Raw genomic sequence first — 46,221 nt, forward strand, 5'->3', positions numbered from 1 at the left:
CTTAATATTACAATTCGTCAAATAAAAACACCGAGTAGGCGCATGGCTTACTCGGTGCTGAAGTTCGAACTCAGAAGTGATTTATTGTGATGGCGGCACTTCGCCAGCCGCAGGACGAGCTTCTTCTTCAACGTCCCAACACTCCGTATTTTCGATCCCGAGTGCTTTTGCTGAGAAGACAGGATCGAGTCCCTGTTTCCGTTGTTCCTGATAATCTTTGATGACTTTGAGAGCGATGCCGCTCAAGAGGAGGATCGCTGTCATATTGATTAATGTCATGCCTGCCATGAAGAGATCGGCAAAACTCCATACCATACCGAGGCTGAGAACAGATCCGATGAAGACGAAGCCCATTGTCGCAATCCGGAAACCGAAGACGGCTGCTGGACTTTGTTTGATGAACTCGATGTTCGTCTCACCGTAGTAGTAACTACCAACGATCGAACTAAAAGCAAACAAGAAGACGCTGAGTGCGATGAATGGTGGGGCAATTGCACCAAATTCTTCGGAGAGCGCGTTTTGCAACATGCCGATTCCTTCGCCATTTCCAGCAGCATAACTATCACTGAGGAGAATAATCGTTGCTGTCGCTGTACAGACGATCAACGTATCAAGGAATACACCAAGTGTTTGTAAGAAACCTTGTTTTGCTGGGTGAGAGACTTCAGCCGCTGCCGCAGCGTTCGGAGCAGACCCCATTCCGGCTTCGTTTGAGAACAATCCACGTTTGACACCGAGTGAAATCGCAGCACCGACCGATCCACCGAATGCTTGCTCGATTCCGAAAGCACTTTTAAAGATCATTGCGAACACACCAGGAAGTTCCGTCAGGTTCGTGACGACGACATAAAGAGCAGCAAGCAAGTAAAGACCTGCCATGATAGGAACGATGATTGCAGAGAACTTCGCGACACGGTGGACACCACCAAAGATGACGAGACCCGTCAAGACGACGAGTGCAGCACCGACGACAGCTGTGTTGATACCGAACGCATTGTCAAAGGCAGCGGCAATCGTGTTCGATTGAACGGAGTTGAAAATAAGCCCGAATGTAACGGCAATCAAGATTGCAAAGACGATTCCGAGAGCCCGGTTCTTCAAGCCCTTTTCGATATAGTAGGCAGGACCACCACGGTACGCGTTCGATTTCGTATCGCGCACTTTATAAACTTGAGCCAGTGTACTTTCGATGAGAGCCGTCGCACCACCAAGAAGAGCGACCATCCACATCCAGAAGACGGCACCCGGTCCGCCGAGTGTGACAGCAATTGTGACACCGGCAAGGTTACCCGTACCGATTCGAGTCGCAGCACCGATGAAGAATGACTGGAGGGAAGTGATGCTTTCTCCTTTATCGTCTGTTGTTTGTTCACTTTTATCGAGCGTGACGCGGAACATCTCTTTTAAGTACGTGAATTGGATGAAGCCAGTTCGGATCGTGAAGTAGATCCCGCCGCCAATCAATACGGCGATCAATACATACGACCATAAAATATTGTTGGCGTAATCGACACTTCCTTGAATGACTTGCTGAATGGCGTTCATGATGGTGTATTCCTCCCAAAGAATAATAAAAGCTATACGCTAAATTATACGAATTTTCAGACAATAAGCAACAACAAAATAAAATAAAATTTTAAAACTTAATAAAGTTAGCTAAATGTTAGGAGTTAAAAACATTGTAGGTGAACGAAAAAACTGCCACTCTCGGTATCGAGAGTGACAGGCAAGTAAAGCTAAATCATCCATGCTGTAGCAATTGTTCGTATAGGTCATCGAGTTGCTGTTGGATGCTTTTAGAAACGGTATCGGTCGGTTTTTCACGTTTTGCTAATTTCTGTTCAAGCCGCTCGATCTGCACTTCTAACTCATGTTGTGACAAGCGTTTTGGTTTTTGAGGAGTTACGTGGAGTGAGGAAGACGTAGCGAACTCAGCACGCTTCTGTTGAGCATACGTATACGTACCATGATAACGCGTCAGACCATTTTCGAGCCACAGGATCTGCGGAAATAGCCGATTCAAGAAATAGCGGTCGTGTGAGACGGCAATCAATGTTCCAGAAAAATTCTCGAGTGCTTCTTCCAACGTCTCTCTTGATTCAATATCGAGATGATTCGTCGGCTCGTCGAGAATTAATACATTGACCGACGAATGAACGAGGACGGCGAGTTGCAATCGCACACGTTCGCCTCCGCTCAGTGACAAAATGGACCGAAAGACAGTTGGTCCAAAGAACAGGAACCGGGCTAGGATATGGCGGGCTTCCGCTTCTGGAACGGCAATCCGGTCTCTAAACCAGTCGATTAACCGCGCGTCCTCCTCGAAATGGGCATGCTGGGACAGGTAACCGATCCGATTCGATGGTCCACGCGTGAGTGTGCCTGCCTCTGGTGATAATTCGTCAAGCAGCAGTGAGAGCAACGTCGATTTCCCGCTCCCATTCGTTCCGACGATCGCGATCCGATCCTGTGCCATGATCTCGAACGAGACGTCATCAAAAATGTGACGGGTTCCATAAGCAAACGAGAGTTCTTCAGCGCGAAAGACGACTTGGCTCGAGTGATCAGTGGAAGAGAAGGAGACATCAGCGGTTTTGGCTTCGAGTTGTGGTCGTTTAATCCGTTCGATCCGCTCGAGTGCCCGTTCCATCGATTTTGCTTTACGGAATAATTTCTCACTCGGTGGAGACGCTTCGTTTGCCCATTGCCGGAGTCGACGAATCGCTTCCTTCATTTTCTTTATTTTTTTCTGTTGCTCTTGGTAGGCGTGGAACTGTTCCATCAAGCGACGTTCTCGTTCGACGACGAACGCGCTGTAATTCCCTATATAGGTTGTCAGTTCACCGTCCTCGAGTTCAACGATCGAGGTGACGACGGCGTCTAAGAAGACCCGGTCGTGAGAGACGAGCAGGATGGTTCCTGTGTAGTCCCGTAAGAACTGCTCCAGCCATTCCACGGCAGCTAAATCGAGATGGTTCGTCGGTTCGTCAAGAATGAGCAGATTTGGCTCCATGAGTAACATGCGACCGAGACAAATCTTCGTCTGTTCACCACCGCTCAACTGGTGGAAAGGACGAGTGAGTAACGGACGAAGGTGTAACCCGTTCACCATGCGCTCGATCTTCGAGTCGAGTAGATAGCCATCCTTTTGTTCGAACGCATTCGTCGCTTCCGCATATCGCGCGAGTAACGCATCAAGATTCTCTGGTGCTGTCGCCATCATTTGCTCCAACTGTTGCATCCGAGAACGGATCACGAGAGTCTCTGCAAACGCTGTCCAAAGGACGTCGAGTCCGGTCAGCGTCTCACTATATACAGGAAGTTGTTCCAAATAGCCGATCGTCAAACCGCTCTTTTGATAGATGACACCACCGTCCGGTTGCTCAAGGCGAGCAAGCAAGCGGAGTAATGTCGTCTTACCACTCCCGTTTCGTCCAATCAGACCGACACGGTCGTGTTCGTTTAAGAAGAGGGAAACATCCGCTAAGATCGTCTCGCCTCCGAATTGTTTTGTCAGGTGTTGAATGTCGCAAATCATCATATTCAATTGATCCTTTCGCGCGCATCAAAAAAGGAGAGCGCAAATAGCACTCTCCCTAACGTGTGAAAGATGCGCTTTGCAGTATTTTTCATTCATGAAGTTCTTAAAAAAGGACAGACGGGTGCCTTAGAACGCCATTTCATGAAAAATCGCGCGCAACAGATACAATTGTTCCATCAACCAGTGTTTGCACGCGGCAAAGTCCATCTTTTCACACCACCTTTCGTTTCAGATACATCTAGTTTACTATTTTTTTGTCAGTTAAGGAAGTCTGAATTATTTGAACACACCCGCGATTGAACTGAAGAAGTCACTGAGTCCATCAAATAATTTAGCGAAAAATCCTTTCGTTTCTTCTGAAGTTGCGAACGCGTGGATGTCTTGTCCCGCATTTTTCAATCCACTCTCGATTTGTCCCCAGTTGATGTTCGCTTGCTCCATTTGATTGAATAGATTCGTCAACCGGTCCATTTGTGCGTCAGACAACTGGATATTGTTGTTTTGAATGACTTGGACGATCAGGTTTTCGATCTCGACTTTGGTTTCCGGTTTTTGATTGGCGATCTCAGCCTTGATCTCATTCATTAAGTCAGCGACTTTATCCGTGCCGACCGTTTTTCCGACGTCTGATGTGACCGATAATTCTTGCTGTGCTAAATCCTTGCGTTCGTCACTTAACTTAATTCCCGTCTCAGCGGAAGTTTGATCGTACGCTTTCATGATTCCTGTCAGTGCCGATGTCCCGGTCACCTTGTAGGGAGAAGTGATCGTGATGTCGGCATCTTTGACACCCGCTGTGACGAGAGCGTTGAGATACATATCCTTCGTCACCCATGTGATGTTCTCCGTCGAGACGGAAAGTCCATCTCCTTTTTCCGTCAGTTCAATCTTAGCCGAAGAATACATGTTGCCACCTTTTTGCGACTGTGGAATGTTTTTCCCGAGATATTTTTCTTCGTCAGCAGAGGTTGCGATGATCGGCGTGATGCCTTCCGGTGCATTGAGACGGGAAAGCACCCATGCTTTATCCTTTGCGCCGAGTGACTCCCCGAGTGTGACGATCGTCTTATCGACGACTTGTTCGGCGGATGCGGCTGTTGGGAGTAATAAAGCAGAAGCGATAACGGCTGACGCCATGATTTTTGTTGGTGTATGCATAATGAAATCCTCCAATTTGTAAGTAACAGAATAAATTATAGTATCAGGTACTAAAGTTAGTGTACGAGAACGAAAGAAGTTCGGAATCGGTCTGTAGATGGAGACGGCATCCGTCTTCTGACACTCCATAGTATAGCGAAAAGAGGACAACTTGACTTCCATTTTCAGCATGCTATAGTGGATGGGAATCGAATAATGACCACTAGGGGAGTCGGTAGGCTGACTGAGACGAACGAAGACGTTCGGACCCTTTGAACCTGATTAAGTTCGTACTTACGGAGGGAAGTGGCGTCAAGTCTTGTTCTTCTTGCGCCATGCCCGTGTGTTTCGGGGTGGTGTTTTTTCGTTTCATACCAAACGAGGAGGATGAGATCATGACATTCACACAAGAAATCAAACAAGCGGCACAAGCGTATTGGAACAGTAGTTTTACGCACCCATTCGTTCAAGGAATCGGAGAGGGGACGTTACCACTCTCGAAATTTCGGCATTACGTCATGCAGGATGCCTATTACTTAAAACACTTTGCGAAGATTCAAGCGAAGGCAGCGTCAAAAGCGGACGACTTCGCGACGATCGCGACACTTGCCGAACATGCTACTTCGACTTACGAGGCAGAACTGAGCTTACATCAATCATTTTTTAAGCCGCTCGGTATTACGGCAGCAGACCTTGAAGCATTTGAACCGGCACCGACAGCATATGCGTACGTCTCGCACATGCATCATGCGAGTGAAGGAACGCTTGGTGAGACGATTGCTGCCATCTTGCCATGTTACTGGTTGTATTATGAAGTCGGGCAACAATTACTGACGTGTACACCGGAAGAAAAAATCTATCAGCAATGGATCGACACGTATAGCTCGGAATGGTTCGAAAAGGTCGTCTTTGAACAGATTGCACGGCTTGATGCGCTGGCGGAGCAAGCGAGCCCAGCGGAACGCGAGCGAATGAAACGTCATTTCGTGACAAGTTGTTACTATGAGTTACTCTTCTGGCACATGGGGTGGACGGAAGAGACGTTTGCGTCAGTTTACGAAACGATTCCGGCACGAGAGGTATCTTCTTGAATCACTAAATGGTAGAATTAGGAATACCATTTAGTGAGAGTTGGGATTGGAATGGAAATCATCGTGATCGCACTTGTGATTCTCGCGGCATATGTCGTGCAACAGGTGCTCGGAAAAGTAAAAGTGAGATTTGTTGGGTACATCATTCCCATCTTGATGGCGGTGTACGGAACATATGCTACGATTCAGAATTTTCAGGGGTTGCTTCAGTTCGGTTTTACAACGGGGAGTTCCATCGCGACTATCCTAGTCGTCATCCTCTATGTTTCGTTGACTTATTCACTTCATCGTGTCTACAAGCGTTCGAAAGAAGAAGCCGAATATCCGTATCAATCGTTAAAAGACCGAGGCATCCTTTAAGGAGCTTCGGTCTTTTGGTGTATCACGTCATCATTTTTTCCAGTTTTTAAAGCCGTCACCGAATTCGAGATGCAGTTGATCGGTAAAGACACCGTTCTGAAAGACCGGCACATCTACCGGTAAAGTGCCTTGCGGTTTGAACGTTCCGAAGATCGCTCGGATACCTGCAGGCAGGTTCGGTCCCGCTGATTTCAGATTGCCTGCTTCGGAGTCTGGTCCGTTCGGGTCGCCTTTGAAGCCATAGACGAGGACGTGTGCCGGTGCGTCCGGTTGAACGGCGACATCGTATGGGTTACGGAGACTGAGCAGGACGGATGGTGAATCCGTTTGTTTCGCATAGCGGAAGATCGAAGCCGGAACCGCTTGTTCTGGTGCAGTAGGTAGTAGTTTAGCACTCGTGTTGACGTTGGAACCGACGATGATGTAATCTGCTGCATCGAGTTGCGCCCGTAATGTCGGGTTTTGGTCGAGCGGTAGCGTAGTAGTTGAGTAATTCGCTGTCGTCACGTGCCAGTTCCGATTCTTCGGTAGGGACGCGATCGTTTTTTTCATGCTGTCCGTTTGATCCGTCGCAGGAGCGATCACAAGAACATTTGCATTCTTTTTCGGTTTGAATGGTAACGTCCGCTGATCATTTTTCACGAGTGTGACCGCGGCTTCCGTCATCGCGCGTTCTTTTGCTTTATGCTCGGGACTGCCGACGATTTGGTTCGAGTGCGCGATTTTTTCAGCTAGGGATGTCGTGTCAGTCGTACCGTTCCAAATCCCACGCTCTGCTTTTAGCGTCAAGATTCGTTCAACCGATTGATCAATTCGTTTCTCTGAAAGGCGACCGTCTTTGACTGCTGCGATCACATCCTTGAAAATCTGATCGAGCTTTGTGACATCTTGCTCGGAACGAAGGATCGTCGGCATGAGCGCGATGTCGACTCCAGCGTCAAACGTCTTTAAGACGGCTTCTGATTCCGTGAAGTTGTCGGCGATCGCCTGCATGTTCAACGCGTCTGTGATGACGATGCCATCGTAGCCAAGTTTTTCGCGCAGTACGCCCGTGATGACATCATCCGATAACGTCGCAGGTAAAGGGAAGGCACCATTTGTCGACGTGACGACTTCAGGTTCGATTTGCGGCATCCCGATGTGTCCTGTCATGATCATATCGATGTCTTCAGCAATAGCTCGCTTGAACGGTACGAGCTCGACTTGTTCTAGCTCCTGCAGGGATCGGTCAACGACCGGTAATCCATAGTGGGAATCGGTCGCCGTATCGCCGTGACCCGGGAAGTGTTTGGCAGTCGCTGCGACACCTTCAGACTGAATTCCCTTCATTAGAGCGGAACCGAGTGTGCCGACGAGCTCCGGATCACTCGAGAACGAGCGGACACCAATGACAGGATTTCCAGGATTGCTGTTGACGTCGAGAACCGGACCAAAGTTGACATTGATGCCGAGCGCACGCAGTTCGGAACCGATGATATGACCGGCATCATTGGCATATGTGCTACTGCGGGTCGCACCTAACGCCATGTTGCCAGGTAAGTTCGTCCCTGTTCCGAGCCGAGTAACGATTCCACCTTCTTGGTCGATCGTGACGAAGAGTGGAATATCGTTGCTAGCATCTTGTTTGACGACTTCTTGCAGATCATGAACGAGTTTCGTCGTCTGTTCGGTTTCGCTGACGTTCTCAGCAAACAAGATGACGCCGCCTAAATCATAGCGATCGATGATGTTCGCGACTTCTGGGGCAAGCGACGTATGATTGCTGCCATTCCACTGCCGGAAGTCCGGCATGATCATCTGCCCGATTTTTTGTTCGAGTGTCATCGTGTCGATTTTGTGACTGATCCGATCGGCTGAAGATCCTGCCTCTGCCATGACAGGTAAACTACTTGAGACGAGTACTGCTGCGAGTCCGGCTGTTAACGTGAACTGTCCGATTTTTTTCATGATGTACGTCCTCCTTTAGTCAAACCGTGACTGGAATTCTTTTCAATACGGACAGTATAGCAAGGTGTTTGTTTTAAAACAATATTTTATTTGTAAACGATTTCAAATTGAAATAAATTTCAAAGATGTTTTTAGACAAACTGACTTGAATGAAAAAAAGTGACTCCCCCTGAAGAGGAATCACTTTCAAGTAAAGTCGATCGATTGATCAGCTATAGCGTTCCACGATGCTTGTCAGCTGACGTTCGACGAACGATTGATCCTGCAGTTCACTATTGGACAGACGCAGTTTGATCATCGACTCATCCGCACCAGCCATTTCACTGAATAATGAACCAAGACTGTGCGCACGACGGTCGACTTGGACGATTAAATCAATCCCTGAGCTGTCTTGAAGCATGATGATTTCGATCTCATCCAGTTTATGGGCGTAGTGTGTATTGCGAGCTGAATACTCAAGCTCCTGAGCAATCGGTAAATCTTTCCGGAATCGTCCAGGTAATTTTTCCGTATCGGCTTTTTTCAATCGGAAGCCAAGTGATTCCATCGCGTCTAAGACCGTCGCTTGGTAGCGGTTTGCTTCGACGATGACGGCGTCACGGTCCGATGGATCAACGGCTTGAGCGATGTCGAGTCCCGTCTCGATCCACGATTTCGATTGACTGACGGAGAGTGGTGTATTCAGCGGTACGCGTAATGTAAAGGGAATTTCCCGCTCGACACCCGCTTCAATCGTGAACTTCGCTTCATTTAAGGCAAATCGGTCGAGCGTGAAGGTCGTAAACGTCGTGCTATCATTGACTTCTTGTTTGTACTGCGTGTTGAATTCAAGATAAATTCGATCAATTTCTTGATCGACGTTTCCGCCCTTGATATGGACGACACCGTGAATTTGACCGCCTGGTTCACAGCGGTCATCCGTCAAGCGTGTATCGACCGTTGCGGCACCGATTCCGATTTGTGAGAGAATTTTTTTGAACATGATGAATTCCTCCTTTTGATTACGTACGAATGATAAAGCGTGTAAACTTGTCGAACAGGTACGAATTTGCTACAGTTTCGAAAGAACATCAGAAAAGGACGGGACGACTAGTGGAACTACATGAATTAAAAGCGAGTCTTGCCTCGCAAATCACGCAAGGAATACTGATCCATGCAACGATAAGTAATCCGCGTCAAAAATCAAATGATCTCCGACGAATCAAGGTAAAACCGATTCTATTAAGAGATACGGTGATGATGCAGGTAGAGTTTCAATTTGAACGCGTTATGAAGCATGAAAATATTTTAATTGACGATTTCGTCGGACGACTCGATGACTGGTTCACGGAATTCCGTCAATTCTTATTCCGTTTTGAAGAAGAAGAATGGCAATTCCAGCTCTCGAAAAAGATGAAAGTCGCGATCAAGACATCCAAAAAGGAGCCGATGAAAGCTCTCTTGTCGCATGACCGCAAAAAAACCTATCTATTAGAAGACGGTGTGCCGGTTCCGTTTCTGATTCGCTTAGGCGTCATGACGGAAGCGGGTCAGGTCAAAAAACAGAAGTACGATAAGTTTAAACAAATCAATCGTTTCCTTGAATTCGTCGAGGATAGCATCGCTGCCTTACCAAAAGGAAAAAAACTCCGGATCTTGGACTTTGGCTGCGGGAAGTCGTATTTGACGTTCGCTCTCTATCATTATCTAAAAGTCGTCAAAGGATTCGACCTCGAAGTGACAGGTCTTGATCTAAAGAAAGAAGTCATCGAAGAATGTACACAAATTGCGCGTGATCTGGATTATACCGATCTAACATTCCGTGTCGGAGACGTTCATGATTACACAGGGGAGACGGAAGTCGACCTGATGGTGACACTTCACGCTTGTGATGTCGCAACTGACGTCGCACTCGCGCGAGCTGTTGACTGGAATGCATCGGTCATCCTGAGCGTACCGTGCTGTCAAAAGGAATTGAACCGTCAACTGGACTGTTCGCCACTCGATGTCATGCTCCAGCACGGACTGATTAAAGAAAAATTCGCATCACTTGCGACAGATTCGATTCGTGCCGAGTTACTGACGCTCGTCGGTTATGAAGCGCAACTTCTCGAATTCATCGACCTCGAGCACACACCGAAGAACATCTTGATTCGCGCCTATAAACAAAATAAACGACCAACAGAAGAAAAGATTGATCGTTATATCGCTTTCCGTGATTTGTTGCATGCCCGTCCATTTTTAGAAAGTGAATTAAGCGGCAGACTTGGACAGATTTCACCGAAACTCGTACAATAAGATGGAGAACGAATCAAAGGAGGCAATACGATGGATTTCCAAATGTATTTTGAAGATGTTGTCCAAACAGCCCGCAAAGAAGCGCAAGCTGCTGGATTTGAAGAATTAACGACGCCAGAGAGCGTAGATGAAGCAATGAAACGCGAAGGGTTAACACTTGTCCTTGTCAATTCTGTTTGTGGATGTGCTGGCGGGATCGCCCGTCCTGCTGCAGCGTATGTCAATCGGAAAGAGGGCATCAAGCCCGATCATTTCGTTACGGTATTCGCTGGACAAGATCGCGAAGCGACAGACCGTGCACGTGAATACTTCGAAGGTTATCCACCTTCATCTCCATCATTTGCATTAATGCAAGACGGAAACATCCTCTCGATGGTCGAGCGGTTCGACATCGAATCGTTCACGGCAGAAGAAGTCGTCGAGAAACTTGAATCATTGATTGAAATCTACGCATAAACAAAGAAGACTCCTGATAAAGGGGTCTTTTTTTTTGCGCATTCATGAGATTAAAATAATAAATTTGAAATTTGAAAGCGTTTGCAAAACTATATAAAAAGTCATTTATGCATGAATTATGAATAGAAAGTCAAAAAAATTTATATATTTATGCTTTACAGTGAATAAATATTCGTATATCCTAAAAGCAATAGAACAGGTCAGGCTTTTCGGTATTGAATTGGATATACACATAAGTCATACTATTGTTAAAGTTCTGACAATTGAGCGTTGGAAGGGGAAAACTCGAATGAAAAAATTATTAGCAACGGCAATGGCAGGCATTCTGGCAGTCACGATGGCAGCATGTGGCGCGTCGGAAGAATCAACAGGTGGATCAAGTAAAAGCGATAAAGTATTGACGATGGGAACGTCAGCGGATTACTTCCCATTTGAATACATCGATACGAAAAAAGGAGAGGACATCGTCGGGTTCGACGTTGCGATCGCCAAGGAAGTCACAAAAAATCTCGGGTATGACTTAAAAATCGAAGACATGGAATTTGGTAGCTTACTTGGTGCCCTCAGCTCAGGTCGTGTCGATTTCGTCATGGCGGGCATGACACCGACAGAAGAGCGTAAGAAAAATGCTGACTTCACGGACATCTACTTCGAATCAAAAAACTTAGTCATGACGAAGGATAAAGCGATTAGTTCGGAAGACGAACTCAAAGGCAAAAAAATCGGTGTCCAGCTTGGTTCGATCCAAGAGGGACTCGCAAAAGATCGCTTCAAAGATAGCGAAGCGGTTCCTTTAAACAAAATCCCAGAAATCATTCAAGAATTGAATACAGGTCGGATTGATGCCCTCATCATCGAGGATGCAGTTGCCGTCAAATACATGGATCAAGATGCATCCCTAAAAACGTACCAGATTAAAGAAGATGGTCCAGCTGGATCAGCGATCGCCTTCAAAAAAGGGGATAAGATGCGTGACGATTTCAACAAAGAGTTGAAGAAGATGATCGACAGTGGTGAAATCGATAAATTGGCAGAAGAATGGTTCCAAAAAGAAGCAAAATAAGTCAAGTGCATGGGGGTGGGGGTAACCTCATCCCTTTTGTGCGACGTTAGGAGATTGATTATGATAGACTTTACAAAGATTCAAGATTCAATTCCATATATTCTTGAGGGGATTCCGGTCCTGTTCCAAGTCGTCATCGCGGCGGCCATTGCCGGGATGCTGATCGGAATCGTCGTCGCGGCACTGAAAATCACGAAGAGCCGTTTCCTCCGTTTCATTGGTCATGCTTACACAGCGATCTTCCGGGGGACACCGCTGATCTTGCAACTGGCGATCGTCCACTTCGGATTACCGCAACTGACAGGGTATGTGACGACAGGATATCAATCGGCAATCATTGCCTTCTCCCTAAACTCCGGAGCGTATATCTCGGAAATCATCCGGGCAGGGATTCAGGCTGTTGATCGTGGACAGTGGGAAGCGGCGGATGCGCTCGGTATTTCGTATTTCAAACAACTCCGTTCGATCATTTTACCGCAAGCCTTTAAAAATATCCTTCCTGCGATCATGAACGAATTGATCACGTTGACGAAGGAATCAGCACTCGTCTCGACGGTCGGTGTGCTTGATGTCATGCGTCGTGCGCAAATCGTCGGAGGAGAAAAGGCGATTTATTTCGAACCGTTATTGTTTGCCGGATTCGTATATTTTGTTCTCGTCATGGGATTGAGCTTGATAGGCCAACAAGTCGAAAAAGCTATGAGAAAGAGTGGGTAATCAGATGGAACCTATGATCCAAGTCACCGATTTGCATAAGCAGTTCGGAAAATTAGAAGTATTAAAAGGTATCTCGACGACGGTTACACGCGGTGAAGTCGTCGCTGTCATCGGACCGTCGGGATCCGGTAAATCAACATTTCTGCGGTGTATCAACTTACTTGAACAACCAACGAGTGGAACAATCATTGTCGATGGTTTCGAATTGACGAAACCAAAAGCAAATATCTCAAAAGCACGTCAGAACATCGGAATGGTTTTCCAACAGTTCAACTTGTTCCCGCATAAGTCCGTTCTCGATAACTTGACGTACGCACCGATCAACGTCCTTGGTATCTCAAAGGATGAGGCAGTTAAACGGGCGGAGACGTTACTTGAGCGTGTCGGTCTAGCGGAAAAACGTGATAATTATCCGAACCAGTTGTCAGGTGGGCAAAAACAACGGGTCGCGATCGCCCGTGCGCTTGCGATGGAACCGAACGTCATGCTGTTTGATGAACCGACGTCCGCTCTTGACCCGGAGATGGTCAACGAAGTGCTTGACGTCATGAAGCAGCTGGCTGAGAGTGGGATGACGATGGTCATCGTCACACACGAGATGGGCTTCGCGAAAGAAGTTGCGGATCGTGTCCTGTTCCTCGACGAAGGAATTTTGATGGAAGAAGGTTCACCGGTCGAACTCTTCGACAATCCGAAGACGGACCGGGCGAAAAAATTCCTCGAAAAAGTTTTATGATCACAGTACGCTAACTCTGAAAAAGGGTTAGCGTTTTTCGGTTTTTAGTAGAGAGGGGGATAAAATTGAAAAAACTACTGGAAGGTCACCACATCCGGCTGACGCGTTTTCAACGGGAAGATACCGAAGTGATGCAACGTCTGCTTGACGATGTAACGTTTGCCCGTCATTTTAGTGCGACGCCATACCGCCATTTATCGATGGACAAGGTCGAACAGATGATGGCGACAGATGCACCGGAAACATTCCGTTTTGCCATTCGCAATTTTGAAGATGAACGGATGATTGGCGTCGTTGCACTGGAAGATATTCTATTTACACACGGAACGGCATGGCTGATGATCGGGATTGATCCGGATTGTGAAGGGCAAGGGTATGCGACGGATGCGCTACAGACAATCCTCGAATACGCCTTCTTAGAGCTGAACCTGTACCGGATTCAATTGACGGTCTTTGAGTATAATACACGTGCGGTTAAGCTGTACGAACGCCTTGGATTCGTACAGGAAGGAAGATACCGTGCCTTTTTACGACGAGACGGAGAGCGGCATGACATGTTACTTTATGGATTACTCGAACCAGAATGGAGGAATCGACAATGATTCAAGAAACAGAAATCTTTGTCCGGTCGTTTCATGCGACGGACTTTTCAGGTCATGATTATGCCCATATCGAACGGGTTCGTCGTTTAGCTTTACATATTGCCAAACAAGAAGGCGGAAACGTCAAGATCATCGAACTGGCAGCCTTACTTCATGATGTAGCAGATAGCAAACTCGGGGGAACGGCAGAGAAGGTCGCGACCTTCTTGCAAGGAAAGGTGACGGAAGAAGAACAGGAACAGATTCTAGCCATCATCACGAGCTTGTCCTATAAAGACGGTACACGCCCACCAATGCGGACAATTGAAGGGAAAATCGTCCAGGATGCTGATCGTCTCGATGCGATCGGTGCAATCGGGATTGCGCGCACATTTCAGTTCGCTGGTCGGTTCGGGGAGCCGATGCATGTACCTGGACTAGCACCACGAGAACCGGGTGATCGAAAGGGAGAGACGAGTGCCCTGAATCATTTTGAAGAAAAGTTATTCCGGCTAAAAGATTTAATGAATACGAAAACAGCACTTCATTTAGCAGAGGAGCGGCATCGCTATATGGAAGAGTTTGTTGCTCGGTTCAAGCAAGAGTGGGACGGTACGACAGACAGCTGAAGACCGATTTTCGAAATGACTAAAAAACAATGCGCGTTTCCGACTAAACTTACGGAAAATGCGCATTGTTTTTGTTATTAACTGAGGATAATTGCTGTAATCAACCCAAGTGCTGCGAACAGACCTACGATCGCGCCGCCTTCCTCGTGAGCTTCCGGCATCATCGTCGAAGCGAGCATCGCGATGATCCCACCGCTTGCGAAGCCACCAATCATGGCGAATTGCATGTCCGGGAGTTCTGCAAGAATCGTGTAGCCGGCAAGAGAAGCGAGAGCGGAGATCAACCAGACGACTCCCCACATCAGCAATACTTTATTCTTCGAGAAGCCATCTTTTCGCAAACCGGTCGTACTCGATAAACCTTCCGGAATGTTACTGACGAAAATCGCCGCGACGAGTGCCGCGCTGACATTTCCGGATAACAGACTGGCACCGATCATGATTGATTCAGGGATCGCATCAAGGATCGTCCCGAAGAAAATCGCTGTTCCTGTGCCTTCGTTCCCACCAGACGAGCGTTTCCGTTTACTCGCGCCGCGTGACGAAACGAATAGGTCGAATCCTGTAAAGACGAGTGCTCCGACGATAAAGGAAATCGCGACAACGAGTGTCGTTGACTTCTTTAATGCTTCATCGAGTAACTCAAACGTCGCTGCTCCAATCAAGATGCCGGTCCCAAACGACATGATATAGCCGATCAGGCGTTGTTTTAAGGGTAAGTACAATCCAAACAGGGCACCGATGACGACGGCACCACCTGCTAGCGCTCCCCAACCGAACGCTTCCCACATACGATCGCCTCCTTCTTGTCCTTTCTACCTGTTCTAGGTGATTCATAAACATAGCGAAAAGAAAGAAAAATAGTTCGAGACGCATGCAAGAGGCTGACTCCAAAAAAGGAATGACGCGTCTTTTCAAGCCCTTTTCTCAGGCGAGACACAAGATCCTGTAGGAGTGACGTGAAACGCGTCCTTCTTATCTTTGTGGAGACCGACTTCTTAAGTCATTAAATCTCAATCATTAGAATGGTTGTTTATTTAACCAATGACCACCGTCAAGAGCAATACATTCTCCGTTCAAGTAGCGGGCTTGATCTGATACCATCCAGCTTGCGAGCGTTGCGATCTCTTCCGGTGTACCGAATCGACCGAGCGGGACGTTGCGACGAATTCGTTCCGCGTGTTCCGGTGATAAAGCGAGTTTGTCAGCACCACCTGTCCGTTCGATCGGGCCTGGACTGATCGCGTTGACACGGGCTTGATATTTATAGCCCCATTCGACGGCAAGCGTCCGCGTCAAGTTCAGAACACCGGCTTTCGCAGCAGCACTCGGAGCGACACCAGCGCCGGCCTGCCACGCATAAGACGCAACGATGTTGACGATTTGTCCGCCAACGACTTGATCTTCCTGCCATCCTTTGACCAGAGCGTGACAGCAGTTGAATGTCCCGTTGAGGACGATATCGATGACCGTCTTCCATCCATTTGATGATAACTCGTCGGTCGGACAGATGAAGTTCCCGGCAGCATTGTTGATCAATGCTTCGAGACGACCAAACCGTTCGCGTGCTTGATTGACAGCAGCCAGACAAGCGTCAGCATCACGGACATCCATCTGAATCGTCAGATGTTCACCTTGAATCTGACCCAATGCTTCATCCATCAGTCGCAAGCGTTCCGCGTCGCGTCCTGTAACGACGACGTTCCAGCCGGCTTCCTTTAAGGCGAGCGCCATCGCTTTCCCCATTCCGTTCGTTCCACCCGTCACCATGATCGTTTGTGTCATATTGCTTCCTCCTTTATGTAATGAATGAACAGCCATTCATATTCTTTATTCAAAAAAGAAGGAGCGAACTCCTTCTTTTTCTGACTTATTGTGTTGCAAGAGCTGTATCTGTTAAGACAGGAACGACTTGTTTCTTACGTGATACGACACCTTCGAGGTAAACAAGGTTGTTCGTCGCTTCAAGACCGTAAGCACGCTCGACAAGATTTGCTTCTTTCCCGAGGACGAGTCCGACTGAGTTGTTCGTCAAGATATCCGTGACGATGAAGACGAATAGATCAAGACCTTTTGCAAGGATGACTTCATTGATCGCTGTTTCGAGTTCTGCTTGGCGAAGCAAGACTTCTGCTGTATCGACCGTGTTGACTTGAGCGATTTCGACTTTGAGTGTTCCCATCGTGAATTCTTTTGCATCAAGTGAGATCAATTCAGGAACGGATTTTTTCGAGAGATCAGCTCCAGCTTTGAGCATCTCAAGACCGTAGACGTTCGCATCGACACCAGCGATTTCTGCGAGTTCACGCGCTGCGATGATATCTTGCTCCGTGCAAGTCGGCGATTTGAACAGAAGCGAGTCAGAAATGATCGCTGATAACATCAACCCAGCGATTTCTGGTTTGATGGCAACACCATGCTCTTTGTAGAGCTTGTTCAGGATTGTTGCTGTACAGCCGACCGGTTCTGCTCGGTAGTAAACAGGGTCTGATGTCTCGAAGTTTGCGATCCGGTGATGGTCGATGACTTCTGTTACGGTAACAGCGTCGATATCGTTCGCACTTTGTTGACGTTCGTTGTGGTCGACTAAAATGACGTGTGACGCTTCCGTCGCGACTTCTGTCACGAGACGTGGTGCTGAAACTTTGAACGTATCGAGTGCGAATAACGTTTCATCATTCATTTCACCGAGGCGGATGGCTTCGGCATTGACACCGAGTGCTTTCTTTAATTCTGCATAAGCGATTGCCGATGTGATCGTATCGGTATCAGGATTCTTGTGACCAAATACTAAAACTTTTTCCATGACGTGTTCACTCCTCAATGATTGTTGTCTCGCCCTATAGTGTATCATATCTCGGATTTAGAAAGCGTTCATTTTCACCATGATACCAGCGATTTTTTCACTCCAGAAAGGGTCTGACGCGTAAAAGACGTTCATGCCTTTTTGTTTGTTCCCAAGGTACGCCCCGCGGAAATAACGTCCATCCCGATCGAGATAATCCTTTGCGATGAATCGACCGGTCTGCTCGATCGAGTCCGTCAAGGATTTATAGACGGTCGCATCTTCTCCCGGTGCGGAATCGGTCGCATTGACGCCGAACAAGTTATTTTTCTCGCGAGCAATCTCAGACCGTCCATAATCCGATTCGTGAATCGCATGTGCAAGCAGATAGGCAGCGTTGACACGGTATTTCTTTTCAACGGACTTAAAGACTTTCCCTTTACCGATCAAGGGGCTGTCCGGTGCTTGCTCCTTGATGAACGCATCGAGTTGTTTGGCACTGAGACGCGTCGGTTTCGTCAAATCACGCGTTAATGTCTTCGATTCGACATATTTGCTCGTCCGAGGCGTCGTTTTCGTCGCTTCGCCGGCAACAATCAGCCCACCAAGTCCGCTGTCCGCGACGATGTAGTGAAGGAGTCGATCGCCCTTCGTCTGATAATACGATGCATTCGAGACACGTTCTGCCGGGAACGGACGTAAGCGGTCCGTTGGGACATGCCCCGTCACGCCGGCGATGCTGACACGACTCGTCTGTTCACCGAACTCAAGCAACTGGACACGTGTGCCGGAAGCGACGTAAGTGAGCCGTTTCTTTAACTCAGGGTCACGATGAATCGATAGAATACCACGATCGTCGACGATCCCAGTACCTGGTCCACCGAGGTAGACGTAGCGGTCGTCCGATGAACGTTTCACCGCGCCGCGCTGTCCCGCGTACTCCTTCGCTTCGGTGAACGTCTGGAACTCTTGTTCCATGATTTTGCCTTTTTCATAGCGCTCAGCTGAATAAGGCGCTGGTGGGGTTAAGACGGTCTTCGGTTCCTCGCGGAGCCAAAAGAACAAGAGAACTCCGATGAGGAAGAAAAAAAGCAATCCTTTTATCGAACCGGTCCGGCGCACGGGGCGACCGGGGCGGATAGTGCGTGTCGTCAAAGTAAATCACGTCCTTTAAAAAGCAATGGACATTCGTGTCCAACGTAGGTAGTCTAACAAAGAAAAACAAAAGGGGGTGAACATGTTGCAAATCGGTTATCGCACGCTGAAGACAGCGGTCGCTGCTGCGCTCGCGATGTGGATCGCAGAACAGCTCAAGCTCGATTATTACGTCTTCGCTGCCATCATCGCCATCTTGAGCATCCAGTCGACACGAAAGAAGACGTTTCGGTCTTCTTACGAACGCATCATCGCATCATTACTTGCCATCGTGCTCGGATTTATTCTATTCGAGGTCATCGGCTATCGTCCGGTGACATTATTGATCTATTTCATTTTATTCCTTCCATCCGTTCAACGCCTCCGACTTCAGGACGGTTTCATCACGAGTGTCGTCATTCTGACACATTTGTATACGGAACGTCAGCTCAACGCGCACATCCTGTTAAATGAATCCTTATTGCTTGGCATTGGTGTTGGTGTCGGATTGCTTGTCAACATGTACATGCCAAGTCTCGATTTGTTGATTGACGACCGCCGAGAAAAGATTGATCAACGGATCGCTGCCTTATTCTTCGAAGTCGCCGCTGCGATCGAGACAGGGCGGGTCAATCATCATGCGTTGACGCTTGACGAGACAGAACGACTGTTACGTGAAGGGAAGGATGCCGCCTTAAAACGGATGGGAAACGCGATCGGTCGTCGGAACGATGATGAGGATTATGCCTACTTCCGGATGCGCGAACAACAATTCGAGTTACTGCGCGGTATCGTCCATCATGCCGAGGAACTGGTCCTCGTCGTCGAAGAAGGAAAAAAAGTCGCCGACTTCTTTCGGACGATTGGTGACAATGTCCGACCTGAAGCCGACGCAATGGTGTACATTTCAGAACTAGAGGCGTTATTGACACGTTTCCGTGCCTCTGCCTTACCCGTCACGCGGGAAGAATTCGAGGTCCGCTCTGCCTTACTACACATGCTACAAGAAGCGGAGCAATATTTACGTTTAAAACAACGCTACGTCAATCAAAAGAAATAAAACATCGTCGAGGCAAACGTACCGATCAGGAAGATTGCTAAGATCCCGATCGTCGTCCATTTGATGATGCGTTGTTGTTTCGATGGTTTTGCCATATCGTCATTGACTCCTCTCTCGTATCGACTGATTACTGCCATTGTACAAACAACCTTTCAGAAGTGCAAATGACGATGGGGATGGTATACTAAAAAAGCGCTAGTGGATTGAAACATAATAAGAGGAGGGTTTTGTCATGGTCAATGAACAACGTGTATTAGATACGTTTTTAGAACTTGTCCAGATCGATTCGGAATCAAAAGAGGAGGCACGCATTTGTGCTCACTTGAAAAAAACGTTCGAGGATCTCGGATGTGAAGTGTTCGAGGATGACGCTTCGTCCAAGACGGAACATAAAGGAAACAATTTAATCGTCACGCTTCCAGCAACAAAAGAAGGCGTCGATAAAATTTATTTCACTTCCCATATGGATACGGTATTCCCGGGTCAAGGCATTAAACCAATCATCGAGGACGGTTACGTCAAGACGGACGGCACAACGATTCTTGGGGCAGATGATAAAACAGGTCTCGCATCTCTGATCGAACTCGTGCATGTATTAAATGAAACGAAACAACCTCACGGGAAAATTCAGTTCGTCATCACAGTCGGTGAAGAATCTGGGCTCGTCGGTGCGATGGTTCTTGATCCATCCAAAATCGATGCCGATTATGGTTTTGCACTTGATTCAGATGGAAAAGTCGGAGACATCATTACGGCTGCTCCAACGCAAGCAAAAGTCAATGCGAAGATTTTCGGGAAAACAGCGCATGCTGGTGTCGCACCGGAAAAAGGTGTCTCGGCGATTACGATTGCGTCGAAAGCGATCGCGAAGATGCCGCTCGGTCGGATTGATGAAGAGACGACAGCGAACATCGGACGGTTCAGCGGTGGTGGTCCATCAACGAACATCGTTTGTGATTATGTCGAAATCTTCGCGGAAGCACGGTCACTCGTCGCTCCGAAGATGGAAGCACAGACAGAGAAAATGAAAGCGGCGTTCGAAGAAGCAGCAGCAGAACTTGGTGGTCGTGCTGAAGTTGAAGTCAAGGTCATGTACCCGGGCTTTAAGTTCGAAGATGGAGATCAAGTCGTCGAAGTCGCGAAAGCAGCGATCACACAACTCGGACGCACGCCACGCCTCTTACATTCTGGTGGCGGATCAGATGCCAATGTCATTGCTGGTTTTGGTATCCCAACGGTCAACTTGGCTGTCGGATATGAAGATATCCACACGACGAATGAAAAGATGCCAATCGAAGAACTCGTCAAAACAGCGGAACTTTGCGTGACGTTAGTTGATTACATCACGAACAAATAAGCTGATGAAACACAAAAAAGAGTGTACCGCAACATTGCGGTACACTCTTTATCATTGTACGATTAAACTACTTGAGGACGATCCACATATTCCATAGACTCTAGAACGAGTTCTTCTGTACATAATAAGGTCGAAGCGATTTCATCGATTTGAATCGACTTTCCGTATTTTTGCCGATAACTCTCGTTCAGTTTGCGGGCTTCCCGGACGATGCGGGCATAGGTCCGTTCAATCTTAGTCATGGAAAAAACCACCTTCCAAATCTGAATAGGTACAGTTTACCATGCTTCAACAGACGAAAGGTGTATTTTGTGTATAAAAAATGCTAATTTTACGAAAAGGGGAAAAAGATGGAATTTTATTTTTTAGGGACAGGGGCCGGTATGCCGTCGAAACAACGGAACGTCACATCGATTGCCTTGTTACACCCCAAAATGACCTGGTTGTTCGATTGTGGAGAAGCGACACAACATCAAATCTTACACAGTCCGATCAAACCACGGAAAGTCAACGCAATCTTCATTACCCATTTACACGGGGATCATATCTTTGGTTTACCAGGATTCATTAGTACAAGAGCTGCCTTAGAGGGAACGACGCCACTAACGATCTATGGACCGACCGGGATTAAGGAATGGATGGACGCGACGTTACGGATCACAGGGACGTATTTGCGATATCCGCTCCGAATCGTCGAAGTCGAGGACGGTCAAACGTATGAACAAAATGGTTTCCGCGTGACAGTGCGGTCACTTGAACACCGCTTCCCGGCGTTCGGGTACCGACTTGAAGGACCAGAAGAGCGTGGTGCATTACGTGTCGATGCCTTGCAAACGTTAGGCGTGCCGTCTGGTCCGCTCTATCGCCGGATCACACAGGAAGAAACGTTCGAGTTCGATGGCACGGTCTATACGTCGTCCGATTTTTTAGAAGCACCGAAACCAGGTGTCAAACTTGCGGTTCTTGGTGATACGATGCCGTGTGCGGCATCAATCGATCTTGCGCGTGACGTCGATGTATTAGTCCATGAAGCGACGTTTGCAGATCGAGAAGTCGAACATGCGGGACGCTTCGGTCACTCGACTGCCCGTCAGGCAGCTGTCATCGCTGATACGGCTCAGGCGAAAAAGCTTCTCTTGACGCACGTATCCGCGCGTTATGTCGAGCAAGAAGAAGTACTGGAACAAGAAGCACGAGAAGTGTTCGCGAACAGTCATTTGATGTTTGATCACCGGATTGTTCCGGTGAAAGGATAACCGATGGACTTTCTTATTCTTTGGGCACTCTTTTTATTGGCCGCTAGTGGTTTAGGATTTTTGCTCGAACGTCGGACCGAAAAAGAAACATACTTGTACATGAAATTCATTTTTTATGCGTGTCTCGGGGCCGTGTCGTTTCCGGTCTATGATATTCAATTACCACTCGGCATCATCATCTTCTTGATCGTATTGCATCCAAAAAAGAATTCGCGTTACAAACGGTACATGGCATTATTCGGATTCCTGTTCTTCCTGTTCCAACTTTTCCTTGGACCGTTTGATGCCGGAACGTTGCGGGAAGAAACCCAACAGATTGGTCGCGTGGCCATCACAGATGACTCGTTTGATAGCTTTCTTAATCAAATCGAACGTCGTGTCGGAGAAGACGGGCTGCGGATGGAACAAAGTCGGTTGATGTTCGATCGGGGCGGGAATCTCCGGAACGCCTCGTTTGAGATGCTCGTCGAAACACCGAAACGCTTCATTCGTTACGATGTCAGTTACCAGGAGTTGACGGGAACGATTTCCTATCGACCGCGTGAAGAGTTGACGACAAAATCGTTGACGTCGTATTACCAGAAACTGATTGATGCGAATCAATCGTTTGAGACGTTGCGAAAGCTTTCGATTCATGAGATTTTACATGATTCCAAAACACCCTATGTCGAGATGGATCTCGATGGGCTCTATGAAACGTTTAGTCTGCAGGATGCAACGGTCTTCTTGATTGATGACGAAGGAAAACTGATTCCGTACGTCAATACAGGGGACGATGTCTTAGCGAATGCGGTCCGTCTGACGTATTACCGTTCTGACGGTCAATCCTTACGAAATAAAACCATTCTGTTATACAATTACAGCTTTGAGACATCAAGGCGAAAAGGAGTCGTACGATGAAAAAATGGCTATTTGCTGCAAGTATCGTGTTACTTGCCGGTTGCGCGGAAGCAAAAGAGGAACAACAAACAGCGTCTTGTGAGGCGGAAATTAAGGTATCGGTCGTGGATCACGTCAAGGATAAGACGTTGTTTGATAAAGACGTATGCTTGAACGAAAACGATACAGCACTGGATGCACTTGAAGATACGACGCTCGATGTCGTCAAAACAGGTAAAGGTGAGATGGCATATGTCACTGCAGTCGATGGGATTCGAGAGAAATCAGCTGGAGCAGGTAGTGGCTGGGTCTTCGGGGTCAACGGCAAACCAGGCGAAGTCGGTGCTGGAAGTTACGAACTGAAAAAAGGAGATCGTCTCGAATGGCGATTTGAAAAAGATGCAATGGCTTATTTTGAGTAAACCAGAACGGGAGCGACTTCACCCAGTGAACGTCGCTCTCTTTTTCATCGGGATGATTACGATCCCGTTCGTCCTCACACATGATCAATCCGTGATCGTCGTCTATCATCTGCTCTTGTTTTTATTCGTTCAAGAACGGACAGTGTTTCGCTATTTAGTTCTCCCGGCTCTTTATGCGGTCATGATGTGCGTCCCGCTTCTTTATGGTGCAAGTATCGACACGGTGGCAATCTATGAAACGACGGTCCAAGTGACGTTATTCATCACGTCGAGTCAATGGATTTTTACATTGGTTCGACTCGATCAGATGGGACCGTTGTTTCGTTTCTTACCTCGACTGACACGATTGACGGGGATGGTGTTGGCGCTGATTCCGTCTTTCTTACGGACTTGGCCGGAAGTCAAGATGAGTCATCCGAAAGCGTCGCTTGCTGTTCGACTGGAGCGGATGGCCGCCTATCATATCGTACCGATCGAAGCGGTGCCGTCTCGCTTAAGACCGATCATGCGACGTGATGTTCAGACAGGCTTATTGCTTGCGGCAGGACTGGCTCTTTGTCTGACACCATGGGCGATCATTCCGGCGCTGATTTTGCCTATAGTGCTATTATTTACAAAAGGAGGAATCCGGGATGCCTATCATGTATATCGACACAAATCGCGAAGAGCGACTACGTCAACAGGCGAGCGAACATGAACAACCCGTCTTGACACCGGAGCGCTTACTACATGGACGTGTCCGAGATCTTCTGGCGACGGGTTCCTTGTTTCGGGCAGGAGAACTCGCGACCTTGCTTGGACTAGAAGCTTTTTTTGAAGCGGAGTCGAGTGAACTCTCATCCGGAGAACAACAGCTCGTCGGACTCGGTCATGCGTTGTCTTCGTCACCAAAGACCCTGTTCTTGTCGGAACCGTTTCTCTTTCTTGATCATGTCAGGCGAAAGCGATTGATGGGATTGCTTGAAGAAATCGAACGACGGTTTGGTTGTCAGATTCATTGCTCGATGACGATACAATCCGACTTGTCAATTACGAGTCGCGCTACTGAATTGACAGGTCGTACCCTGAATCGGATCGAAAACGTCCAACACCGTTATCCGTTACAGACACGCTATGCACTCGCAACAGAAAAATTGTCGTTTCATCAAGGTGAACGCATTGCGATCATTGGTGCGAATGGTAGTGGGAAATCGACGTTACTACGACTCGCGCTCGGTGTCGAGCGACCGCTGTACGGAAAAGTCCGGCGCTCGGGGGAGACGCATTATGTACCAGCGCATCCGATGCTTGCGCCATTAGACGATCGAAGCGGTAGTTTTACGACACAAAAAAAACGTCTCTTGGACGGTATCGATTGGAGTAAAGACAGCTATTACTTTGATGAGCCGACAGCGGGTCTCGATGACATGGATCGAACGACTTTCATCAATTCGTGGAATACGAACCCGACAACGCTCATTGTCATGGCGACGCATGATTCAGCTCTGATTCGAGCAGCACAGCGCATCATCTATCTCGTGCACGGAGAAGTAGCGTTTGACGGACCAACGGAGCAATTTTTACGTGAAAGCCGGTTGTTCGTATGATCGTCGCAACGATTCTGATTATGGGTCTGTTCTTGATCATCTTCGAAAAACTACCGATGACGGATCAACGATTACGGTTCATCGCTATCATCACGGCAGCGGCAATCGTCGGACGATTGTTGTTCTCCAGTTTGCCGAACGTCCAGCCGGCAACGGCACTCATCTTATTAGTAGCCGTCTTCATCCATCCGATCGTCGGTGCCATTTCTGGGATGCTTGTCGTCGTGTTAACGAGCTTGTTTCTCGGAAGCGGTCCGTTCGTCCTCTTTCAAGCGCTGGCGTATGCAACGATTGCCAGTCTAGGATTCGTTCCGTTTCTTCGTTACCGGATCGTATTGACTGGATATGGATTTCTCGCTGGTTTCTTATACGGATGGGTGAGCAATCTTGGGTTCTTGGTATTGACCGGATTCTCGTGGCAAGCTTTTTTGACACTGCTTGTAGCCGGAGGAACGTTTGATATGCTTCACGGATTCAGTAACGCGATCTTCATTTGGATATTGTTTCCGATTTTTTTACGAATTATGCATTCATTCGATGAAAAGAGGGGTACAGAATAGTAACATACCGAACAGGAGGGAAGGCATATGCTGGGATCGTCGATTTCGCTTGCTTATGTCGTCATGTTGCTCATCGTCTCGAGTGTCGGCTTAGTGTTTGGCAGTATTCTGTTGATGAAAGGTACGATTAGAGGACGTTACGCTGCTTGTTACTTACTTGCTGCCGCCATCTTCCCAAGCGCCATGCTCATTACCTCATCAGAAGGATTACTTTGGCAACATTTACGGTTCGAGAGTTCATGGTTCCTCGCGATTGTCTCCTGGTTACTCGTCTTATCGACGGGCTACATCGTCTCGATCACGGGTGCGCTCGTCATTCGTTATCTGTATCGCTATACGACGACCTTTGATCGCTTCAAACGTTATGCAACGCGGCGTTTTCGTCATCACGAGGCATAAATACAAAAACGGAAGAACCAGCTATCTGGTCCTTCCGTTTTTTTCATGAATTCGCGTACAGGAGTTCTTCTTCTGTCGACGATTCTTGCTGGCGAGCAGGATCTTGGATTCGACCTGTCACTTCTGTCAGGAGACGGCGTGGCAAGAGACGGGACAAGGAAACCATGGCGCGGTTGCTCGCACCTGGAACAACGACGCGACGCCCTTTGAGCATACCGCGATATCCAGCGAAGGCGACGAGGTGTGACGGCATACTCTTAAACGGTAGCGTGATGTTCGCCCGGTCGAAGAAGTTCGTATCAGTTGGTCCCGGGCAGAGACAAGTCACACTGACACCCGAGCCGTCGACTTCTGTCGCAAGTGCTTCCGAGAACGACAGAACATAGGCTTTCGTCGCGTAGTAGACACTCATGTATGGTCCTGGCATGAAGGCAGCGACCGACGCGACATTCAGGATGCGTCCAAAGCCACGTTCAACCATTCCTGGTAAAAGACGCTTCGTCAAATCCGTCAAGGCGACGACGTTGACCTGGATTGAGTTGATGTCTTCTGTTGGATCAATTTCCGCAAAGCGTCCCGACGTGGCGAAGCCGGCGTTATTGAACAGCAGATCAACTGTCAACTCCTGCTCCTCTAAGTACTGCACAAGGCGATCGACGCTGTCGCTCAGCGAGAGATCGGCAGCAAAAACATACACTTTGATCTGATAGCGTTTTTCAAGGACCTGTTGAAGCTCCTTCAATTTCTTTTCATTGCGGGCAACGAGGACACAATCGAAGCCATCTCGCGCTGCAAGGACAGCGAGATCGAGTCCGATTCCACCCGATGCACCGGTAATCAGTGCTGTTTTTCGTAACATAGGACATTCCTCCATTCGAAATCGTGAATCTGAGTCTAGTGTATACCATTCCATACCGTTCCCGCGAATCCTGTTTCGTAAGCATTTACTTTTCTTATCATTGGTCCAACCAGTATGATAGAACAGTAGAGGGGAAGTGGAACAAATGAGGAAAAAAGTAACCGTCGCCTTGTTGCTCGCGACGTTTTTAGCTGCGATCGAGGGGACGATCGTCGCAACAGCTACGCCTGTCATGGCGAGTGAACTGAACGGGGCGAAATTAGTCAGTTGGATCTTTGCCGGGTTCTTATTGTTCATGGCGGTCTCGACGCCGATTTACGGAAAGATGGCAGATTTATATGGGCGAAAACGGGTCCTGTTATTCGGGATTGGTGTCTTCACCGTCGCGTCACTAGCCTGTGGACTTGCTCAATCGATGGAGATGTTGATCGTCTTTCGCGCCGTCCAAGGCATCGGGGCAGGAGCCGTATTGCCGATTGCGATGACGATCATCGGTGATTTGTATACATATGAGGAACGAGGTAAGATTCAAGGGGTGCTGAGCGCGGTTTGGGGCATCTCGGGTGTCGCTGGACCACTCGTCGGTGGATTCCTCGTTGAATCGCTATCGTGGCGGTATATTTTCTTACTAAACGTACCGTTTGCGTTATTGTCGTTCTTCATGATCGTCGTTTACTACAAAGAGACGGTCCGTGAAACAGAGCGGAAAATTGATTACCGGGGTGCCTTGTTGTTTGCGCTCGGGATGAGTGCGTTTCTGTACGGCTTATTGTCGGGGAGTGAGTCGGAGACGTTCTTGCGTCCGATCATTCTAGCGAGCTTTTTCATTAGTTTCGTGTTATTGTTCACATTTTACCGGGTCGAGAAAAAGGCGAGCGATCCACTCTTACCGCCAGCAGTCATTCGCCATCCGGTCATTCTCGTGATCAACTTAGCGGTCTTCTTTTCCGCATGGGTGCTCGTCTCGATGTCAGCGTATATTCCGATTTTCGCCCAAGGGGTACTCGGTAAGAGTCCGACCGAAGCTGGTTTCATGTTGATGCCACTGTCGCTTTTTTGGACGCTGACCGCCATCATCGGTGGACGGACGATTGGTGTGGCTTCACCCCGGTACCGGACGATGACCGGAATGGGACTGCTGATCGTCGGTACAGTGATTTTATCGTTGATCACGCGCGAATCAAGTGATGTTTTCATCTATCTTGCCGTTTCGCTGATCGGAATTGGTTTTGGTCTCTCACAACCCGTCTTTATGGTCGTCTTGCAGACTTCCGTCGATTGGTCACTTCGTGGCTCAGCGACGGCCGTCAACTCGTTCTTGAGTACGACGGGGCAGACGCTCGGTGTTGCGATTTTCGGTACGATCTTCAACCTATCGATCCTTCGTTCATTTGCAGCGTCAGACACGCTGTCAGGGTACGCGATTGATCCATTCTTCCAATCGAGTACGGCAAAAACGTTCGGACAGGACGTGCAGTATGCGGCAGAAATCGCGTTATCACATGGATTACGTTACGTCTTCATCGGTGGCGTTCTTTGTGCGATTCTCGCATTCGCGATGACATGGCGTTTACCGAAAGTTCGACCTGACGATCCACGATCGTAATGAAAAAGCGAACCAGGATGATGATCATCCTGGTTCGCTTTTGTCATTAAGAAGATTGACTAGTGGCACTCTCACGCTGGGCGATTTGTTCGCGAATATCGCGTTCGTTGCGTCGGAGGAACAATCCGATTCCGATCAATAGTAAAGCGGCACCGGTGATTTGAATCCATGTCAGCTTCTCATCGAACAGATAGTATCCGAAGATCATCCCCCAAACCGCTTCGCCAAGGATCGTGATGCTGACGATGCTGGCACTGACACGAGCGAGCGCCCAGTTGAATAAATTGTGACCGAGTAACGTCGGGAAGACGGCAAGAAGAATATACAGCCACCAATCTTGTTGGAACGCAGCAACGAGATTCGTTGATTGAATCAACGATAACAAAAGCAAGACGAGCGACGCGACAGCGTAGACACCGAACGAATAGAGATTCGTCGAAACGCTTGTGCGGACGTGTTGACCGAGCAACCAGTAACCAGCGACTAAAATCGTTGCGAGCAAAGCAAGACCGTCCCCGATCAAGGCGCGCATACCGACGGCGATATCTCCGTAAGCGACGAGACCGCCACCGAACAAGGCGACAGCAACGAACAGGAGTGCCTTGCGCGACGGGTGTTGTTTGAAGAATAATGCGTTACCGGCCAGGACAAAAATCGGACTCGCGGTCACGAAGAGCGTCGAGCTCGCAACTGTCGTATAATCAAGAGAGAGGAACCACAGCCAAAAATGCCCGGCGAGCAAAATGCCACTTAATAGCATATGCCGGATCGTTGACGAACTGAGTTGCAAAAGTTCCTTCAATCGAATGAGCGGGAGCAACAACAAGGTCGAGAACAACATGCGGTAAAAGGCGACAGCCTCGATCGGGGTCTCCGCCCACTTGACGAAGATTGCCGATGTTGAAATAAAGAATAAAGCCATGAATAACGTAAAATAGGGCATGGGTACCTCCACATGTCTGAAGTAAGGAAATGAGGGTGAAGCGTGTGCAATTGATCATTGCTGAAAAACCAAAACAAGCTGAAAAACTGGCAGCACCGTATCCGTCCGTGAAGCGGGACGGCTACATTGAAATCAAGCCGTGTGACCGGTTTCCGCAAGGAGCAAAACTCGCCTATGCGGTCGGACACTTATGTGAACTGCAGGAGCCGGCGCATTATGACGCCAAATGGAAACGATGGAACTACGATCATCTGCCGATCATCCCGGAACGATTTGATTACCGACTGGCAAAAGGCAAGAGTAAACCGTACCAAGTCATCAAGAAATTATTGAATGAGCGGACGACGACTTCCATCATTATAGCATCGGATGCCGAGCGAGAGGGAGAGGCAATCGTCCGATTGATCTTACGTCTCGCGAACAACGCGAAACCACTGCAACGACTCTGGATTTCGAGTCTGACGCCTCAAGCGGTTGATCATGGGTTTGCGAACCTGCTCGATGGTAAGGAAACGGAGAACATTTTTCATGAGGCGATGAGTCGCGCTTGCGCCGATTGGTTGATCGGGATGAATGCGTCCCGTGCGTATACGACGTTACTGAAGAAGAAGGGCATCGCCGACGTCTTTTCCCTCGGACGGGTCCAGACACCGACGCTCGCACTGATTGTCGAACGGGAAAAACAGATCGAGAACTTCCGACCGGAGACGTACTACGAAGTCGAGGCGGATTTTACGCGATACAAAGGAAAATACATCAATGCGAAGAAACAGACGAAGCTGAGTGACCGGGAACAGGCACAAGCGATCGTGGATCGGACGAAAGGAACCGGAGTCGTCGCATCGATCGAGAAAAAACGTCAGACGGAACGTCCACCGTTTTGGTTCAGTTTATCGCTCTTACAAACAGAAGCGAGCCGACGGTTTGGTCTCGGTGCAAAAGAGACGCTCGATATCGCGCAAAAACTCTATATCCGTGGTTGGATCAGTTATCCACGAACGGACTCTTCCTTCGTGACGAAAGAGGAGGCGGGACAGTTCCCGGTCATTCTTGATCGGTTATTGAAGCAAGCGGAATATAGCCCAATCAAGGATGTCCTGACGAACAATCCAGCTAACGATAAACGCTACGTCAATCCGGCAAAGGTCAGCGACCACTATGCGATCATTCCAACAGAAGAGGCGGGTGCCGTCGCGAAGCTCTCTGGACGAGATGCGCAAGTCTACGATTTAATCGTTCGCCGTTTCCTTGCTGCCTTTGCACCGGACGCTGTCTCGGAGAAAACGGAAATCGTGACGACGCGTGAGATGGACCGTTTTTTGACACGCGGCAGTCGGACGATTGATCCGGGCTTTAAACAGGTCTTACAAATCGAGTCAAAGGAAGTCGAATTACCAGCCGTCGAACAAGGACAAGAGATGCCGATCAAAGGCTGTCGTCTGCTTGAGAAACAAACGGAGCCGCCGAAACGCTATACGGAAGGGACACTCATCCTCGGCATGAAAACAGCTGGCAAATTACTCGAAGATGAGCTACAAGCGATCATGAAGGAAGTCGAGGGACTCGGGACGGAAGCAACCCGTGCCGGGATCATCGACGGACTAAAACGACGCGAGTACATTAAACTTGTCAAAAAAGAGATTCATCCGACGCCAAAAGGTCGAATCTTGATCGATGCCGTGACGGGAAGTATTCTTGCTTCACCAGAGATGACAGCGAAGTGGGAAAGCCGTCTCGAGCAAATCGGCAAAGGAGAAGCATCTGCTGCCCAGTTCATTGAACAGGCGAAAAAATTATCAGAGCATCTCGTCGTCGATGCCAAACAACGGATCGAACAACTCGCTGTTGATCCGACGCAAGTCAAGAGTAAGTCTCCGCGGGGTGCAACGAATCGTCCGGTCGGTCCGTGCCCACTGTGTCAATCAGCGGTGCTTGATCGTGGGAAGTTTTATGGCTGCAGCGGCTATCAGAAGAACAACTGTGGCTTTACGTTACCGAAAACGATCCTTGGTGCCAAATTGACACAAACGGAAGTCAAAAAAGTACTCGCAGGTCAAAAAACAAAGCCACTCGAGATGAAAAAGAATGCGCGCCAGTTTAAGGCGATGCTTTATCTCGAGCGCGATCAATTAAAATTCGAATTCACGAAAGGGGAAGACTGATGCAATACGAACTGATTCAAAATCAATCATTTCGTCCTGTCTTTGAACGACTGTTACAGGAAGGGCGCCGCTTGACGGTCTGGTTTCCGGATCATATCGAGGTACAGTCGGCAGAAGGACTGGTCGAAGAAGCAGAAGAACTGTTTGGTGTGACAGCGGAAGTGATCGATGATCCACAATCATTCGGCAAGCATATCCTGCTTCCGTACTTGACGGAAGTCGAGCATCGGGAAGATGGATTCATCCGCTACGAAGCTGAGCTGACGGAAGAATTACGCCAACTCGTCCGCGAATTGACATTACCGATGTTGACGGAAGGAGACTTCGAAGTGTTGTATTCATATCAAATCGAGACGGAGACGGAACGCTTCTTCGTTGAAGACTGGTTCCAAGCTGACTTACAAAAACTACCTAACTAGGTGAAACTTCCTTGAAGAGGATGACGTAGGATAAGTGATCGTCATCATTCTAGTCATTTGGAGGGTTCACTATGTTCACAGTAGCATTCATGGAAAGCGAATTGGGAGGCGACGGCTTCTTCTCGGGCATGCCGATTTTTATGGTCGGATTTTTCGTTCTCATCATCGGGTTCATTCTGTTCGGAGTCATATCTGCAGCCTCAAAGGGGATCTCAACGAATTCTTTGACGCAGCAACTGCGCGAGCATGCGGCGCGTCTCGTGAGTCCGGGTGAATCGGACGCACTGAACTACGTCGCATACTTAAAGACGTTGACACGGTTTCCGGTCGAAAAGACGAATCTTGAACCATTCCGGATTGCGACTGGTATCTTAAAGCTCGTTCAAGGGACAGATCTAATCTCTGAAACGATTAAAAAGCAGATCGAAGTCCAGTACTTACGGCTCGGCATTTTAGATGCGGATCATTTAGCTGATGAACAGCCGGTCCATCGACATCACCATCACCATTAAAAAGAGTCCTAAGGGCTCTTTTTTTGTTGAAAACGGTTGAATCGTGACATCTAATTGTCATATACAACGATTTAGATTAAAGTTGTATGAAATTGAAATCTTTTTGAGCAGAATACTGTGTATCGATTGAAAAAAGTTTACAATGAATGAACGGGAATACCTTTATTGCTGGAGAAAGATAAAGGGAAAGGAGTTGAATTCCTTTAATGAAAACATGGCTGAATCGAACGATTGGACGGCAAATCATGTCTGCGTTTTATGTGATTTTTCTGACACTGCTGCTAACGACAGGTGGTGTCTACCTATATACGAAACAACAGGTGGATGAATCACGCCAAGAATTAAAGATGTTAAACGAACATCGGACACGAGCGACGGATTTATACGAATCATGGCAAAGTATGCAGTACGAGATGCGTGGCTTCGTCTTGCTTGGTGACGAAGAGATGTTAAAAGAAATCGAAGAAAAGAAAAATGGTATCAATCAACAAACGACGTGGTTCGAGCGAAATGCACGTTTTAAAGAAGAACGACAGTATGCAACGGACGCACGGGAACTCTACACGGCGTATACCCAACGCGTCATGCCAAGCCTCGTCAATTATGTCGCGGCGAAAAAAGACGGCAAAGTGACGGAGCCGTTCTTGAAGATGACGACGCTTGGAAAAGTCACGAAATCAAAACCACTCGATCCACAGCGAAAGTTCAACATCAAGACGAAGAGTGCGGCTGATATGAGTTCAAGTATCGTTGATATGGAGAGCGTTTTTACAAAATATCGTAATTCCTTGAACGATCAAGAGATGGCGGCACAAGAGCGGCTTGGTAAACAAGTCAACTCGTCGCAAATTCTCGGAGCAGTCAATATCGCAATCCTCTTATTGATCACGCTCGTTTTCGTCCGACCATTCGTCCGCCGCTTGACGCGTCAGTTGCGTCAGTTGAACCGGGAAAGTGGACGACTCGCTAAAGGTGAAGATGCGACGCCGATCGTCATCACGAATCGTCAAGATGAGATTGGTGAATTGACGACAACGTTCAACCAGATGGCAGCCGCCATTTCCGGGCAAAAACATCAACTTGTCGCAAGTAACGACGAACTCCAAAGTCAACAAGAAGAATTAATTGCTCAGCAAGAAGAACTGCAATCGCAACAGGAAGAGCTCGAAGAAGCACTCGACATCACGTTACGTAACGAGATTCATTTGCGTTATCGCAATGAGTTGACCGAGACACTCGCGTCTCGCGAAACGTTGACGGCGTATCCGGCGATCATCGAAAAATTGATCACAATTACCGATGCGGAGCTCGGAGCGATCGTCTTCTTAGAGCAAGACCGCTATACGAATCTCGTCTCGTACGGGATGACGAAGGAGCAAGAGTATCAGTTATTACATGCTTCGACGTCATTACTTGAACGCGCCCGTCTAAACAAACGTGCCGTTCGTTCAAGTAAACAAGTCGCGAGTCATCATCCGCTCCCATATCCGTACACGATGTACGAAATCGTCGTACCAGTGATGGACCCGGCGACGAACACGATGATTGCAAGCATTTATCTCGTCCGTTACCGAGATGCTTTTACGGAAGAGCAGACGAACGAAATCTGGTCGTTCTCCCGTCAATTGGCACTCTCCTTGCTCCGGATGCGTGTCTTTGAAGAAGTCGAACGAGAACGGGAAAAGACGTCCAAACTTCTCCGTTCGATTCGGGAAGCGGTCATCTATATCGAAGGAGAGACGATTTTTGCCAATAAACCATTGCTCGCTTTATTCCATCATCCGGCGCACGATCAAGTGGCGGAAGAAGGATTGATGACGCTCGACGTCAAAATCGAAGAGTTGGCAGTGCAAGTCGATCAACATGAGGCGTTCTTAACCTACATGGATCATGTCTGCAGTCAGGAAATTCCGACGGAGAGCTTGGCGTTGTCCTTAAACAAGGAAGAGCGATTCGTCACGCTGTATGCAGAGGAAATTCATTACGGTGGTTGTTTCCGCGGTACGATGCTCGTCTTACGTGACGTGACGGCAGAGACAGCGATCGACCGGATGAAATCGGAATTCGTCTCGACCGTCTCGCATGAGTTGCGGACACCGCTTGCCTCGATTTACGGCTACACGGAATTGATGCTCGCGCGCGACGTACAGGAATCAAAACGTCAACGGTATCTCGAGACGATTCATGCAGAAACCGAACGGTTGACGAATCTCGTCAACGACTTCCTCGATGTCCAGCGCATGGAATCGAGTCAGCAACAGTATGACTTTAAACCGCTTGATCTGACGAAAGTCATTCAGGAAACGGTCGAGTTCCATACCGCTTCGGCAAAAGATCACGAGCTTGTCCTTGATTTTGAAGAAACGACGACGGGTCGGATTCATGCCGATGAACAAAAAATACGCCAGTTGTTCACGAACCTGATCAACAATGCGATCAAGTATTCACCAGATGGTGGTCAGATCACGATTACGATGCGTCAAGTCGAAGACCGGGTTCAGTTGAAGATCGAAGACGAAGGGATTGGTATTCCCCGTCACGCGCTACCACAACTGTTCAGTAAGTTTTACCGAGTCGATAATTCGGATAGTCGAAAAATCGGCGGTACCGGTCTTGGTCTTGCGATTTGTCAGGAAATCGTTCGTTCGCATGAAGGAATGATTCATGTCGAATCAACGGAAGGTGTCGGGTCAGCGTTCATCGTCGAACTACCGATCGTCCAGTCCGTCGTACCGGTCACGGAATCGGCAGATGAATGTTAATGTCAAAAACGTTCTTTGATTGAAAAATCAAAGAACGTTTTTTGTTGGTTTCCTCTGCAAAACGGGAATTAACTACTATCAAACAGAAAGGAAGTGAGGAGATGCGGCGAAGCAGATGGCCTTGTTAAGTCCGACGATCACTCATTCTTTGGATCCTGATCGAAGCCAGTAGTTCGTTCATTCCAGCTTATGTGATTGAACGCTTTTACTGGGAAGACCGGGGAATGAGCATTGCCGACGTCGTCATCGCAGAAATCGTCTTTGCTTGGGTCATGTTGATTGGTGAGGTTCCGTTCGGTTTGTTATCCGACCGGTGGGGTAGAAAGCCGTTTATTCTGGCTGGTTTCGTATGTGAGTGGTTATCGTTTACGGTGTTGATTGAAGCGCACTCCTTACTTGCCTTCCTCTTAGCGATGGTCTTTGCCGGCATCGGTGGCGCAGCACTTAGTGGAGCGATTGAAGCCCACGTCTATGAAACATTGCGAATGCAAAGGATAGAAGAGCGATTCGAGACGGTCTGGCGACTGATTTCAATCGGTGGTTTATTGACTTCAGGACTTGCGGCACTTGTCGGGAGTTACGCCGTGCGATCGGTAGACTTGATTTGGCACTATCACGTGTCCTGGTGGATTTTGCTCGGAACAGTACTGCTGACGTTTTTCTTAAAGGAAGCATCGCGAGAACAAGACGGAGAGACGAGTTCGTTGAAGACGTTGCTAAACGGTTTTTCGTTTCGACGCGTCTACGTCCGAATTCTTTGTCTTGTCTTGTTATACGGGGCGACGATTGATTTCGTCGATGAGTTTTGGCAACTCTATCTACGGGATCAAACGATACCGATGGTCCATTTCGGATTCGTCTTCGTGTTATTCCAAATCATGCAGGCGATCGGTGCGTCATTATCTCGGTTCCGATCGCCCGTCGGATGGGCGATGATCTATATCGTGTGTCTTGCCGGATTGTCGGTTGCCTCACCGCTCGTCAGTATCGGGTTACTCGGGACGCTGTACTTGTGCTATGGCTGGGCTGATCCTTATTTGACCACTGTCATCCAAGAAGTTGCACCGCCAAATGGACGCGCAACGTTTACGTCGCTGATCTCAGTCATTGAACGTTTAACTGTGCTTGGAACCGGTACCCTATTCGTCTTCGTCGAACGTGTCTTTTCGCTTCAGATGACCTATGCCGCGCTTAGTCTCGTCTCACTTATGTTGCTTCTGTTGTATAGTGTGACGCGAACGCGTCAGAACTGAATCAAAAAAAGGACAAAGGTGCATTGACCTTTGTCCTTTTGACTGTCATTTATTACGACACGTGTCGTTGCTCCTGAGAGGAACGTGCTAATACCTGGCGAGCTGGTTGCCACATCAACAAGGAGAGGACTCCTGCGAGCGCATAGACAATCTCGATCGCAAACAGATCGGCAAGCCATCCGAACAGCAGACTACCGAGACAGAAGCAGAGTGCATACACGGTTTGTTGCACGCTATAGACATACGGTAACCGTTCGAGTGGTGTCGTCGTCTGCAACAACGTATTCAGCTCGATCGCTCGGACTTGACTTGCAAACCCTTGGAACAGACAAGCTATCACGGCAAGTGTGACGATTGGAGCGAAAGCAAACAAGAAGGTCGCAACAATCGAAAAGCCGATACTTCGATAAAGCAAAGAACGCGTTCCACGACGACGTAACATCATGTAACTGCCGGCAATCATGCTCAGCAGATAGAAGGCATTTAGAATGCCCCACCAGCGTTCCGATAGCTGGAAATGTGTGTCGATGTAGACGAGGAACAGAGCAGAAATCCACGCCGTACTGACGAACGCATCGATTCCGACGAGATACGTGTTGGCTTTCGCGAAAGAATGCGATCGCGTGTAGCGAATACTCGACCGGAAGGAGACGTCTTCTTCTTCCATCGAAGGGTCGGGTAGAGAGCGGACGCTTCGATAGAACAGATAGCTGATGAGACTGGCACCTAAAAACAGACTAGCCGAGACGGACAAGACGGAAAGAGGCGATAACCAGCTGACCAGAATGGCGCCGAGCGGCCACATGATGAGCTGAATCACTTGATTCGAACCTTGTACGAGACTGTTAGCTTTCTGAACATCCTGACACAGTCGAGGGATGAAGGCACTTTCGATCGGACGAGCAAATCCGTCGAAGAAAGCGATACATCCAACGAGTGCGAGGATAAGTGGCAGTGGTAAATCAAATCCCCAGATGACGCCTAATAGAATCGTCTTGAGGAGTTGACTGCCGAACAACAAAGAGGCATGGGGAACACGTTGAGCGACTTGGGCGAATAAGAAGCCGCTTCCTGTCATGCCTGCTGTGACGAGAACAGGAAACAGGGCAGCGAGACTCGCTTGCCCTGTCGTTTGATAGATCATCGCGATCAGGGAGACGATATAGAGCGCATCTCCCGCATTCGCAATCCATTGACTGACCAATAAAAGCGTAAACCGGTTCATTCTGAATGACCTCCATATCGTACGTATTTAGTTAGGAGTGAGAATTCAGAATGACTTACATCGGACGCCCTCATTTCGTGTTTTTTTCTAGTGTAAGAGGAAAAAAATGGATTGTCAATCAGAATCGTGACGGGAGTTCCGGGCAACGAGTGTAAAGGGATCGACCATCGACGTCGCAGCGGCTTCGTCTTGAGCACGAGATGCCGATAGCTTGATTGGTTTTAGTTGCTGGCGGAAGCGGAAAGCCCGTTCGAGTCGACTCATGAATAGATTGCTGAAAAAGACGACTAATGCTAGCCCAATCAGTGGAACAAGGAACATATGATTGAGCCAAGACGTCGCTGAAAACTGGTTATAGTAATAACCGAACATCGAGGACCACTCAAAAATCGTTGGGGCAGTTCCTACATGTAAATTAACCGTTCCAGCGAAGAAAATTTTGAAAAGTGATAAGTGAACGAGTAACATCAACGTTTGGATGAACTGTTGCATAAAAACGATTGTCAACGTTGGAACAAGATGTGGCCAAATGTGGCGTCTGAACCGATGCCACGGACTGCCACCAAGCGTCTGGGCGACAATCATGAACTCTTGACTAAGTAACTGACGGGTCTCAGCAATCAGATAAAGCGATAAAGAGGGGAGACCAAGCAAAATCAAGACGATTAACTCGAACGATACACGGTCGAACAACGATGGGATAGCAGTCGAATCAAAGAACGTAAGTGATGGAAGCAAAATGAGCAACGCGACAAGAGAGAGCGGTAAAACTAAAAATCCATCAAGAATAAGTTTTAAGTATCGATTGACGCGAGCACTTCTAAAAGCTAGCGGAATCGCAATCACTAGCGAAAGAAACATTCGACCGAGCGCAACAATCATACAAATACCGGCTGTCCATTTAAATCCTTCAATCATCAATTGAAAGAGGTCATAGCCAGAGCGGTCTGTACCGAGCCATTGATCACTTGACGGTTTTAGTGGTGATGTCGCAAGGAACGTACCGTCTTCAGCATACCGGTTCGAGATTTGATCGACTTGACCATCACGAAAGATCGTATTTCCAAAACTAAGGAGCAGTAAACCAGTGAGTAAAAATAAACATAGCCAGAAGACAGGATCTCGCATCAAAGTACGACGCATCAAATCCCCCCTTTCCAGGCGTTAGGAATAAGCCATTCTGCCAACAAATCAATGATGAAAATCGGTAGATAGATTAAGAACAAGATGACCATCAAAATCGGCATTTGTCCATTATAAAAGACGAACCGGAACATACCTTGCACTTCGAACGTGTATTCAATGATCACGAGACTCGATAAGACCGTAATGATGTTCGCTCGGAAAAACAGATAAAACCGATAGATCATTGTCGGAATCAAGTGTTTCCAGAAAAGAGCGGCAGGACGAATGCCTTTAGCCCGTGCGAGTTCAAGAAAAGGAGCAGCTTCCTGTTCGAGTACTTGCGTCGTTAACCATTTGATGAAGAAGAATAGTGTTGTCAACGTTAGGGTAAGAATCGGTAAAAAACGAATGTACTCAGCATAGGATCCCGCAATTTCGATTTTGTCATACCCGGTCGTTTTAAACAGATAAAGGACAAGGAATTGTGAAAGAATGATCCAGAACAGATCCGGAACCATCTCAAGCGTCCGCGTTGTCTGTTTCAGCATCATGCGTGTTTTGCGGCCACTCCGATAAAACAAATAAGCATAAAAAATCGCACACACAGCGGAGACCAGCATAGCTGTCGTAAAGATGATTAACGTCTCTTTAATAAAGGGACTGATGGTAGGAAGCAATAAGAACTCCTTTTGAGCGGTTACGTTGAAATAGGTAATCTCATCAAGTTTCGTTAATTGAGCAAATTGCTGTTTCAGACCTTCCCAGTAGCTTGCTGGGTTGAATTTCATTTGCGCAACGAGTGCTGGAAGGGCGCTGATCGCAATCAAGACAAAAAAAGCCACGATGAGCTGAATTGATTTTCGGGCGATAAAAAACATGAAGGGAAAAACTCCTTTCTTTGGATCCTCAACCGATGGCGAGGATTCGGTCATTGCCAATTTGGATCAACTGACTGTTCATATGTTTCCGGCGCAGTACGTAGCGTTCGAACTGTTGCGTCGCGATGAACGAATCACGCGTCGAGACCGTCGAGAGCGTCATCAGGACATGTTTTAATTGTGGTTGTCCTTCTTGTAATGAGAGATGCGTCATTCGGTTCGCTCCGTCGAGTCGATTGAGGAATAGTTCGATCTTACAGCCTTCTTTGATTAATTCACTGATCAGGAATGCGGCTTGTTCAATGAACGTCTCAAATTGTTGATGGAGACCGTAACCGCTCGGGGCAGATAAGTTCAAGGCAATCGTAAACGTATCTTGATTGCTCGTTTCGAATACTTTTGCCTGCAAGCGACCGGTCTTCGCCGTCGCATACCAATCGATCTCTTTTGACGGTTCCGCCGTATAGGGTTTTGCACCGAGTTGAACCAGTTTGTTCTTGAGCGGTGAGTAACGGTCCGGTCGATCACCGATTCGTAAACGCTGTAAAAGAAGCGGCGTCGCTTGCGCCGTCAAGGACGGTAAGACTGTAAACGACGGATATGTATCGAACGTAAAGAGATAAACGCCCATCTTCCAGGGCAGGCGAATCGTCAAGATGATCTCATCGAACTCGGCTGGTCCGCGGCGAACCGTCTGAATCGGGATCGTCACTCCGTCTTCAGAGTCAATCACTGCATGAAACGTCGCCGGATGTAGTGGGTCCATCTCCGGGAAAATGACTCCGCCATCCGTGTGCAAACGAAGTGTCGCTTCGAGCCCAAGCTGACTCAAGGATTCGACGCCGAAGACTTGCAAATGGAGCGACGTCTTCTCCTGGTTGAACATCAATGATTCATAATGTTTCCATTCGATTGCGACATCCCGTCGTAACTGCTTTTCTGTTCGCCCGACGACGAAATGAATCGTCGCCAAAGCTGCGAACAGAAATCCGAGGACGGAAAGACGCGGAATGAAAAGAAAGAAGAACGTCATCGTGACGTACAGTGGAAAAAGTCGGCGTTCAAGCCAAAACGGGACGGAACGTTCAATCTGCATGATTCGTCACCCCATCTCGACCGGAACCGGCACGTCGTCCAGAATATGCGTCAAGACAGCCGCTTTCGTCGTCTTGATTCCACCTTCAAGTGTCAGTGTCAGGCGATGGGACAGGACGTGTTTTGCAAGATATTTGATATCTTCCGGGATGATGAAGTCGCGTTGATTCAAGAACGCATAACTTTGCGAGGCGCGAAGTAATGCAATCGCTCCACGCGGACTGACGCCGACTTCAATGAGTTCATGATTTCGTGTCGCTTGAACGATGTGTAATAGATAATCGAGCACGTCTTGCGATGCATGGACGCGGCGTGCCTCTTCCTGCCAGGAAATCAAGTCGCCACCTGACGCGATGCCGACGGCTGACCGACGTACGTTCGTCAGAATCTCAGACAATAAGCGACGTTCATTCTCGAAATCCGGGTAACCGACTTCAATTGCGACCATGAATCGATCGAGTTGGGCGTCCGGTAGTGGGAATGTTCCTGCCGATTCAATCGGGTTTTGTGTTGCGATGACAAAGAATGGGGCTGGCATCTGATAGGTTGTTCCACCGATCGATACCTGACGCTCTTCCATCGCCTCAAGTAATGCCGATTGTGTCCGCGGAACGGCGCGGTTGATCTCATCGATCAAGACGACGTTCGCAAACAATGGACCGCGTTTATTCTCGAACTCCTGCGTCTTTAAGTTGAAGAAGTCCGAACCGATGACGTCTGACGGGAGAAGGTCCGCCGTGAACTGGATCCGCGAGAAGGCACTCTCGAAGCTTTGAGCGAGCGCCTTCGCGAGCATCGTTTTCCCCGTTCCCGGTACATCTTCTAATAGAATATGTCCTTCTGCGATGAGTGCCGTCAGACAGAGATCAATGACGTCCGGTTTACCGAGATAGATCGAATTGAGTTGGTCTTTTAATTGTTGTAGTTTCATAGGAAATCCCTCCAAGGTCAAATGGTTGAGTAGCGTGCTAGTTGTTGTTCGAAGCGTAGAATTTCATCATTCGAGACGATCGTTTCCGACATATCACCGTAGCGGATATTCCGATACAACTGAAAATCGACAGGGACCTCAATTCGACGTAACCAGTCTTCAAGCGTTTCGTTCGGACGACGTTGCTGACTGCGCGGTAAGTGTTGCTCAAAGTGGATGACGAGATCACGGACACGTGAAGACGAATACGATGAATACAGGTAAGGTGATTTTCTTAAAGAGGCAGGACGAAAGATTGATTGAGCGAATGGAACGTCATCCGTTACGTCTCCTGTAGACCTGCGCCGTTTTTTCACGCGACGCGACTGAACGAGTTTCCAGACCATGAAACTAAATAAGCTGATTAAAATGACATATTGTAGATAAGAAAAGGGAGAGTCAGAGGCATCCGCTTTAAGGGATTTCCAGAGCTCTTTTGGACCAGGTCGTGGATTGATCGGTTCAAAAGGCATCTTGCCTTTTGTGTTAGTAGGTGAGTGACCGTTTTTAAAACTAATTTCGCCGTTCGCTTCAGTTTCTGCAATCGAAGGCTTTTTAAAAGGATTCGGCATGATGTAATGTGTATAAATATACGTCGCCGTAGTTTGAAACAAGAACAGACCAATCAAAATGACACCAAGCGACATGATAAAGCGTTGCCGTAACACAAGCGATCCTCCTTCCTGTTTTTAAGGAAAAAATATCCATATTTACTTAGGAAGATTTTAGCACACACGCTTAACAAATAAAAACAATTTTCTGAAAATAAAGACAAGGTGAGACGATTCATTTTCAAGTGGTGAGGGTATGATGGAATCAGTGGATCTTGAAAGAGAAAGGGTGTTTTGTATGAAATTGATTATTTTTGGAGCGACGGGTCAAACGGGGCAAGAACTGGTCAAGCAAGCGATTGATCACGGGCATGAGGTCACAGCATTCGTCCGCAGTCCGGAAAAACTGACACTACGTGACGAACGGTTACACGTCGTTAAAGGCGACGTGCTCGATCAAGAAGCAGTGACGACTGCTGTTGCCGGGCAAGAGGCTGTCCTGACGGCTCTTGGCACAGAGAGTCTTGCATACAGTGGCTTTTTAGAACGGAGTCTCGTCCGGATCGTGACAGCGATGAAAAAGCAGGGCGTAGACCGAATTGGTTATGTCGCGTCTGCCGGTGTTGATGATGAATTACCGGGTGTACAAGGAATGCTCGCTCAGCGGATTCTGAAAAATCCACTGAAAGATCACCGCCAAGCGATCGCGCTTTTGCAACAAGCGGATTTGAACTATACGGTGGCCCGACCACTCCGTTTACTGAACGGTCCGTTGACGGGGCTTTATCGTCAAGCAGATACAGGTGTTCCGGAAGATGCAAAACAAATCAATCGCGCAGATGTGGCGCATTTCCTCTTACAAGCAATCGAGACAGAAGATCATATCAAATCGAGTGTCGGTCTCGCTGAATGAAGAAGAAAGGTCTCTCCCGTCATACGGAAGAGACCTTTTTGAATGCTTATTGTTGGCGATAGACGGAGACCGAACCACCATTGACGAAGAATTGACCGTAGCCATCTTGGTTGATCGTGACCGATGCTGTGTTGTTTCCAGTGATGTCTGTCCAGACTTCTCCTTTGTTCTGAAGCCCGACGTACATCCACTTGCTACCGCCAGGACCATCCGAAAGGATTGTCGCAAGACCTGATTTTGCCCGGTCTGAGACACCTTCACGTGTCCAACCGATGATGTCTTGGTTATCGAGGTAATCATTTTGTTTCCCGAACGCGAAGTCCTTTCGTGCTTTAAGTAACGGATCAATCTTCGAAGCGAGTGCTGGAATTTCGCGATTCGACGTACCTTTTGTACCATAGTAGTCACCATAGAAGACCGACGGATAGCCTTGTTCACGTGTCAGAATCATCGCGTAAGCAAGCGGTTTGAACCATGACTGAACCGTTGATTCAAGCGATTGTCCAGGCTGCGAATCATGGTTCTCTACGAGTGTGACGGCTTGGACTGGATTGCTCTTGACGAGAGTACCGTCAAAGATCGTCCGCATGTCATAGTACCCGCCGCCTTTACTTGCCTGTTCGAACTTATAATGAAGCGGTGCATCAAAGACGGATTGTTGATAATTTGTCCGACTTAAGTAGTTTTGCAACGTGCCGAGATCGTTCTGCCAGTACTCTGCGACTGTAAACAATGGTTTGCCCGTCGTCTGACGAACATTCGCGAGCCAGTCCGCTAAGTAACCGTGTTTGATATGCTTGACGGCATCGAGACGGAACCCATCAAGACCAAGTTCGTTGACGTACCATTTACCCCAGTTCTTCATTTCTTGCTGGACTTCTGGATGATCGAAGTCGAGATCCGCATACATCAAGTAATCGTAGTTGCCATTTTCACCTGAGACATCCGTATCCCACGCTTTACCAGTACCGCGGAACTTGTAGATGGCGCTTTTTGAACGCGATTGATCCCAGTCCGTGCCGTCGAAGTGGTACCATTTCCACTTGAAGTTCGAGTAGAGGTTATTTCGCGCTGCAAAATTGAAGCCCGTCCATGCCTGGATTTGATAATCGCCAGAGACTTCTTGATTACGGTTACCCGGATTGACTTCGACTGCCGTGACGGCTTCCGTGAAATCGGCGCCACCTTTATGGTTCATGACGACATCGCCATAGACATCGATTCCGGCGGTATGCAATTGTCCGATCGCCGTTTTTAATTGCGCCTTTGTGCCGTATTTCGTACGGACCGTTCCTTTTTGGTTGAACTCACCTAAATCGTACAAATCATAGGCGCCGTATCCGACATCATTTTGCGAGGTACCTTTGTAAGCAGGGGGAATCCAGACCGATGTGATTCCGAGCTGATCGAGCTTTGTTGCATCACTCCCGAGACGGTTCCAGTGGTTACCGTCATTTGGCACATACCATTCGAAATACTGCATCATCGTTCCGTTGTCTGCCGTTGCGCCGACTGCAATCGGTTGCGCAAGTGGCGCTAAAAAAGCAACAGATGCGACGGTCGCTAAAATCCATCTTTTTTGTTTCACGTAAAGACCTCCTTATGATTTGTGAAATCGCTTGCATTATTTATTATAGGGAAGCTTCAGACAGGAGGAATATCATCCCGGATTCTTATTTGTAAGTCTCTTTTGTTCGTGACTTTTGACCCTAGAATATTTCTTCTGAAGTACTATTTCGATGGGATTGACGTCATGAATGAAAAAAATCAGGACCATCTAACCGTTGCCTTTCAATGAATATTCTGAACGACGACTCATCTACAAAAAAGCAGGTCTATCGTCCATCTTCCACCAGGAATGGATTCGGTGTGAAAATGAGCGTGTAACACCCGCTCTCATACATACCATTTAAGGGGGAACACACATGAACTGGAAGTCAAAGGTCACAGGTGCGCTTGCCGCAACACTTGCACTCGGGTCAATCGTCTTTACACCGGTCACAGCAAAAACAGTTGATCCAAAACAAGTTTCAGCAGGTCCGCAGATGGTTACGTCACAATCGACGATCGATGCGTACTATTTACCAGCAGCGGGGAAGACAGGGGCGGCGTTGAAGGCATCGCTGCACGATATCATCGATAATCATACACAAGTGTCATACGACACGGTATGGACAGCACTGAAAGAAACAGATCAAGATCCAAACAATGCGAATAACGTCATCGAGTTATACACGGGGAAATCGATTTCAAAGAGCAGTAACGGTGGGAATGTCGGTCAATGGAATCGTGAACATGTCTGGGCAAAGTCACACGGTGACTTTGGTACGTCAAACGGTCCAGGAACAGACTTGCATCACTTGCGTCCGGAAGACGTTGTCGTCAACAGCGCACGGGGGAATCTAGATTTCGATAATGGCGGTACGAAATACAGTGGATGTGATTGCTATCGCGATAGCGATTCGTGGGAACCACCGAACCGTGTCAAAGGTGATATCGCGCGGATGATCTTCTACATGGCGGTTCGTTATGAAGGTGGCGGAGAAATCGATCTCGAAGCTTCAGAAAACGTCAATAATGGTACGAACCCGTTACACGGCAAATTGTCGACGCTGAAAGCATGGAATAAGCTTGACCCAGTTGATAGCTTCGAGAAACGTCGCAACGATGTCATCTTCGAGAAGTGGCAAAAAAACCGGAATCCGTTCATCGATCATCCGGAATACGTAACATCAATTTGGGGAAATTGATGACGAGTCAGTGAATAGGAAAGGGGCTGACTCAACAGTCAGTCTCTACAAAGATAGGGGTGGCAGAATGATGATCTGCCACCCCTATCTTGTAACAAAAAGAATGACGCGTTTCACGCAACTCCTACAAAGAAAAGCGCATCTTTGCGCTGACAGAGACAAATAAGACCCGCTTTCCTGCTTGAATAAAGCAGGAAAACTGGCTTGTGTCTCGCCTGAGGAAAG

General features: G+C 48.0%; 45 protein-coding genes and 1 riboswitch. Of the genes, 26 read left to right on the top strand and 19 right to left on the bottom strand.

Annotated elements, in window-relative coordinates:
* Positions 1-81: 81 nt before the first annotated feature.
* The 3 genes from B4C70_RS00190 to B4C70_RS00200 all read right to left on the bottom strand — a co-directional run bounded on the left by B4C70_RS00190 (position 82) and on the right by B4C70_RS00200 (position 4,699).
* The gene (locus B4C70_RS00190) at positions 82-1,545 is read right to left on the bottom strand and encodes an alanine/glycine:cation symporter family protein (protein ID WP_290776199.1); all 1,464 of its coding nucleotides are present in this window, start codon (positions 1,543-1,545) and stop codon (positions 82-84) included.
* Between the two features lie 196 nt (positions 1,546-1,741).
* Positions 1,742-3,541, bottom strand: a complete 1,800-nt coding sequence (abc-f, locus tag B4C70_RS00195; protein ID WP_290776201.1) for a ribosomal protection-like ABC-F family protein — start codon at positions 3,539-3,541, stop codon at positions 1,742-1,744.
* A gap of 276 nt (positions 3,542-3,817) precedes the next feature.
* Positions 3,818-4,699, bottom strand: a complete 882-nt coding sequence (locus tag B4C70_RS00200) for a DUF1002 domain-containing protein (RefSeq protein ID WP_023467610.1) — start codon at positions 4,697-4,699, stop codon at positions 3,818-3,820.
* Positions 4,700-4,893: 194 nt separating this feature from the next.
* A riboswitch (TPP riboswitch) is annotated at positions 4,894-5,000 on the top strand.
* Between the two features lie 73 nt (positions 5,001-5,073).
* On the opposite strand from B4C70_RS00200, the gene tenA reads away from it, so the two are divergent.
* Entirely contained in the window at positions 5,074-5,769 is a 696-nt protein-coding gene (gene tenA / locus B4C70_RS00205) for a thiaminase II (protein ID WP_290776203.1), read from the top strand.
* 51 nt (positions 5,770-5,820) lie between these two features.
* Positions 5,821-6,129 carry a hypothetical protein gene (locus B4C70_RS00210; protein ID WP_290776205.1) on the top strand — a complete coding sequence of 103 codons (309 nt, stop codon included), beginning with the start codon at positions 5,821-5,823 and terminating at the stop codon, positions 6,127-6,129.
* 30 nt (positions 6,130-6,159) lie between these two features.
* Here the strand turns inward: B4C70_RS00210 and B4C70_RS00215 are convergent, their stop codons facing one another.
* Both B4C70_RS00215 and B4C70_RS00220 read right to left on the bottom strand, forming a co-directional pair.
* Positions 6,160-8,076 (bottom strand): glycoside hydrolase family 3 protein, encoded by a 1,917-nt coding sequence (locus tag B4C70_RS00215; RefSeq protein WP_290776207.1) that lies wholly within the window; start codon positions 8,074-8,076, stop codon positions 6,160-6,162.
* A gap of 208 nt (positions 8,077-8,284) precedes the next feature.
* A complete protein-coding gene (locus tag B4C70_RS00220; protein WP_023467614.1) occupies positions 8,285-9,058 on the bottom strand; it encodes a sporulation protein in 774 nt (257 codons plus the stop codon).
* Between the two features lie 110 nt (positions 9,059-9,168).
* On the opposite strand from B4C70_RS00220, the gene B4C70_RS00225 reads away from it, so the two are divergent.
* The 7 genes from B4C70_RS00225 to B4C70_RS00255 all read left to right on the top strand — a co-directional run bounded on the left by B4C70_RS00225 (position 9,169) and on the right by B4C70_RS00255 (position 14,535).
* Entirely contained in the window at positions 9,169-10,353 is a 1,185-nt protein-coding gene (locus B4C70_RS00225) for a class I SAM-dependent methyltransferase (RefSeq protein ID WP_290776209.1), read from the top strand.
* Positions 10,354-10,383: 30 nt separating this feature from the next.
* Complete coding sequence (locus tag B4C70_RS00230; RefSeq protein ID WP_023467616.1) at positions 10,384-10,809, top strand: BrxA/BrxB family bacilliredoxin; 426 nt, start codon at positions 10,384-10,386, stop codon at positions 10,807-10,809.
* Positions 10,810-11,098: 289 nt separating this feature from the next.
* Positions 11,099-11,872 carry a transporter substrate-binding domain-containing protein gene (locus B4C70_RS00235; RefSeq protein WP_023467617.1) on the top strand — a complete coding sequence of 258 codons (774 nt, stop codon included), beginning with the start codon at positions 11,099-11,101 and terminating at the stop codon, positions 11,870-11,872.
* A gap of 57 nt (positions 11,873-11,929) precedes the next feature.
* Positions 11,930-12,589 (top strand): amino acid ABC transporter permease, encoded by a 660-nt coding sequence (locus tag B4C70_RS00240; RefSeq protein ID WP_290776325.1) that lies wholly within the window; start codon positions 11,930-11,932, stop codon positions 12,587-12,589.
* 13 nt (positions 12,590-12,602) lie between these two features.
* Positions 12,603-13,325, top strand: a complete 723-nt coding sequence (locus B4C70_RS00245) for an amino acid ABC transporter ATP-binding protein (protein ID WP_041255311.1) — start codon at positions 12,603-12,605, stop codon at positions 13,323-13,325.
* A 65-nt stretch (positions 13,326-13,390) separates the two neighbouring features.
* Positions 13,391-13,927, top strand: coding sequence for a GNAT family N-acetyltransferase (locus B4C70_RS00250; RefSeq protein WP_214808240.1), 537 nt, complete (start codon positions 13,391-13,393; stop codon positions 13,925-13,927).
* Positions 13,909-14,535: an HD domain-containing protein gene (locus tag B4C70_RS00255; protein ID WP_290776212.1), complete on the top strand. Its 627-nt coding sequence runs from the start codon at positions 13,909-13,911 to the stop codon at positions 14,533-14,535. Before B4C70_RS00250 ends, B4C70_RS00255 begins: the two co-directional genes overlap by 19 nt.
* 77 nt (positions 14,536-14,612) lie before the next feature.
* Here B4C70_RS00255 and B4C70_RS00260 read toward each other — a convergent pair whose 3' ends face one another.
* From B4C70_RS00260 to B4C70_RS00275, 4 genes are all read right to left on the bottom strand, one after another.
* Complete coding sequence (locus tag B4C70_RS00260) at positions 14,613-15,326, bottom strand: ZIP family metal transporter (RefSeq protein WP_047390876.1); 714 nt, start codon at positions 15,324-15,326, stop codon at positions 14,613-14,615.
* 229 nt (positions 15,327-15,555) lie between these two features.
* Positions 15,556-16,320 carry a 2,4-dienoyl-CoA reductase gene (gene fadH, locus B4C70_RS00265; RefSeq protein WP_290776214.1) on the bottom strand — a complete coding sequence of 255 codons (765 nt, stop codon included), beginning with the start codon at positions 16,318-16,320 and terminating at the stop codon, positions 15,556-15,558.
* Between the two features lie 85 nt (positions 16,321-16,405).
* The gene (locus B4C70_RS00270) at positions 16,406-17,341 is read right to left on the bottom strand and encodes a manganese-dependent inorganic pyrophosphatase (RefSeq protein WP_290776216.1); all 936 of its coding nucleotides are present in this window, start codon (positions 17,339-17,341) and stop codon (positions 16,406-16,408) included.
* 57 nt (positions 17,342-17,398) lie between these two features.
* On the bottom strand, positions 17,399-18,475 hold the full coding sequence (locus tag B4C70_RS00275; RefSeq protein ID WP_064300263.1) for an N-acetylglucosaminidase: 1,077 nt from the start codon (positions 18,473-18,475) through the stop codon (positions 17,399-17,401).
* A gap of 82 nt (positions 18,476-18,557) precedes the next feature.
* Here B4C70_RS00275 and B4C70_RS00280 point away from each other — a divergent pair, with 82 nt between their 5' ends.
* Both B4C70_RS00280 and B4C70_RS00285 read left to right on the top strand, forming a co-directional pair.
* Positions 18,558-19,514: an aromatic acid exporter family protein gene (locus tag B4C70_RS00280; RefSeq protein WP_290776218.1), complete on the top strand. Its 957-nt coding sequence runs from the start codon at positions 18,558-18,560 to the stop codon at positions 19,512-19,514.
* A gap of 232 nt (positions 19,515-19,746) precedes the next feature.
* Positions 19,747-20,871, top strand: a complete 1,125-nt coding sequence (locus tag B4C70_RS00285) for a M20/M25/M40 family metallo-hydrolase (protein WP_023467628.1) — start codon at positions 19,747-19,749, stop codon at positions 20,869-20,871.
* A 62-nt stretch (positions 20,872-20,933) separates the two neighbouring features.
* Here the strand turns inward: B4C70_RS00285 and B4C70_RS00290 are convergent, their stop codons facing one another.
* Positions 20,934-21,113 (bottom strand): hypothetical protein, encoded by a 180-nt coding sequence (locus B4C70_RS00290; RefSeq protein ID WP_023467629.1) that lies wholly within the window; start codon positions 21,111-21,113, stop codon positions 20,934-20,936.
* A 108-nt stretch (positions 21,114-21,221) separates the two neighbouring features.
* Here B4C70_RS00290 and rnz point away from each other — a divergent pair, with 108 nt between their 5' ends.
* From rnz to B4C70_RS00325, 7 genes are read left to right on the top strand one after another with little or no spacing between them, the layout of a single operon-like run.
* Entirely contained in the window at positions 21,222-22,127 is a 906-nt protein-coding gene (rnz, locus tag B4C70_RS00295) for a ribonuclease Z (protein ID WP_290776220.1), read from the top strand.
* A 3-nt stretch (positions 22,128-22,130) separates the two neighbouring features.
* Complete coding sequence (locus B4C70_RS00300) at positions 22,131-23,027, top strand: hypothetical protein (RefSeq protein WP_290776222.1); 897 nt, start codon at positions 22,131-22,133, stop codon at positions 23,025-23,027.
* On the top strand, positions 23,024-23,428 hold the full coding sequence (locus B4C70_RS00305; protein ID WP_290776223.1) for a DUF4430 domain-containing protein: 405 nt from the start codon (positions 23,024-23,026) through the stop codon (positions 23,426-23,428). The genes B4C70_RS00300 and B4C70_RS00305 overlap by 4 nt, the downstream gene beginning before the upstream one ends.
* A complete protein-coding gene (locus B4C70_RS00310; RefSeq protein ID WP_290776225.1) occupies positions 23,406-24,125 on the top strand; it encodes a hypothetical protein in 720 nt (239 codons plus the stop codon). Before B4C70_RS00305 ends, B4C70_RS00310 begins: the two co-directional genes overlap by 23 nt.
* On the top strand, positions 24,061-25,014 hold the full coding sequence (locus B4C70_RS00315) for an ATP-binding cassette domain-containing protein (protein ID WP_290776227.1): 954 nt from the start codon (positions 24,061-24,063) through the stop codon (positions 25,012-25,014). The genes B4C70_RS00310 and B4C70_RS00315 overlap by 65 nt, the downstream gene beginning before the upstream one ends.
* A complete protein-coding gene (locus tag B4C70_RS00320) occupies positions 25,011-25,574 on the top strand; it encodes an ECF transporter S component (RefSeq protein ID WP_251136703.1) in 564 nt (187 codons plus the stop codon). The genes B4C70_RS00315 and B4C70_RS00320 overlap by 4 nt, the downstream gene beginning before the upstream one ends.
* Positions 25,575-25,601: 27 nt before the next feature.
* Positions 25,602-25,973 carry a hypothetical protein gene (locus B4C70_RS00325; protein WP_223041529.1) on the top strand — a complete coding sequence of 124 codons (372 nt, stop codon included), beginning with the start codon at positions 25,602-25,604 and terminating at the stop codon, positions 25,971-25,973.
* 43 nt (positions 25,974-26,016) lie between these two features.
* On the opposite strand, the gene B4C70_RS00330 is transcribed toward B4C70_RS00325, so the two are convergent.
* A complete protein-coding gene (locus B4C70_RS00330; protein ID WP_023467637.1) occupies positions 26,017-26,832 on the bottom strand; it encodes an SDR family NAD(P)-dependent oxidoreductase in 816 nt (271 codons plus the stop codon).
* 145 nt (positions 26,833-26,977) lie between these two features.
* Here B4C70_RS00330 and B4C70_RS00335 point away from each other — a divergent pair, with 145 nt between their 5' ends.
* Positions 26,978-28,438, top strand: coding sequence for an MDR family MFS transporter (locus B4C70_RS00335; RefSeq protein WP_195865706.1), 1,461 nt, complete (start codon positions 26,978-26,980; stop codon positions 28,436-28,438).
* Between the two features lie 46 nt (positions 28,439-28,484).
* Here B4C70_RS00335 and B4C70_RS00340 read toward each other — a convergent pair whose 3' ends face one another.
* Positions 28,485-29,381 (bottom strand): DMT family transporter, encoded by an 897-nt coding sequence (locus B4C70_RS00340; protein WP_290776232.1) that lies wholly within the window; start codon positions 29,379-29,381, stop codon positions 28,485-28,487.
* A gap of 44 nt (positions 29,382-29,425) precedes the next feature.
* On the opposite strand from B4C70_RS00340, the gene B4C70_RS00345 reads away from it, so the two are divergent.
* The 5 genes from B4C70_RS00345 to B4C70_RS00365 all read left to right on the top strand — a co-directional run bounded on the left by B4C70_RS00345 (position 29,426) and on the right by B4C70_RS00365 (position 36,489).
* Entirely contained in the window at positions 29,426-31,543 is a 2,118-nt protein-coding gene (locus B4C70_RS00345) for a DNA topoisomerase III (protein WP_290776234.1), read from the top strand.
* Positions 31,543-31,962, top strand: a complete 420-nt coding sequence (locus B4C70_RS00350) for a hypothetical protein (protein WP_047390976.1) — start codon at positions 31,543-31,545, stop codon at positions 31,960-31,962. Before B4C70_RS00345 ends, B4C70_RS00350 begins: the two co-directional genes overlap by 1 nt.
* A gap of 71 nt (positions 31,963-32,033) precedes the next feature.
* A complete protein-coding gene (locus B4C70_RS00355; protein ID WP_214727881.1) occupies positions 32,034-32,474 on the top strand; it encodes a hypothetical protein in 441 nt (146 codons plus the stop codon).
* A 206-nt stretch (positions 32,475-32,680) separates the two neighbouring features.
* Positions 32,681-35,236, top strand: a complete 2,556-nt coding sequence (locus B4C70_RS00360) for an ATP-binding protein (RefSeq protein WP_290776237.1) — start codon at positions 32,681-32,683, stop codon at positions 35,234-35,236.
* 179 nt (positions 35,237-35,415) lie between these two features.
* Positions 35,416-36,489, top strand: coding sequence for an MFS transporter (locus B4C70_RS00365; protein WP_341090077.1), 1,074 nt, complete (start codon positions 35,416-35,418; stop codon positions 36,487-36,489).
* Between the two features lie 52 nt (positions 36,490-36,541).
* Here the strand turns inward: B4C70_RS00365 and B4C70_RS00370 are convergent, their stop codons facing one another.
* From B4C70_RS00370 to B4C70_RS00395, 6 genes are all read right to left on the bottom strand, one after another.
* Positions 36,542-37,714, bottom strand: a complete 1,173-nt coding sequence (locus B4C70_RS00370; RefSeq protein WP_290776239.1) for an MFS transporter — start codon at positions 37,712-37,714, stop codon at positions 36,542-36,544.
* A gap of 114 nt (positions 37,715-37,828) precedes the next feature.
* Entirely contained in the window at positions 37,829-38,857 is a 1,029-nt protein-coding gene (locus tag B4C70_RS00375; RefSeq protein ID WP_214769142.1) for an ABC transporter permease subunit, read from the bottom strand.
* Positions 38,857-39,717 (bottom strand): ABC transporter permease subunit, encoded by an 861-nt coding sequence (locus tag B4C70_RS00380; protein ID WP_047390994.1) that lies wholly within the window; start codon positions 39,715-39,717, stop codon positions 38,857-38,859. Before B4C70_RS00380 ends, B4C70_RS00375 begins: the two co-directional genes overlap by 1 nt.
* Positions 39,718-39,745: 28 nt before the next feature.
* Positions 39,746-40,813, bottom strand: a complete 1,068-nt coding sequence (locus B4C70_RS00385) for a DUF58 domain-containing protein (RefSeq protein WP_290776243.1) — start codon at positions 40,811-40,813, stop codon at positions 39,746-39,748.
* 6 nt (positions 40,814-40,819) lie between these two features.
* On the bottom strand, positions 40,820-41,743 hold the full coding sequence (locus tag B4C70_RS00390) for an AAA family ATPase (RefSeq protein WP_029341157.1): 924 nt from the start codon (positions 41,741-41,743) through the stop codon (positions 40,820-40,822).
* A gap of 17 nt (positions 41,744-41,760) precedes the next feature.
* Positions 41,761-42,450 carry a hypothetical protein gene (locus B4C70_RS00395; protein WP_290776244.1) on the bottom strand — a complete coding sequence of 230 codons (690 nt, stop codon included), beginning with the start codon at positions 42,448-42,450 and terminating at the stop codon, positions 41,761-41,763.
* A 181-nt stretch (positions 42,451-42,631) separates the two neighbouring features.
* Between B4C70_RS00395 and B4C70_RS00400 the strand changes: the two genes are divergently transcribed.
* Positions 42,632-43,246, top strand: coding sequence for an NAD(P)-dependent oxidoreductase (locus tag B4C70_RS00400; RefSeq protein ID WP_149427003.1), 615 nt, complete (start codon positions 42,632-42,634; stop codon positions 43,244-43,246).
* A gap of 46 nt (positions 43,247-43,292) precedes the next feature.
* Here the strand turns inward: B4C70_RS00400 and amyS are convergent, their stop codons facing one another.
* A complete protein-coding gene (gene amyS / locus B4C70_RS00405) occupies positions 43,293-44,834 on the bottom strand; it encodes an alpha-amylase (RefSeq protein WP_290776247.1) in 1,542 nt (513 codons plus the stop codon).
* A 337-nt stretch (positions 44,835-45,171) separates the two neighbouring features.
* Here amyS and B4C70_RS00410 point away from each other — a divergent pair, with 337 nt between their 5' ends.
* Positions 45,172-45,996, top strand: coding sequence for an endonuclease I family protein (locus B4C70_RS00410; protein ID WP_149427005.1), 825 nt, complete (start codon positions 45,172-45,174; stop codon positions 45,994-45,996).
* Positions 45,997-46,221 lie beyond the last annotated feature (225 nt).

The organism is Exiguobacterium sp. UBA5002 (genome assembly GCF_002396765.1).
In the GTDB taxonomy this organism is placed as follows: domain Bacteria; phylum Bacillota; class Bacilli; order Exiguobacteriales; family Exiguobacteriaceae; genus Exiguobacterium_A.

What these genes read in the sequence shown, in the direction of transcription:
- B4C70_RS00320 (WP_251136703.1), top strand. Translation starts at nt 25,011, where the DNA reads ATGATCGTCGCAACGATTCTGATTATGGGTCTGTTCTTGATCATCTTC.
- abc-f (WP_290776201.1), bottom strand. Translation starts at nt 3,541, where the DNA reads ATGATGATTTGCGACATTCAACACCTGACAAAACAATTCGGAGGCGAG.
- B4C70_RS00325 (WP_223041529.1), top strand. Translation starts at nt 25,602, where the DNA reads ATGCTGGGATCGTCGATTTCGCTTGCTTATGTCGTCATGTTGCTCATC.
- B4C70_RS00350 (WP_047390976.1), top strand. Translation starts at nt 31,543, where the DNA reads ATGCAATACGAACTGATTCAAAATCAATCATTTCGTCCTGTCTTTGAA.
- B4C70_RS00210 (WP_290776205.1), top strand. Translation starts at nt 5,821, where the DNA reads ATGGAAATCATCGTGATCGCACTTGTGATTCTCGCGGCATATGTCGTG.
- B4C70_RS00215 (WP_290776207.1), bottom strand. Translation starts at nt 8,076, where the DNA reads ATGAAAAAAATCGGACAGTTCACGTTAACAGCCGGACTCGCAGCAGTA.
- B4C70_RS00230 (WP_023467616.1), top strand. Translation starts at nt 10,384, where the DNA reads ATGGATTTCCAAATGTATTTTGAAGATGTTGTCCAAACAGCCCGCAAA.
- B4C70_RS00285 (WP_023467628.1), top strand. Translation starts at nt 19,747, where the DNA reads ATGGTCAATGAACAACGTGTATTAGATACGTTTTTAGAACTTGTCCAG.
- B4C70_RS00330 (WP_023467637.1), bottom strand. Translation starts at nt 26,832, where the DNA reads ATGTTACGAAAAACAGCACTGATTACCGGTGCATCGGGTGGAATCGGA.
- B4C70_RS00380 (WP_047390994.1), bottom strand. Translation starts at nt 39,717, where the DNA reads ATGTTTTTTATCGCCCGAAAATCAATTCAGCTCATCGTGGCTTTTTTT.
- B4C70_RS00255 (WP_290776212.1), top strand. Translation starts at nt 13,909, where the DNA reads ATGGAGGAATCGACAATGATTCAAGAAACAGAAATCTTTGTCCGGTCG.
- B4C70_RS00200 (WP_023467610.1), bottom strand. Translation starts at nt 4,699, where the DNA reads ATGCATACACCAACAAAAATCATGGCGTCAGCCGTTATCGCTTCTGCT.
- B4C70_RS00305 (WP_290776223.1), top strand. Translation starts at nt 23,024, where the DNA reads ATGAAAAAATGGCTATTTGCTGCAAGTATCGTGTTACTTGCCGGTTGC.
- B4C70_RS00235 (WP_023467617.1), top strand. Translation starts at nt 11,099, where the DNA reads ATGAAAAAATTATTAGCAACGGCAATGGCAGGCATTCTGGCAGTCACG.
- B4C70_RS00340 (WP_290776232.1), bottom strand. Translation starts at nt 29,381, where the DNA reads ATGCCCTATTTTACGTTATTCATGGCTTTATTCTTTATTTCAACATCG.
- fadH (WP_290776214.1), bottom strand. Translation starts at nt 16,320, where the DNA reads ATGACACAAACGATCATGGTGACGGGTGGAACGAACGGAATGGGGAAA.
- B4C70_RS00270 (WP_290776216.1), bottom strand. Translation starts at nt 17,341, where the DNA reads ATGGAAAAAGTTTTAGTATTTGGTCACAAGAATCCTGATACCGATACG.
- B4C70_RS00310 (WP_290776225.1), top strand. Translation starts at nt 23,406, where the DNA reads ATGCAATGGCTTATTTTGAGTAAACCAGAACGGGAGCGACTTCACCCA.
- B4C70_RS00410 (WP_149427005.1), top strand. Translation starts at nt 45,172, where the DNA reads ATGAACTGGAAGTCAAAGGTCACAGGTGCGCTTGCCGCAACACTTGCA.
- B4C70_RS00375 (WP_214769142.1), bottom strand. Translation starts at nt 38,857, where the DNA reads ATGCGTCGTACTTTGATGCGAGATCCTGTCTTCTGGCTATGTTTATTT.
- B4C70_RS00260 (WP_047390876.1), bottom strand. Translation starts at nt 15,326, where the DNA reads ATGTGGGAAGCGTTCGGTTGGGGAGCGCTAGCAGGTGGTGCCGTCGTC.
- B4C70_RS00190 (WP_290776199.1), bottom strand. Translation starts at nt 1,545, where the DNA reads ATGAACGCCATTCAGCAAGTCATTCAAGGAAGTGTCGATTACGCCAAC.
- B4C70_RS00390 (WP_029341157.1), bottom strand. Translation starts at nt 41,743, where the DNA reads ATGAAACTACAACAATTAAAAGACCAACTCAATTCGATCTATCTCGGT.
- B4C70_RS00300 (WP_290776222.1), top strand. Translation starts at nt 22,131, where the DNA reads ATGGACTTTCTTATTCTTTGGGCACTCTTTTTATTGGCCGCTAGTGGT.
- rnz (WP_290776220.1), top strand. Translation starts at nt 21,222, where the DNA reads ATGGAATTTTATTTTTTAGGGACAGGGGCCGGTATGCCGTCGAAACAA.
- tenA (WP_290776203.1), top strand. Translation starts at nt 5,074, where the DNA reads ATGACATTCACACAAGAAATCAAACAAGCGGCACAAGCGTATTGGAAC.
- B4C70_RS00220 (WP_023467614.1), bottom strand. Translation starts at nt 9,058, where the DNA reads ATGTTCAAAAAAATTCTCTCACAAATCGGAATCGGTGCCGCAACGGTC.
- B4C70_RS00315 (WP_290776227.1), top strand. Translation starts at nt 24,061, where the DNA reads ATGCCTATCATGTATATCGACACAAATCGCGAAGAGCGACTACGTCAA.
- B4C70_RS00400 (WP_149427003.1), top strand. Translation starts at nt 42,632, where the DNA reads ATGAAATTGATTATTTTTGGAGCGACGGGTCAAACGGGGCAAGAACTG.
- B4C70_RS00280 (WP_290776218.1), top strand. Translation starts at nt 18,558, where the DNA reads ATGTTGCAAATCGGTTATCGCACGCTGAAGACAGCGGTCGCTGCTGCG.
- B4C70_RS00360 (WP_290776237.1), top strand. Translation starts at nt 32,681, where the DNA reads ATGAAAACATGGCTGAATCGAACGATTGGACGGCAAATCATGTCTGCG.
- B4C70_RS00335 (WP_195865706.1), top strand. Translation starts at nt 26,978, where the DNA reads ATGAGGAAAAAAGTAACCGTCGCCTTGTTGCTCGCGACGTTTTTAGCT.
- B4C70_RS00385 (WP_290776243.1), bottom strand. Translation starts at nt 40,813, where the DNA reads ATGCAGATTGAACGTTCCGTCCCGTTTTGGCTTGAACGCCGACTTTTT.
- B4C70_RS00370 (WP_290776239.1), bottom strand. Translation starts at nt 37,714, where the DNA reads ATGAACCGGTTTACGCTTTTATTGGTCAGTCAATGGATTGCGAATGCG.
- B4C70_RS00290 (WP_023467629.1), bottom strand. Translation starts at nt 21,113, where the DNA reads ATGACTAAGATTGAACGGACCTATGCCCGCATCGTCCGGGAAGCCCGC.
- B4C70_RS00245 (WP_041255311.1), top strand. Translation starts at nt 12,603, where the DNA reads ATGATCCAAGTCACCGATTTGCATAAGCAGTTCGGAAAATTAGAAGTA.
- B4C70_RS00355 (WP_214727881.1), top strand. Translation starts at nt 32,034, where the DNA reads ATGTTCACAGTAGCATTCATGGAAAGCGAATTGGGAGGCGACGGCTTC.